The 57,671-nt window shown below is 43.7% G+C and carries 57 protein-coding genes (1 of these 57 only partly in view); 27 read left to right on the top strand and 30 right to left on the bottom strand.

The genetic code is table 11. The features are described from left to right. Window positions 1-271: 271 nt before the first annotated feature. Window positions 272-1,480 (bottom strand): NupC/NupG family nucleoside CNT transporter, encoded by a 1,209-nt coding sequence (locus tag ACED59_RS00570; RefSeq protein ID WP_009845705.1) that lies wholly within the window; start codon window positions 1,478-1,480, stop codon window positions 272-274. Window positions 1,481-2,091: 611 nt separating this feature from the next. On the opposite strand from ACED59_RS00570, the gene ACED59_RS00575 reads away from it, so the two are divergent. From ACED59_RS00575 to ACED59_RS00590, 4 genes are all read left to right on the top strand, one after another. Further along, complete coding sequence (locus ACED59_RS00575; protein ID WP_009845706.1) at window positions 2,092-2,568, top strand: hypothetical protein; 477 nt, start codon at window positions 2,092-2,094, stop codon at window positions 2,566-2,568. Between the two features lie 285 nt (window positions 2,569-2,853). Beyond that, window positions 2,854-3,123 carry a PTS sugar transporter subunit IIB gene (locus tag ACED59_RS00580; RefSeq protein ID WP_009845707.1) on the top strand — a complete coding sequence of 90 codons (270 nt, stop codon included), beginning with the start codon at window positions 2,854-2,856 and terminating at the stop codon, window positions 3,121-3,123. Between the two features lie 10 nt (window positions 3,124-3,133). Beyond that, window positions 3,134-4,390 (top strand): PTS ascorbate transporter subunit IIC, encoded by a 1,257-nt coding sequence (locus ACED59_RS00585; RefSeq protein ID WP_009845708.1) that lies wholly within the window; start codon window positions 3,134-3,136, stop codon window positions 4,388-4,390. Continuing rightward, on the top strand, window positions 4,387-4,836 hold the full coding sequence (locus ACED59_RS00590; protein WP_009845709.1) for a PTS sugar transporter subunit IIA: 450 nt from the start codon (window positions 4,387-4,389) through the stop codon (window positions 4,834-4,836). The genes ACED59_RS00585 and ACED59_RS00590 overlap by 4 nt, the downstream gene beginning before the upstream one ends. Window positions 4,837-5,030: 194 nt before the next feature. On the opposite strand, the gene ACED59_RS00595 is transcribed toward ACED59_RS00590, so the two are convergent. Further along, window positions 5,031-6,044 carry a succinylglutamate desuccinylase/aspartoacylase family protein gene (locus ACED59_RS00595; protein ID WP_017097057.1) on the bottom strand — a complete coding sequence of 338 codons (1,014 nt, stop codon included), beginning with the start codon at window positions 6,042-6,044 and terminating at the stop codon, window positions 5,031-5,033. A 376-nt stretch (window positions 6,045-6,420) separates the two neighbouring features. Here ACED59_RS00595 and ACED59_RS00600 point away from each other — a divergent pair, with 376 nt between their 5' ends. The 3 genes from ACED59_RS00600 (at window position 6,421) to ACED59_RS00610 (ending at window position 9,142) form a co-directional block, all read left to right on the top strand. Beyond that, window positions 6,421-7,410: a porin gene (locus ACED59_RS00600; RefSeq protein WP_029223821.1), complete on the top strand. Its 990-nt coding sequence runs from the start codon at window positions 6,421-6,423 to the stop codon at window positions 7,408-7,410. Window positions 7,411-7,565: 155 nt separating this feature from the next. Next, window positions 7,566-8,456, top strand: coding sequence for a DMT family transporter (locus ACED59_RS00605; RefSeq protein WP_017097059.1), 891 nt, complete (start codon window positions 7,566-7,568; stop codon window positions 8,454-8,456). Window positions 8,457-8,524: 68 nt separating this feature from the next. Further along, window positions 8,525-9,142 carry a glutaredoxin domain-containing protein gene (locus ACED59_RS00610; protein WP_012600280.1) on the top strand — a complete coding sequence of 206 codons (618 nt, stop codon included), beginning with the start codon at window positions 8,525-8,527 and terminating at the stop codon, window positions 9,140-9,142. Between the two features lie 175 nt (window positions 9,143-9,317). Here ACED59_RS00610 and ACED59_RS00615 read toward each other — a convergent pair whose 3' ends face one another. The 3 genes from ACED59_RS00615 to ACED59_RS00625 all read right to left on the bottom strand — a co-directional run bounded on the left by ACED59_RS00615 (window position 9,318) and on the right by ACED59_RS00625 (window position 11,374). Further along, window positions 9,318-9,452, bottom strand: a complete 135-nt coding sequence (locus ACED59_RS00615; RefSeq protein WP_012600279.1) for a hypothetical protein — start codon at window positions 9,450-9,452, stop codon at window positions 9,318-9,320. Between the two features lie 243 nt (window positions 9,453-9,695). Beyond that, entirely contained in the window at window positions 9,696-10,046 is a 351-nt protein-coding gene (locus tag ACED59_RS00620) for a hypothetical protein (RefSeq protein WP_004731829.1), read from the bottom strand. Between the two features lie 122 nt (window positions 10,047-10,168). Further along, the gene (locus tag ACED59_RS00625; RefSeq protein ID WP_371704855.1) at window positions 10,169-11,374 is read right to left on the bottom strand and encodes a multidrug effflux MFS transporter; all 1,206 of its coding nucleotides are present in this window, start codon (window positions 11,372-11,374) and stop codon (window positions 10,169-10,171) included. Between the two features lie 108 nt (window positions 11,375-11,482). Here ACED59_RS00625 and ACED59_RS00630 point away from each other — a divergent pair, with 108 nt between their 5' ends. Both ACED59_RS00630 and ACED59_RS00635 read left to right on the top strand, forming a co-directional pair. Then, a complete protein-coding gene (locus ACED59_RS00630; protein ID WP_009845717.1) occupies window positions 11,483-12,379 on the top strand; it encodes a LysR family transcriptional regulator in 897 nt (298 codons plus the stop codon). A 180-nt stretch (window positions 12,380-12,559) separates the two neighbouring features. Further along, complete coding sequence (locus tag ACED59_RS00635; protein WP_029223822.1) at window positions 12,560-14,404, top strand: bifunctional diguanylate cyclase/phosphodiesterase; 1,845 nt, start codon at window positions 12,560-12,562, stop codon at window positions 14,402-14,404. Window positions 14,405-14,554: 150 nt separating this feature from the next. Here the strand turns inward: ACED59_RS00635 and ACED59_RS00640 are convergent, their stop codons facing one another. The 3 genes from ACED59_RS00640 to ACED59_RS00650 all read right to left on the bottom strand — a co-directional run bounded on the left by ACED59_RS00640 (window position 14,555) and on the right by ACED59_RS00650 (window position 17,144). Then, window positions 14,555-15,847 carry a peptidoglycan DD-metalloendopeptidase family protein gene (locus tag ACED59_RS00640; RefSeq protein ID WP_017097063.1) on the bottom strand — a complete coding sequence of 431 codons (1,293 nt, stop codon included), beginning with the start codon at window positions 15,845-15,847 and terminating at the stop codon, window positions 14,555-14,557. A 226-nt stretch (window positions 15,848-16,073) separates the two neighbouring features. After that, window positions 16,074-16,373, bottom strand: a complete 300-nt coding sequence (locus ACED59_RS00645) for an isoamylase early set domain-containing protein (RefSeq protein ID WP_009845720.1) — start codon at window positions 16,371-16,373, stop codon at window positions 16,074-16,076. Window positions 16,374-16,496: 123 nt separating this feature from the next. Next, window positions 16,497-17,144 (bottom strand): hypothetical protein, encoded by a 648-nt coding sequence (locus tag ACED59_RS00650; RefSeq protein ID WP_371704854.1) that lies wholly within the window; start codon window positions 17,142-17,144, stop codon window positions 16,497-16,499. Window positions 17,145-17,176: 32 nt separating this feature from the next. Between ACED59_RS00650 and ACED59_RS00655 the strand changes: the two genes are divergently transcribed. From ACED59_RS00655 to ACED59_RS00670, 4 genes are all read left to right on the top strand, one after another. Further along, the gene (locus ACED59_RS00655; RefSeq protein ID WP_017097065.1) at window positions 17,177-17,659 is read left to right on the top strand and encodes a GFA family protein; all 483 of its coding nucleotides are present in this window, start codon (window positions 17,177-17,179) and stop codon (window positions 17,657-17,659) included. A 150-nt stretch (window positions 17,660-17,809) separates the two neighbouring features. Then, entirely contained in the window at window positions 17,810-18,484 is a 675-nt protein-coding gene (locus ACED59_RS00660) for a YoaK family protein (protein WP_009845723.1), read from the top strand. A 228-nt stretch (window positions 18,485-18,712) separates the two neighbouring features. Then, window positions 18,713-20,083 (top strand): YjiH family protein, encoded by a 1,371-nt coding sequence (locus ACED59_RS00665; protein WP_371704853.1) that lies wholly within the window; start codon window positions 18,713-18,715, stop codon window positions 20,081-20,083. A gap of 440 nt (window positions 20,084-20,523) precedes the next feature. Then, window positions 20,524-22,395 (top strand): methyl-accepting chemotaxis protein, encoded by a 1,872-nt coding sequence (locus tag ACED59_RS00670; protein WP_017097069.1) that lies wholly within the window; start codon window positions 20,524-20,526, stop codon window positions 22,393-22,395. Between the two features lie 114 nt (window positions 22,396-22,509). Here ACED59_RS00670 and ACED59_RS00675 read toward each other — a convergent pair whose 3' ends face one another. Continuing rightward, window positions 22,510-23,916: an alpha-amylase family glycosyl hydrolase gene (locus ACED59_RS00675; protein ID WP_017097070.1), complete on the bottom strand. Its 1,407-nt coding sequence runs from the start codon at window positions 23,914-23,916 to the stop codon at window positions 22,510-22,512. A 283-nt stretch (window positions 23,917-24,199) separates the two neighbouring features. Then, window positions 24,200-24,478, bottom strand: a complete 279-nt coding sequence (ppiC, locus tag ACED59_RS00680) for a peptidylprolyl isomerase PpiC (protein WP_009845728.1) — start codon at window positions 24,476-24,478, stop codon at window positions 24,200-24,202. 283 nt (window positions 24,479-24,761) lie between these two features. Between ppiC and ACED59_RS00685 the strand changes: the two genes are divergently transcribed. Continuing rightward, on the top strand, window positions 24,762-25,676 hold the full coding sequence (locus ACED59_RS00685) for a chemotaxis protein (RefSeq protein ID WP_017097071.1): 915 nt from the start codon (window positions 24,762-24,764) through the stop codon (window positions 25,674-25,676). 53 nt (window positions 25,677-25,729) lie between these two features. On the opposite strand, the gene hutZ is transcribed toward ACED59_RS00685, so the two are convergent. From hutZ to hutW, 3 genes are all read right to left on the bottom strand, one after another. Continuing rightward, a complete protein-coding gene (gene hutZ, locus ACED59_RS00690) occupies window positions 25,730-26,260 on the bottom strand; it encodes a heme utilization protein HutZ (protein ID WP_012600265.1) in 531 nt (176 codons plus the stop codon). 141 nt (window positions 26,261-26,401) lie between these two features. Continuing rightward, the gene (gene hutX, locus ACED59_RS00695; protein WP_017097072.1) at window positions 26,402-26,923 is read right to left on the bottom strand and encodes a heme utilization cystosolic carrier protein HutX; all 522 of its coding nucleotides are present in this window, start codon (window positions 26,921-26,923) and stop codon (window positions 26,402-26,404) included. Window positions 26,924-26,972: 49 nt separating this feature from the next. Next, the gene (gene hutW, locus ACED59_RS00700) at window positions 26,973-28,382 is read right to left on the bottom strand and encodes a heme anaerobic degradation radical SAM methyltransferase ChuW/HutW (protein WP_017097073.1); all 1,410 of its coding nucleotides are present in this window, start codon (window positions 28,380-28,382) and stop codon (window positions 26,973-26,975) included. A gap of 160 nt (window positions 28,383-28,542) precedes the next feature. On the opposite strand from hutW, the gene ACED59_RS00705 reads away from it, so the two are divergent. The 6 genes from ACED59_RS00705 to ACED59_RS00730 all read left to right on the top strand — a co-directional run bounded on the left by ACED59_RS00705 (window position 28,543) and on the right by ACED59_RS00730 (window position 33,427). Then, complete coding sequence (locus tag ACED59_RS00705) at window positions 28,543-29,304, top strand: energy transducer TonB (RefSeq protein WP_029223823.1); 762 nt, start codon at window positions 28,543-28,545, stop codon at window positions 29,302-29,304. Between the two features lie 2 nt (window positions 29,305-29,306). Further along, window positions 29,307-30,008 (top strand): MotA/TolQ/ExbB proton channel family protein, encoded by a 702-nt coding sequence (locus tag ACED59_RS00710; protein WP_012600261.1) that lies wholly within the window; start codon window positions 29,307-29,309, stop codon window positions 30,006-30,008. After that, on the top strand, window positions 30,005-30,418 hold the full coding sequence (locus ACED59_RS00715; protein ID WP_009845734.1) for a biopolymer transporter ExbD: 414 nt from the start codon (window positions 30,005-30,007) through the stop codon (window positions 30,416-30,418). Before ACED59_RS00710 ends, ACED59_RS00715 begins: the two co-directional genes overlap by 4 nt. Before the next feature lie 175 nt (window positions 30,419-30,593). After that, window positions 30,594-31,484, top strand: a complete 891-nt coding sequence (locus ACED59_RS00720; protein WP_017097074.1) for a hemin ABC transporter substrate-binding protein — start codon at window positions 30,594-30,596, stop codon at window positions 31,482-31,484. A 123-nt stretch (window positions 31,485-31,607) separates the two neighbouring features. Further along, window positions 31,608-32,645, top strand: coding sequence for an iron ABC transporter permease (locus ACED59_RS00725; RefSeq protein WP_029223824.1), 1,038 nt, complete (start codon window positions 31,608-31,610; stop codon window positions 32,643-32,645). Beyond that, entirely contained in the window at window positions 32,645-33,427 is a 783-nt protein-coding gene (locus ACED59_RS00730; RefSeq protein WP_017097076.1) for a heme ABC transporter ATP-binding protein, read from the top strand. Before ACED59_RS00725 ends, ACED59_RS00730 begins: the two co-directional genes overlap by 1 nt. A 393-nt stretch (window positions 33,428-33,820) precedes the next feature. Here ACED59_RS00730 and ACED59_RS00735 read toward each other — a convergent pair whose 3' ends face one another. After that, window positions 33,821-34,282: a TetR/AcrR family transcriptional regulator gene (locus ACED59_RS00735; RefSeq protein ID WP_009845738.1), complete on the bottom strand. Its 462-nt coding sequence runs from the start codon at window positions 34,280-34,282 to the stop codon at window positions 33,821-33,823. A 529-nt stretch (window positions 34,283-34,811) separates the two neighbouring features. On the opposite strand from ACED59_RS00735, the gene ACED59_RS00740 reads away from it, so the two are divergent. Then, window positions 34,812-35,111, top strand: a complete 300-nt coding sequence (locus ACED59_RS00740; RefSeq protein WP_009845739.1) for a YfcZ/YiiS family protein — start codon at window positions 34,812-34,814, stop codon at window positions 35,109-35,111. Window positions 35,112-35,147: 36 nt separating this feature from the next. Here ACED59_RS00740 and ACED59_RS00745 read toward each other — a convergent pair whose 3' ends face one another. Continuing rightward, window positions 35,148-35,468, bottom strand: coding sequence for a YnjH family protein (locus ACED59_RS00745; RefSeq protein ID WP_371704852.1), 321 nt, complete (start codon window positions 35,466-35,468; stop codon window positions 35,148-35,150). Between the two features lie 101 nt (window positions 35,469-35,569). On the opposite strand from ACED59_RS00745, the gene ACED59_RS00750 reads away from it, so the two are divergent. Beyond that, window positions 35,570-36,169 (top strand): hypothetical protein, encoded by a 600-nt coding sequence (locus ACED59_RS00750; RefSeq protein ID WP_012600255.1) that lies wholly within the window; start codon window positions 35,570-35,572, stop codon window positions 36,167-36,169. A gap of 145 nt (window positions 36,170-36,314) precedes the next feature. Here the strand turns inward: ACED59_RS00750 and ACED59_RS00755 are convergent, their stop codons facing one another. Continuing rightward, window positions 36,315-37,421, bottom strand: a complete 1,107-nt coding sequence (locus ACED59_RS00755; RefSeq protein ID WP_029223825.1) for a 1-acyl-sn-glycerol-3-phosphate acyltransferase — start codon at window positions 37,419-37,421, stop codon at window positions 36,315-36,317. 175 nt (window positions 37,422-37,596) lie between these two features. Here ACED59_RS00755 and ACED59_RS00760 point away from each other — a divergent pair, with 175 nt between their 5' ends. After that, window positions 37,597-38,223: a hypothetical protein gene (locus ACED59_RS00760; RefSeq protein WP_017097078.1), complete on the top strand. Its 627-nt coding sequence runs from the start codon at window positions 37,597-37,599 to the stop codon at window positions 38,221-38,223. 122 nt (window positions 38,224-38,345) lie between these two features. On the opposite strand, the gene ACED59_RS00765 is transcribed toward ACED59_RS00760, so the two are convergent. Together ACED59_RS00765 and ACED59_RS00770 are read right to left on the bottom strand one after the other, a co-directional pair. After that, entirely contained in the window at window positions 38,346-38,843 is a 498-nt protein-coding gene (locus tag ACED59_RS00765; RefSeq protein ID WP_017097079.1) for a hypothetical protein, read from the bottom strand. Window positions 38,844-38,865: 22 nt separating this feature from the next. Beyond that, on the bottom strand, window positions 38,866-39,387 hold the full coding sequence (locus ACED59_RS00770) for a nicotinate-nicotinamide nucleotide adenylyltransferase (RefSeq protein WP_017097080.1): 522 nt from the start codon (window positions 39,385-39,387) through the stop codon (window positions 38,866-38,868). Window positions 39,388-39,496: 109 nt separating this feature from the next. On the opposite strand from ACED59_RS00770, the gene nadE reads away from it, so the two are divergent. Next, complete coding sequence (gene nadE / locus ACED59_RS00775) at window positions 39,497-40,327, top strand: ammonia-dependent NAD(+) synthetase (protein WP_017097081.1); 831 nt, start codon at window positions 39,497-39,499, stop codon at window positions 40,325-40,327. A gap of 107 nt (window positions 40,328-40,434) precedes the next feature. Here nadE and ACED59_RS00780 read toward each other — a convergent pair whose 3' ends face one another. Further along, the gene (locus ACED59_RS00780) at window positions 40,435-42,306 is read right to left on the bottom strand and encodes a hybrid-cluster NAD(P)-dependent oxidoreductase (RefSeq protein WP_017097082.1); all 1,872 of its coding nucleotides are present in this window, start codon (window positions 42,304-42,306) and stop codon (window positions 40,435-40,437) included. A gap of 218 nt (window positions 42,307-42,524) precedes the next feature. Here ACED59_RS00780 and ACED59_RS00785 point away from each other — a divergent pair, with 218 nt between their 5' ends. Together ACED59_RS00785 and pyrC are read left to right on the top strand one after the other, a co-directional pair. Continuing rightward, complete coding sequence (locus ACED59_RS00785; protein WP_008215717.1) at window positions 42,525-42,683, top strand: YqaE/Pmp3 family membrane protein; 159 nt, start codon at window positions 42,525-42,527, stop codon at window positions 42,681-42,683. Window positions 42,684-42,875: 192 nt separating this feature from the next. Next, complete coding sequence (gene pyrC / locus ACED59_RS00790) at window positions 42,876-43,904, top strand: dihydroorotase (protein ID WP_012600249.1); 1,029 nt, start codon at window positions 42,876-42,878, stop codon at window positions 43,902-43,904. Between the two features lie 115 nt (window positions 43,905-44,019). On the opposite strand, the gene ACED59_RS00795 is transcribed toward pyrC, so the two are convergent. Then, window positions 44,020-44,925 (bottom strand): DUF808 domain-containing protein, encoded by a 906-nt coding sequence (locus ACED59_RS00795; RefSeq protein ID WP_017097083.1) that lies wholly within the window; start codon window positions 44,923-44,925, stop codon window positions 44,020-44,022. Window positions 44,926-45,100: 175 nt separating this feature from the next. On the opposite strand from ACED59_RS00795, the gene ACED59_RS00800 reads away from it, so the two are divergent. Then, window positions 45,101-46,027, top strand: a complete 927-nt coding sequence (locus ACED59_RS00800; RefSeq protein ID WP_017097084.1) for a M14 family metallocarboxypeptidase — start codon at window positions 45,101-45,103, stop codon at window positions 46,025-46,027. A gap of 203 nt (window positions 46,028-46,230) precedes the next feature. Here the strand turns inward: ACED59_RS00800 and ACED59_RS00805 are convergent, their stop codons facing one another. The 10 genes from ACED59_RS00805 to xsc all read right to left on the bottom strand — a co-directional run. Beyond that, window positions 46,231-47,838 (bottom strand): BCCT family transporter, encoded by a 1,608-nt coding sequence (locus tag ACED59_RS00805; protein WP_017097085.1) that lies wholly within the window; start codon window positions 47,836-47,838, stop codon window positions 46,231-46,233. 486 nt (window positions 47,839-48,324) lie between these two features. Beyond that, a complete protein-coding gene (locus ACED59_RS00810) occupies window positions 48,325-48,897 on the bottom strand; it encodes a malate synthase (RefSeq protein WP_017064292.1) in 573 nt (190 codons plus the stop codon). Between the two features lie 235 nt (window positions 48,898-49,132). Continuing rightward, complete coding sequence (locus tag ACED59_RS00815) at window positions 49,133-50,053, bottom strand: cache domain-containing protein (RefSeq protein WP_017097086.1); 921 nt, start codon at window positions 50,051-50,053, stop codon at window positions 49,133-49,135. Between the two features lie 11 nt (window positions 50,054-50,064). Beyond that, the gene (locus ACED59_RS00820) at window positions 50,065-51,405 is read right to left on the bottom strand and encodes a TRAP transporter large permease (protein ID WP_371704851.1); all 1,341 of its coding nucleotides are present in this window, start codon (window positions 51,403-51,405) and stop codon (window positions 50,065-50,067) included. Window positions 51,406-51,442: 37 nt separating this feature from the next. Beyond that, window positions 51,443-51,985: a TRAP transporter small permease gene (locus ACED59_RS00825; protein ID WP_017097758.1), complete on the bottom strand. Its 543-nt coding sequence runs from the start codon at window positions 51,983-51,985 to the stop codon at window positions 51,443-51,445. Window positions 51,986-52,149: 164 nt separating this feature from the next. Further along, complete coding sequence (locus tag ACED59_RS00830) at window positions 52,150-53,151, bottom strand: TRAP transporter substrate-binding protein (RefSeq protein WP_009845770.1); 1,002 nt, start codon at window positions 53,149-53,151, stop codon at window positions 52,150-52,152. 117 nt (window positions 53,152-53,268) lie between these two features. Then, entirely contained in the window at window positions 53,269-54,735 is a 1,467-nt protein-coding gene (locus tag ACED59_RS00835) for an FAD-binding oxidoreductase (protein WP_017097759.1), read from the bottom strand. A gap of 48 nt (window positions 54,736-54,783) precedes the next feature. Next, window positions 54,784-55,221 (bottom strand): nuclear transport factor 2 family protein, encoded by a 438-nt coding sequence (locus tag ACED59_RS00840; protein WP_009845772.1) that lies wholly within the window; start codon window positions 55,219-55,221, stop codon window positions 54,784-54,786. A gap of 264 nt (window positions 55,222-55,485) precedes the next feature. After that, window positions 55,486-56,301 carry an FRG domain-containing protein gene (locus ACED59_RS00845; RefSeq protein WP_009845773.1) on the bottom strand — a complete coding sequence of 272 codons (816 nt, stop codon included), beginning with the start codon at window positions 56,299-56,301 and terminating at the stop codon, window positions 55,486-55,488. A gap of 404 nt (window positions 56,302-56,705) precedes the next feature. Next, window positions 56,706-57,671 carry the 3' portion of a sulfoacetaldehyde acetyltransferase gene (xsc, locus tag ACED59_RS00850; protein WP_004731917.1) on the bottom strand. Its footprint extends 846 nt past the window's final position, so the window shows 966 of its 1,812 coding nt (coding positions 847-1,812); its start codon lies off the right edge, out of view; its stop codon occupies window positions 56,706-56,708.

Genomic DNA, 57,671 nt, shown 5'->3' on the forward strand with positions numbered 1-57,671 from the left:
AACCGAGTGTTCTTAATAGAAACCGGATTTTCTTAATTGAAGCCGAATGCTATTAATCGCAACCTAATGATATTCAAGTATATCGGATAAAACAGGCTTGCTCTATTACTCTTCCGAGTGAGCCTTATACACCGCATAGCAATAAAAGTGGTGGTTCAAAATCTGAATCAACTTAACGAGCAGGCACAAAAAAGCGGACACCCTTCTCACGTTAAATCCGCAAGAAAGGTGCCCGCTTCAACTGAATTTAGGCGCTTGAACTGAATCTCGCTTAAAGCAGGATGAAGATACCCGCTAAACACGCACTCATTAGGTTTGCAAGCGTACCAGCAGCGACTGCTTTCAAGCCTAAGTTTGCCACTTCAGCACGACGCTCTGGTGCCATAACACCGATTGAACCCAGCTGAATAGCAATAGAACCAATGTTAGCAAAACCACATAGAGCAAAAGTGACGATGACTTGGCTATGTTCAGATAACAGCGCTTTGTTCTCAACGAAGTCGATGAAAGCAACAAACTCGTTCATTACGATCTTCTGACCAATGTAAGAACCCGCCATCAATACTTCATCACTTGGGATACCGATCAGCCATGCTAGTGGTGAGAACAGGTAACCAAAGATAGCTTGCAGCGTAATACCGGCAAAACCGAACGTCTCACCTAAGCTTTCTAGGCCAGTGTTCACCATCGCAATTACACTCACGAATGCAATCAACATAGTACCGACAGCCACCGCGACTTTCATACCGTTCATCGCGCCGCTTGCCAGTGCATCGATCACGTTGCTTTGGTCAGCTTTATCGAGTTCGATATGGTCGTAGTCACTTGGTGTACTGCGCTCAGGAACGATAATCTTCGCCATTAACAGACTACCCGGAGCTGCCATGAAGCTTGCGGCGATAAGGTATTTAAGTTCAACACCTAAACCAGCATAACCACCAAGCACACTACCCGCTACCGACGCCATACCACCTGCCATTACAGCAAACAGTTCCGAACGAGTCATAGACTTTAAAAATGGACGAATAAGAAGAGGAGACTCACCCTGAGAAAGGAAGATATTACCTGTCGCTACCAAGGATTCAGCTTTACTGGTGCCCAGCAGTTTTTGCACCGCTCCACCCAAGATTTGAATCACTTTTTGCATGATGCCGAGGTAGTAAAGTGCAGAAATCAGAGCACTGAAGAAGATAATGATTGGAAGTACGCGTATCGCGAAAATGAAACCTTCAGTTGCAAGGTCGCCGAAAAGGAATGCGATACCAGCGTCTGCAAAACCAAGCAGGCTAGAAACGCCATTACTTAGGCTCGTTAGCGCCAATTGTCCCCATGGGAAATATAACACCAAAGCCGCGAAGCCGATTTGAAGTAATAGTGCACGAGAGACTGTTTTCCAGTTAATCGAAGAACGACTTTCAGATAGCAGGTACGCACAAGCAATCAGTGCAAGAACACCGACAAAACCAAATAGAATATTCATAATGTGTCCTAGTAATCCTTAAAGAGTGAACATGAGCCAAACGAATGACATCAAAGGAATAGGACAAAGAACCGCAAGCAAAACGCTACGCGATGAAGGAGCTAACAGGGTTAGCGAATGTAACAACGAGTTGTTCATGTAAAAATCACCTTATACAAGCAGTGGAACGTAGCTGGTCCGGTCCGTGGGGTCATTCACATATCCATGTGACGGCTTGTATTGGCTAAGCACCGGCTTAAAACCGGAAAAGAAGTATAAACAGTTAAGTGAGACTTTCATCACATTTTTCAACGCAAACGATCGCGCGGTCAAGGATTAAACAAAACGCAGTGTTTATCGTCATTTTCGTTCTTCAAAAACTGTAAACAATCTGTATAAGGTTGAATTTGGAATGTTAAGTCCTTAAGCGTATGAGCGTAACCTCTCGGTTAATTCTGTGTGATTATTACCACTTTTCTGTGTTCTCCCTCATTTACTATGACTTCAAGATTCATCTTAAGTTTAGATGCGTATATACTTTGCATTATCTCACCCATTCATTATCTATAAAACGAGAAGAGCTGATTAGATATAACAGCCATTGAGACTAAGAGAGGAAACACGTGAAGAAAATGGAAGCTCCGCACGACATGAACAATGGAGCTAGATTCAAAACAAATAGACACGGCTATGTGACAGTAGTTGAGTATTATAATACCTATACCGTTATTGTTGCGTTTGAAAACACCGGAAATATCCGCGCTATCAGTGCGGCGAAATTACGTACAGGTCAGTTAACCGATCGCTCTGTCGCACCTGAATCAATTATGATTGGTGAAAAGGTTGAATCCGTTAAGCATGGAATATTAACGATTACCCAAGTTGAATCTGAAAATATTGTGGTTCTGACCAATATCAATAATGAAGAAATTAGAATGTTATTGCCTGCCGTACAGAAAATGAAAGATAAAACCGAAGAAATAGATGGTGAAAATGTTACCTCGCCAAAACCGACTTCTCTTAGCCAACTAACTAAAAGAAATAAAAAGACCAAAGACGTTAATAGCATGCTTAAGAAAATGCTTACCGACTACGGTCGATACGATTAATTCTCTATTTTCTTCAACAGACCCTCTATATATTTACATTCCAATAGACAAATACATTCCCCCCCAACCTTTCTCAATAGATACGTTGCATATTCGTGTGAAAAGTTAAATTTGATCAAAGTCTCACTCTGGATTTTTACCACACACAAGCGAGACCTCCGTCACAATCTCATTTTAGCTTTGTGATGGAGATCTTATTGAAATCTCAATATTTCCATTACTATGCTCCCACACAATAAGAGAACGCAGTTTCTCAACCCCTAAAATCCAATTGAGACAAATATTATGAAAAAGATTCTTGTAGTTTGCGGTAACGGCCTTGGTACTTCACTAATGATGGAAATGGCAGTGAAAGAAGTGGCTAAAAAAATCGGTTTCGAAGCGGAAGTTGATCACGAAGATCTGTCATCAGCTGCATCAAGCAACGCGGATATTTGGGTAGCAGCAACAGACGTTGCAAACCAACTGAAAGAAGGCGGAAAAGAGAACATAATCAGCCTTAAAAATATTTTTGACAAAGCATCAATCGAAGAACAACTAAAAACTTTCATGTAAGGTCAAAATTATGCAGAACTTTTTCGAATTCATGCTCGGCTTATTAAAAGAGCCAGCAATCATGGTAGGCTTAATTGCTTTCATTGGCCTTGTTGCACAGAAAGCTGATATTTCCACCATTCTAAAAGGCACAATTAAAACCGTAATGGGTTTCCTAATTTTAGGTTTTGGTGCTGGCGCTCTTGTTGGCGCACTAAATAACTTCTCAGTTGTATTTACTGAAGCATTCGGCGTAAGTGGTGTTATTCCAAATAACGAAGCAATTGTTGCATTAGCACAAGAAGCATTCGGTTATGAAATGGCTCTAATTATGTTCTTCGCATTCGTTGTGAATATTTTATTGGCTCGTATTACTCCTTTAAAATATATTTTCTTAACGGGTCACCACACAATGTTCATGTCTATGCTAGTAGCGGTAATTCTGTCTACAGCAAACATTGAAGGCACAGTTCTAGTCGCAATCGGCTCTATCATTGTGGGTACATTAATGGTTGTGATGCCAGCGCTAGGCCAAAAGTACACTGAAAAAGTGATGGGTACTGATCAACTGGCTATTGGTCACTTCTCGACACTGTCTTACATCGTGTCTGGCTTCATTGGTAGCAAATTCGGTGACACATCAAAATCAACAGAAGACATCCAAGTTCCTAAAAGCTTAATGTTCCTGCGTGATACGCCAGTAGCCGTAGCAACAACAATGGCTATCTTCTTCATGCTTGCGTCTATTATTGCGGGCGGCGAGTTTGTAGAAACAGTATCAAGCGGTCAAAACTGGGTTGTATTTACCTTCATGCAATCTCTAATCTTTGCTGGTGGTGTTTACATCGTATTGCAAGGTGTGAAGATGCTAATTGCTGAAATCGTTCCTGCATTTAAAGGTATCTCTGACAAACTAGTACCAGGTGCAAAACCTGCTCTAGACTGCCCTATGGTATTCCCAGTAGCACCAAACGCGGTACTAATCGGTTTCCTTTGTTCTTTCGCGGCTGGTCTACTAGCAATGGCAGTTCAAGGTGCACTTGGTTGGACAATCATTGTAGCGGGTGTGGTTCCACACTTCTTCGTAGGTGGTGCGGCAGGTGTTTACGGTAACGCGACTGGCGGTCTACGTGGTGCAATTCTAGGTTCATTCACGCAAGGTCTGTGTATCTCTTTCCTACCAATGCTACTACTTCCAGTACTAGGTGGTCTTGGGCTTGAAGCGACAACATTTGCTGACTTCGACTTCGGTGTTGTTGGTCTGATTCTAGGATGGATTGTTTCATGAGCCTATTCGATTTAATCGGTAATCAAGGCGTTATCATCAACTCTGAAGAGAACCTAACGGTTGATGCTGCGATTGATTTAACCTGTTCAACACTGTTAGCAAGCAAGAAAATTGAAGCAAGCTATGTTGAAGCTATCAAGCAAAAGCACAAAGACATCGGCGCGTACTATGTTCTAGCACCAAAGATTGCGATGCCTCATGCTCGTCCTGAAGATGGTGTGAACGAAGCATCACTGCAGGTGACAGTATTCAAAAAGGGTGTTGATTTAGAGTCGGAAGACAACGGTGACGTTTACCTTTCAATCACTCTGGCAGCGATGGACTCAGATAGCCATATCCATACTATTATGGCGCTATCAGAGTTGTTCCAAAATGATGATGACATTGATGCCATTATCGCAGCGGAAACAGAGCAAGAGATCATCGAGATCTTAAAGCGATACTAGTTACGCTAAAACTGTTACTCCAGAGAAAAGCTATCAGACCGAGCCCTGCTCGGTCTTTTTTTACGCGTTTCAAATGACGATGCACCAGATGAACAAAGAGACACCCGCCAAAGAGTTTTTCAACTCAGTACTTACCAATTAAGAGCTTTTCAACTCAGAACTTACCAACTGCGAGCATCTCACCTAAAAGCAGCTCAACTCAATAATCGACAGACAAGAGCCCCTGGCTCCCTTAATGCATCCACGTTATAGCTAAGTACACGTCCGGCAGACGGCGCATGATAACGACGACATTCGTTACCAAAAGCGTCGTATTGAATCGCCAAAAGATCATCTTGCTCTACGCTTTGTAAAAGCTCGACCTGAGGCAACACAAATCCACCAATATCAGCGCGGATAGACACCACATTATTGCCCTCTATCCAATCTATACTTGGCAGTGGCTTTTTGTCTCGTAAACCTTCAGCATCAAGCATCTCGTAGTAAGAAAGAATATTAAAAACACCATCTACGGCTCGTTGAATCATGTCAGGTTGAGTAAATTTCCCCATCCCGACTTCCACTGTAATGCTCGGAATTCCACTTCGATTCCAGACCGTTTCAAGAATACCCGGATCGCCGGGATCATTAAGAACACAATCGGGCTGCATTAACCTCGCCATCTCTAAACATTGCTCTACTCGGTAATCAGAAAACACATAAAGTGGATACACGGCACCACGAGTTTGGGTATGCAGATCAACAGCAAATGTCGCGTTGTGTTTGAGTAAGCGATCCCACAGAGATGCGACGAATCGCTGCGCGGCTAAGCCGTGTGCATCACCAGGAAAGAGTCGATTAAGGTTGGCAGGGCAAGAGCCCGGATCCGAAGAGATAAAATCGCGGCTGTGGTTAAGCAAGCCAGACAAATTCACAGTTGGTACAACTGTCACCGTGCCTTTTAATGTTTTGCCTACTAAATCTCGGATAATTTGCTGAGCAGCCAACACACCGTTTAGCTCATCACCGTGAATCCCGGCAGTGATCATCAACTTCGGGCCGTCTTGACTGCCTTTGAAAACAGAAACCGGCATGTTTTTAGGTTGCCCTAACCCATCACTGGTTACTTGAAACCAAAACTGATGCTCTCCAATCGGTAAGTCTTCAACATTTAAGGCGCCAATAACCTGCCTACCTTGTAAAACATCGCCTAAGTACTCTGTTTTCATCCAACGTCTCCATCTTGTTGAGCAAAATTTATTCTTTTCTAAGTTTTGGCATCATAGAGGATATCTTAATCAGTACAAACAGTTAATAAGATGAAGAAGCTCTAACCTCACCATAAGGTTCACTCATATCATTATCACCTCACCCAAATAGAAACTTGAAAAAGTAACCGAATAAGGAAATACGAGTGGTATACCCATTCACAAACCACTCAGGTTCCTGAAATAAAAGTGCAATAAAATCAACACTTAAAAAGTTCCCTATTCACGAAAATGTAATTTTACAGAAATGAAAGCTTAATTTAGCTGCTCTAGATTAGTTTCATATCGAAACGGAGAGCGCATTGCTCACGGATTTTAAAATACAAGGTAAGTGATTATGAAAAAGGCAGTTCTAGCTTCTGCAGTGGTAGCGGCACTAGTTTCAGGTTCATCGTTAGCAGCAACGGTTTACAGCTCTGATGGTACAGAACTTAAAATTGGCGGTCGTGCAGAATTCCGTGGTGATTTCATTGGTTCCGGTGGTGCTGAAGTTGAAGGTTCAATGAAAGATAAAACTCGTTTCCGTTTAAACCTTGGTGGTAAAACAGAACTTACAGATACTGCAACGGCATTCGGTTTCTACGAAGCTGAGCAAGACACAGGTTCTGATAAGTTTGAAAACCGTTACATGTACGCAGGTGTTGATTTTGACGGTCAAGCCATTTCTGTCGGTCGCCAAGATATGGCTTCAGTTATCGTATCTGACTTTACGGATATCACTGAGTTTTCTGGTGTGCAGCAAGCATTCGGTGCAGCTTCTGATAAAGAAGATGGCGTATTTGCGTACCGTGGCGGTTTTGATGCTCTGCAACTAGAAGCCACTTACCAAACCAACAGCAAAAAAGACTCTGACGGCTACGGCATTTCTGGTGTTTACTCACTGCCAATGGGCTTAGATCTTGGCCTAGCCTACTCAGGTGAAGACCTAGGGGAAAATAAAGGTAGCGCAGACCAAATCCTTGCCGGCCTAGCGTATTCTCTAGACAACCTGTACTTAGCTGCGACTTATTCAACAGGCGACCTAGATGATAAAGCGACAGGTACCGATGCTAAGTCATTCACTGCTATGGAGTTTGCAGCGCAATACAAATTCACCAAGCAAGTATCTGCTGCAGTCGTATATACTTACCAGGAAGATGAAATCAACAGCGGAGCAAAAGTAGACGCTGTCGACGGTATTGAATTAGCCGGTTACTACAAACTAAACAGCAATTTCCGCACATACCTTTCTTACTACGTTAACGGTTTAGACGAAGTTAAAAATGCAAAAGGTATCGTGACAGCTGGTGAAGACACACTTCGCCTAGGTGTCCGCTACGATTTCTAATCTAAATCGACTTTAGATAGAGACTAGAAAGGTTGGGCGGTTGCTCAACCTTTTTTCATATTCAAATATTCTGACCAACTTCATCAATGCTTTTTCTGGTTAAGTGGTGCTAAATCCGTATCATAGGTGAACCACATCAAATAATTAGAAGCATCATGTCACAACACCATCCGATCCAAGGCGCTAGCTGGATGCTAACCGCAGGCCTAGCCTTTGCCGTTATTAATAGCCTAACTCAAGTCGCTAGCATTCATTTCGGACTTACTTCTACCACCGTTGCCGTCATTCAATACGCCATCGCGTTGTTCGCTATTCTTCCTTATCTGAAAACGCTGGGCATTCGCCGCGCGCTAAAAACCGACAACCTAAAGTTGCACGTATTCCGTGTCTTCTTGTCTGTTATTGGTATTCAACTTTGGATATGGGCATTGGCTTACCCAGTACCTATTTGGCAAGGCATTGCCCTTCTCATGACGTCGCCATTGTTTGCAACCATAGGCTCAGGACTTTTCCTCAAAGAGAAAGTTGGGGCAGCTCGCTGGGGCGCGACCTTAGCCGGCTTCGCTGGTGCTATGGTGATTCTAGAGCCGTGGGCAGAAGACTTTAACTGGGCAACACTGCTACCGGTTGGCGCCGCTTTCTTCTGGGCATGCTACTCACTCATGGTGAAAAAACTCTCTTCGCAAGACAGTCCTTCAACCATGGTGGTGTACTTGCTGCTATTAATCACACCATTTAACATCCTGCTTGCCGCGCCAGATTGGCAGACTCCAAGCGGCGGTACAATTTGGGCTATCTTGATTGTTATCGGTGTTATGACGGCACTCGCTCAATGGGCAATTGTAAAAGCCTATTCTGTTGCTGATGCTTCGTTTGTGCAACCTTTTGACCACGCGAAATTACCGTTAAATGTTCTAGCGGGTTGGATTGTATTTAGTTGGGTTCCACCGGGTCGTTTATGGCTAGGGGCTGCTATTATTATTGCGTCAGTAGCATTTATTACCCATTGGGAAACGAAAAAACCGGCGAAAATAAAGAAAGTTTAGGATCGATGAAATAAATAGTTCGACTGTCCGTTCTATATGGATAAGAGAATTCAAACGAGGCCGTAAGCATGAAGAAACCAGTCAAGATTACACTATACCGTTGGGCAGGCAGCTGGGGTCCATTTAAAGTTAACATCCCATGTGGAGAATGCACCCTTACCAAAGACATTCTTAAGGATACTTTTGAGAATGAGTTATCAGATGTCGATGTTGAACTGGAAGTGAAAGATTGGTTATCTCACTGGTGGGAGCCGCTAAAACTGGGTTCTTGGCATGCTCCTATTCTTGTTGTTGAAGGCAAGGTCGTCAGCCAAGGTGAAGCGCTTAATCGCGGTGTTTTGGTTCAATCTGTAATTAAAGAATGGACCAAACGAGACAGCCTAAAAGGCAACATTGTTTACGGAAAAGCGACCTGCCCGTTCTGCGTTAAGGCCAAGAAAATGCTTGATGAAGCGGGTGTTGAATACCAATACCACGATGTCGTAAAAGACAGCGCAGCTTTGTATCGTATGATTCCAGAGGTAAAAGCGCACATTGGTGAGAAAACACCAGTAACAGTTCCTCAGATTTGGCTTGATGGTAAATACATTGGTGGAGCTGACAACTTAGAAGCGTGGATGAAAGAGAACGGTTTAGATACCATCCCGAATAATGTTGTCGACCTATCCAACCAATCAACAGGCTGAATTCAGTAACAGTCATTAGTCAGAAGCTTTATCCGTGTTTTTTGTGTCCATCCACAACAAAACGAGCGATGACCTTCATTAATCGCTAAAACGCAAAAGGCCTTAAACTGAACTAATCCCAATAGTTGGACACCAGTAAGTTTAAGGCCTTTTTAAAATCCGTTTTTGAAAATGCTTATTTCGCCATTTTCTTCATCATTCGCTTAATGAATGATGCTTTTTTGGGCTTTGGCTTGCCATACAATGCTTCGTGCATCATGTTTTTTGCTACCATTTGACCAAGGTATGCGTGGCCTAGTTCGTAATTCATGCTTATCTCCGCACATAATCGATTTTCTTATGCGCGGATTCTACACTTAAAGCGCTCAAAAACAAGATCTAAATCACACTTTCAATGTAATCTCACCATTGAGTTACAATTAAAATTTTCATTTAAACATCCATAAAAAAAGCAGCTCAAGAGAGCTGCTTTAAAAATAGTTTTTTAGAAACCTAATTGCTTAGAAATCAACTTACATGAAAAAATAGCCTATAAAACAAACAGTCAAGAAAACTAGCTACGCTTTGGCTGTCTGTAAGTTTTACCTGCAATTTGGTATGTGTCTTTTTGCTTTAATTCGAACATAGTTTCAAAGAACCAAGCTGCAAATTTGATTAAGTCATCGCCTTCATTCATCACGTGTTCGATGTACTCTTGCTCTTCGCCTTGTTCATTTTCTTGAAGCGTCACGTGGTAAATACGCTTTTCGCCTTCAACTTCAGCTAGCGCAAATTGACCTGTTAGTGATCCAGCAGCCTCAGCGACTTCTGTATCCTCATTGGATTTCAATAACTCAAGTGCTTGAGGCAGGCCATCTAGTGCGCAAATAGCTTTTACCAGTACTTCAAATTCATTTTGCTGCATGTTTATTACCTATTAAATGGACGCTGGTATTGTAGAAAACCATCCATACAAATACAACGTATTAACGACTGTATGCTGAACTATAGCGAGCTAGCTGTTTAACTGGTCTGTATTTCAGCTGCTTAACTGTACTCAACTTCGGTAGCTGTGGCTTTCTTATTCATTCTCGTTGAAGACCAAAGTACTGTAGCCATACAAGCGCCAATAATCAGATAAAACACGCCGAGCTGTAGGTGAGTCGTCACCCAACTCTCGACTAGATATCCACCAAGTAAACCCGCCAAACACATCTGAATTGAACCTGACAGTGCCGACACCGCGCCCGCTTTCTTCTTATGAGGTTCTAACAACATACTGATCGATAGAGGGAACGAGATACCTTGCGCTATCGCCAACCAAGTAAACGCCCAAACTAAGTTAAAGATGGATAACTCATGAGTAAGAAGCCAAGTTCCCGACGCCAAGATAATCAAGATAGCTATGCTCATCAATTGCGGAGTGCTAAACCTACGATTGAGCAAGTTCAAAGCCACGCTACCAATCAGTAAGCCAGCCGAAGGGACTATCATCAACGATCCGTATTCAGCGGCTGTCAGCCCCAATTGCTCTTGCATTAAGAATGGAAACAGTGATAGCGACACCAAACTCGCCATGTAACTCATCCAATTATAACTGGCACTGGTCAACACTTGGCGATTCGTCAACAAACGGCCATAGTTCTTGACCACTTGACTGACTTCAAAGCGGCTCTTTCCGTATGGTAAAGTTTCATGAAGAACAAAGTAGCCGAGAGTGAATATCGCCAGTAAATACACAAGAACAAACAGGAACACCGCCTGCCAACCGAGGTGGAATGAGATCCAACCACCAAACACGGGCGCAATAATCGGCATGATCGAAGCGGTGACCGAAATATAAGACAGCGCTTTGGTCAGTTGAAGGCCATCATAGCTGTCGCGCAGCACACTTCGCCCAAGAACCGAGGCACTACCCGCCCCTAGACCTTGCAACAAGCGACCAACCTCTAACGCCGTCATGTTGTCGGAAAAAACAACACAAACAACAGTACCAATCAAATAAACACCCTGACCTAACAAGAAGATAGGTCTTCTCCCCACGGCATCGGACATCGGCCCATAAAATAGCTGAGACAAGCCAAAACCCACAAGAAACAGCGTAACGAGCAGCTGTACATCTACCTGAGTCGCACTTAAGTCTGAAGCAATTAGCGGCAACGATGGTAAATAGATACTCACCCCTACCTGTCCTGTAGCTATGATCATCATGGCTAAGAGTAGCGGTGTTTTTTTAAAGGTCGATTGGCTCAAAAAATTCCCTATTCGTTTGTTATTTGTTCATCAGATGAGTTTACATTCAAAACCAATAATTGATAATTAGCTAAATTGGAATTTAATTAAGTCCCAACAGGAAATAATATGGATTGGATTCTTAACGTAAAAAGTTATGTAAAAGTGGTGGAAGAAGGCAGCTTCAATGGCGCAGCACGTAAACTCAATACCACCAGCTCAGCGATCAGCAAAAGAGTGAACTGGTTAGAAGAACGTATCGGCACTCAACTATTAAAGCGCACCACGCGCTCAATCAGCCAAACCGAAGCGGGAGCTCTCTTTTATCTGCGAGCCAAGGATCAGCTCGATAATTGGCAATCGATTATTGATGAAACTCGATCGGTTAACCAAACGCCTGCGGGCCTGCTAAAGATTGGCGCAACCATTGCTGTTGGTTCTAAGTTTCTCGTGCAATACATGGACGACTTCTTAGAAAAGTATCCAGACATTAAAGTACAGCTTATCACCACCACGCCAGGTCAATTACCTGAGCTTGGCTTGGACCTGGTGATCAGTCGTGAACTGGAACAACTCAACTCGTTAAGCTTCAAGAAAACACCACTGTTTGAACACAAAGCCAGCTTTTATGCCGCTCCCAGTTACTTGGCTAAACATGGTTATCCCATCAACGAGCAAGACTTAGAACAACACAACTCCTTAATATGGGGAGAGCGTCCTATTCGTGAAGTCACGCTAACTAAAGGACAACGCATCACTTTGAACGGTAACTTTGCGACCACCAATCCTGAGGCTTTGTTTCATGCCGCGAAGCGAGGAATGGGCGTACTGTTAACCATCAAAGCAATGATCAAAGAGGATCTTAAACAAGGGACACTGGTTCCAGTATTACCAAATATAACAGCCGACGAAGTGATGGTTTACGCGTACTACCCTAAGCTTGACTACTCACATACACGAACCAAGCTATTTTTAGACCACCTAAAAGATAGGCTAGACAAAGAAAGAAATAGTCAAATTTTGTGAAATATATCGCACTAAATTTGAAAAATCACACAACACGATCGATAATAAACTAGACGCACATAAAAATTATTAATGCAAGTTGCATTGTTAATATTTAAGACGGTGCTGCTACAAGATCGTATACACAAGATCATACACATACAGCTTACACACGATTCTGGTTGGCTACGGATGGTGACTATGACTCAACATACACGCAATAGCATGATAGACACAGAGCGCATTGGGCGCTTACTCAAATTGGAAGGTATCGACCTTTTAGAGTCTGCCGTGCTTACTTTGCATCAAACCTTCGGTACTCAATACACCAGTATCATTGAGAAAAAGCACTTCCCCGATCAAATGGTTCCTTTGGTCATTGCCCATTCTGACCATGTACTGCATGACAAAATAAACGCACGCCATGGTCACATATACCAACAAGCCGTTAATCAAAAACACCCAGATTGCTCATTTGCTCAGTATATCGTTCAGTCACTCCCAACATCAGCATTTAGACAGGAAATCACCTCACAGAACTCAATCGCTATCCCAGCACGCAGTCAAAGTGGCGAAGTCATGGGTGTGCTTTTCTCAACCTTTAGTTCGCCTATGAGTACAGATCAACAACAAGACGTGATAAAACACCACCAGTTGTTCGCAGATATCGTCATTCACACCTTGCGTGAAATGTGGTTCAACGACCGTTCTGAGCAACTGGTTAATCAACTCAGCTACGAAGTATCACACGATAGTCTAACTGGGCTATTAAACCGTAGCTGCTTATCAGACACCTTGGAATCGATCACTCAGCAGAGTGTCACTCCCTTCACGCTCGCTCTGCTCGACATCAATAGCTTCAAAGCCATCAATGATATGCACGGTAATTATATTGGCGATAAGGTACTTCAGTTCGTTGCAGAGACCTTGCGCCGAACCTTGCCCGACAACAACCTGACGTTCCGGACGGCTGGCAATGAGTTCGCATTCATTACTTATCATTCAGACCCAATAGCTGTTTGCGAACAAATACTAGATAAGATAAAGCAAGGTTACACTAGTGTTGATATCAAAATCGATTTCGACGTCAGCATCGGCATTGCCCGGTCAGATGGCGATAATAAAGACGTAGAACAAATCATCTTCAACACCAGTTTGGCACTAAAAGAGTGCCAGCATAGTCAAGATACATACATTCAATGTTACGACACTCACCTAAGGGTTCGTTACCAAAGGAAAACCGAGTTAATCGCCGCCTTACGAAGTGAGCTTGACAGCTCCATATCAGACAGTCATGCACCTAATGACAATGGAATGTACGTGGTTGTGCAGCCGATCGTTGATCAAGGTGACACACGATGGGGTTACTTTGAGGTGCTCACTCGTTGGAAAACCAAGAGACATGGCGATATCTCACCGGTAGAGTTCATTCAAGTGGCAGAAGAGTCAGGGTTGATTGTGGAACTGGGTGAACGGATCATCGAATTGGTATGCCGCGCTAAAACAAGATTGGAGCGCGGCTTAGGCTACAAAGTTAAGCTTGGAATAAACTGCTCCGCTCACGAGCTTACCGATTCTAAGCGTTATATTTCCTATCTTACTCGAACGATTGAACAGCATCACTTTAAAGCAAACGAGTTTGTCATTGAGCTAACCGAAACCGTGCTGTTATCTCCAACTCAAGAAACAAAGTCAGCACTCGACTTTCTAAGGGGGCAAGGGTTCACGATCGCTCTAGATGATTTCGGTACTGGTTACTCAAGCTTAAATTACATTCATAGCTATCCTATCGATTGTATTAAAATTGATGCCACCTTTATTCGAAACTTGCTGACAAACTCAACATCCGAAAGTGTTGTGTGGTTGATTATTCAACTGGCACACAGACTCAATGTGTCATTGGTTGCGGAAGGCGTAGAGAAGCTTGAGCAATTAGAAAAGCTGCACGCAATGGGGTGTGACAAAATTCAAGGATACCTCTACTCTCCACCTATGCGACCAGAAGCTATCGTTAGCTACGTCACTCACTCAGAACCTCTAGCCTAAACGCCGTTTACTACCTCAACCTAAAATCAAAAAGCCGCGAGCGTATCACTAAACATTTAAGTATTTAGTTCTGCACTCACGGCTTTAAAGGCTACATCATTACTCGCAACCATCTAGCTAACGGTTACCTTGACGACATATAGTCAGCTGCTAGCTATTATTCGATTGTTTTTCTAAAGCTTTCTTTAATAGCTTGTCGGCTTCATCTCTAGCGGCTACGAATGTCGCTTTTTCCTTTTTAGGTACGGAATCGGCCATCGGAATATTCGCTTTCATTGCATTGACAGGACGACCACGTTCGATCAATTCGTAATGTAAGTGCGCCCCCGTCACTCGGCCCGTTTTACCTGATAAGCCAATACGCTGACCACGAGATACCGTTTGTCCTTTACGAACGAGGATCTTACTCAAGTGTAGGTAGCGTGTTTTGTATGTGCTGCCATGCTGAATCACCACATAGTTACCAGCATATGGGTGCTTACGAGTCATGATCACTTTACCATCACCTGTTGCTTGAACGGGTGTGCCAATTGGCGTCGCGAAATCTGTGCCGTTATGCGGAGAGACTCGCCCAGTCACAGGGTGTAAGCGCTTAGGATTAAACTGAGAACTTTGACGCCAGCCACTGCTCACAGGGTAACGTTGGAAAGCGCGTTGTAAGCTATCACCATTGGCATCGTAATATTGCCCGTCAGTGTGTAAGTACGCTGAAACAACACGGTTACGGTTCATGATCTTGATGGCTTCTATTTCACGTTTCCCGGTTGCGACACCATCAACGAATTGCGCTTTTTGAAGCACTTCAAACTGATCACCCGCACGTAAGTCTCGGCTGAAATTTAGTTTATCTTTGAGAAGAGTCACAATATGGTCAATCTCAATACTGTTCAGGCCAACTTTGTTCGCTGACATAGAGAAACTGCCTTGAATATCACCCACTAGAGGTTTCTGCTTCCATTCACCCGGAATAGAAATATCTTCGAATTCGTAGCTGCCATCATCAAGCAGTCGATAAACCACTTTGTCCGCGACACTAAATTGAAGTTCCATTTTTGAAAGGTTGCCCGTCGCTTCGTCACGCCAAAAGCGTAATGTATTACCCGGACGAAGCGTGTCTAACGCAAGGAAGTTCAAATCGGTTTCCATCACGCTCATCATCGAGTTATAAGAAAACCCAAGCTGAGTGAAGATGCTACTTAAGTTATCACCTGATTGAATTTGATATTCAAACGTCGGTGGCTCAATAACGGTAGCAGAAGGAGGTGACAGAATTGACTCAATAACAGTTGAGTCTGGCAAATCAAGATCGATCGTTTTCGTCAGATTTGATTGTGAATATTGCAAAGCAACACTAATCACTGCAATAAGTGGCAGTCCTAAAATTGCTGCTTTTTTTACAGGTGAAAGCTCAGCAAACGGAGAGGAAAATATTTTTGAATACACGGTAAACAGGTCTTTCTACGATATAAAAGCACAGGATATGCTTTTCAGGCGTATAAATCATCATTGCATTGTCATAATATGATGTGAATCTGCGCAATCTCGGCTAAGTCATTGAGTTACCGTTAATGAAATAGGCACAACTCAAAAATTTAATGAACCAACGATTTAGACATTAAAAAGCAGAAACATCTAGTTCCTGCTTTTTAACTAATTCATACTATTTCAACTAAGCGTTAACTGTCGATACCAAGCAATTGTCTTCACCAAATTCATTCGGGATATAACGATCAGCATTCGCATCGTTCACCCATTGTTGATCATCAACTAGGTAGCGAAATTGAAACTCGCCATCTTTCGGAAGACGAGTTTTAAACTTGTAAACCTTCCCTTTCGCCAGTTTTTTCATTGGGGTCGCTTTCCAATCCAGAAAGTCGGCAACGATAGATACGGAATTAGCTTCTTGAGCTTCTAGCTCGAAAGTCACTTCAACTTCATCTTTCGTCTTAAAAAAACGTTTATTAATCATTCGCAAGCTCCATTTGTAAAGTAAGCAGACACAAAGCTAAGTGTGTCTAAATTTCATTCATCTACTTAAGATAATATGTAATTTAGCTCACATAAACAACAGTTCCTTGCCCTAACAAAAATGTCATTGCTCATCAATTGATTGCGTATTGAAAGAAAAACTCATTAACACCTTTTCAGATTGCAATTCTGGAAAAGATTGTTCCGCAGAATGTCGAGTAAAACCGATAAAACCTTCCCCAGAGAGTTTGCTTTGTGAATCGAGCAGTTGAGTTATCTCTAAAGTTTGGATCCTCACACGATCACCAAGAAAGAATTGGTCAACTAACACGACACGGCTTCGATGCTGGTCATGTTTAAACAGGCCAAGATAATAGAAAACGCCACTGCCTTGGTTAGATACCCACATAGGTGCAACAAAGAAACTCGCCTTGCCTAACGTGACACTTGAAAGGTTGTTGGTGTCTACGGTGACCACACCACGCTCAACACCGGAGTCATAGCGTCCAAACGCGATTGATCTTGGTCCATCGACTTCATTAATAAAGGCGTACGCGTTGGTTTCAGGAACTTTGATTGTCCATGGGTTAGTCGTCTTCAAATCAAAAACGGTTTCAACAACAGGGTCATAACTGACTTGAGAAGAAGGAAACTTCGCCAAGATCTCTTCGTCACTTAAGCTAAAGCGATAAATACCCGCCAGTATCACCACAACCAGCATGACAATAGGAATCAGTAAAATCAGAGGTATAGGTAAGATTTTCTTTTTCATGAGCAATTATATTCTTTTGTTTTCATCCAGTTGTGCAGACCATAAAGGGCTTTAGTATAATTATCAATACAGGGTTAACCAGAAGTGGAGCATGGATGGATATCAATCATATTAAAGAGAAGAATATCAGAAGTTGCGAATGCCGCTGTGGAGCCGTCAATTTAGTCTGCAGAGGCGAGCCTCAACGCACCTCCGTATGCCATTGTTATGAATGTCAGAAGCGCACCGGAAGTGTGTTCGGGGTTCAGGCTCGATTTCCCATACAACAAGTGACACTCAACGGAGAGGTCACCTCCTTTTCACGTATCAGTGACACGGGCAATGAAGTCACCTACCAGTTTTGCCCTAAATGTGGCACTACCATGCTATTGCAGTCGGTTGCCGCCGCCGATTTTTATGTCGTCCCGCTAGGACTATTTAAAGAGCAAGACTTTCCGCTACCAAGCTTTTCAGTCTACGAAGAACACAAACACGGATGGGTCAAATTTGACCACCAGATGAGTCATTACAACTAGCTTGTTACTGACCATTATCTCTATAAAGCAACAGTATTGGAACAAACTGCAAGACTGTTGCCTAAGATCAAATATCAACGTTCTACAACGCTAGCGTATCTTTTCGCTAGCGTTATAATCTGCTCCTCTTTTTAACCCAGGGTGAACCACATGATTTCTAAACTACCTCGCTGGGTTGAATACGGCGCCTTACTGTTAGCGGGCCTTGCTGGCAGCGTTAATGCTATTGGTTTACTCGGCTTCCAACATCAAGCTATCTCCCATATTTCAGGTACCATGTCTTTACTTGGCAGCAGCCTACTCACGCCGACTTCAACTTCTATGCACCTCCTGCTAATCATTATGAGCTTTATGCTAGGTGCCGCGTTCAGTGGATTCTTTATCGAAAATCAAGCATTGAAGTTAGGACGCCGTTACGGTGTTGCACTATGTATTGAGGGTGGATTGCTGTTCTTGGCGCTTTGGGCCCTGTTACAAGGCTACACTTCAGGCCAGTATTTCGCTTCAGCCGCGTGTGGGTTGCAGAACGCAATGATCACCACCTATAGCGGGGCGATCATTCGCACCACACACATGAGCGGGATCATCACAGACCTTGGGATCATGATTGGCGCACGCTTAAAGGGGATGCCTTTTGACCGCCGTAAAGCCAAACTTCTTATGTTCATCGTTGTTGGCTTTCTGTTTGGTGGTTTAAGTGGTGCTTGCCTGTTCCAGCGCTTTGAAATTTTGGCACTGGCTTTCCCTGCCTCTTTCGCGTTCATTGTCGCGTTTAGCTACTGGCTCTACCTAACTTATCGAACTGAAGCCTCAGTAAATTTATAAACGCCTAGTAATAACCATGAGAATATGTAACATCTGCAACACTTTATTCTAAACTCATAATTTGTTGCAGAATAACCTGCGTGAATATTTAGCGATATTTGATGAATAGTATTGCAAGTGATATTAATACTCGGTAATCTTGCACCCAATGAGAAAATACGGATGTTTAGAGAATAAAAATGCCAAGGATGTGGCTTTTTTACATGTAGAAATACGAGAATAATTAACATGTCTAACAACACGAATACTGCTCAACCAGAGAAATCTAAAGGCAGTTTCTGGGTTTTCTTAATCCCATCTCTGATTGGTTTGTTCCTCTTCATGGCGCCAATTAGCTACCAAGGTGATCTCACGATCCCTGTCGCTATTCTAGCCAAATCAATTCAAGCGGTTTTCGGTGAGTCTCTAGTTGCTATTATCACTGCAATCGTTGCCTTCATGTCTGTAGCTTCCGTGTTAAGCACCATTTTCAAACCTACATTCATTACATCGAATTCATTTCTAAACGGCCTTTTCAACCCATCTCCACTGTGGTTGTTGGTTCGTATTATCGGTGGTGCTGCAGCATTCATGGCTTTCTTCCAAGTTGGCCCTGAGTTTATCTGGGAAGAAAACACCGGTGGTCTCGTGTTAGAGGGCCTATTGCCGACTCTATTTTCAGTATTCATCTTTGCCGGTTTACTATTACCACTTCTACTTAACTTCGGTTTGTTAGAACTGTTTGGCACCTTACTAAGTAAAGTGATGCGTCCAATCTTCAACCTGCCGGGTCGTAGTGCTATCGATTGTATGGCTTCTTGGTTAGGTGACGGCAGCGTTGGTATCCTGCTTACAAACAAACAGTACGAGAAGAAATTCTACACTCAACGTGAAGCCGCTGTTGTTGGTACGACTTTCTCAGCAGTATCTATCACGTTCAGCCTTGTAGTGATTGCTCAAGTAGAACTAGAGCACCTATTCCTACCTTTCTACGCAGCAATCTGCTTAGCAGGTATTGTGGCCGCGGTAATCATCCCTCGCCTTCCTCCACTGAGCATGAAGAAAGACACCTTCATTGATGGTACAAAACCTCACAAAGATGCTGATGCAATCCCAGCGGGTCACTCGACTTTCTCTTGGGGTCTTGAACTCGCGGTAAATAAGGCATCACAAGTTAAGTCTGCTAAGTCTGTATTTGGTGAAGGCATTCGTAACGCAGTCGACATGGTATTTGGCGTTCTTCCTGTTGTAATGGGTCTAGGTACAATGGCATTGGTTATTGCAGAATACACATCTGTGTTCTCATTCCTAGGTCAGCCTTTCATTCCATTCTTTGAGCTACTTGGAGTACCTGAAGCGGTTGCAGCATCTGAAACCATTGTTGTTGGTTTTGCGGATATGTTCATCCCAGCGATCCTTGCCGCTTCTATCGACAACGAGATGACTCGCTTTGTTATTGCAGCAATGTCGGTAACTCAGCTGATCTACATGTCTGAAGTAGGCGCTCTACTTCTAGGCAGTAAGATTCCAGTGAACATCTTAGAACTGTTTATTATCTTTATTCTACGTACGTTAATTACGCTTCCAGTTATCGCAGGTGTAGCGCATCTAATATTTTAAATTAGACGTACTGATACAGTGTAATAAATAACCTGATTTGTAATAGCCTCACTTTTGTGGGGCTTTTTTTCGCCTAATATATTCACTCTCCGGTTTAAAATATCGCCAATATACGAATTGAGAATATCATTTGATTTCATATTAATTCCCTTACACCTCTCCCTCATATAATAAACCACACGCATACTCGCCAAATTAATACCCTCCTCACTTTCTTTACCTTTGATTAAGCTAACTCTTCAACTCATTGAACCAAATAGCAAAAGTAGCAAAAGTAGCAAGTATGTAATTAACTGAATTTTACGTTGTGCGGGTTGTTGTATTTTTGTAGTCTATTTTGTGAAATTACATTCAAGTAAACTTCAACCCTGTCGATATATATAATTACAAAACACGATTAACTTTAGTTTTCGCAAAGCTTGTGAGAAGAGGAAAACACAATGAAATTTAGCCATAAGGTGGTTGCAGCATCATCAGCCTTGCTATTAGTGACAGTATCATTGCTTTCAATACAGCAACTTTACACCGTAAAAAGTGCTGTAGAGAACCACGTCAATGCAAGCCTGAAAGAGATGGTCTCTGGTATTAAGAACACCGTAGCATCAGAGATGAATGCTAAGAAAGCACTGGCTCAGTCGACGACTGAAGTCATCGAAATCAACCCTCAAGATCGTACCTACGTTCAAAACATCCTAGAAAAGCCAAAACTTAAAGGCAGCTTTCTCGCGGTTGGTTTTGGTTATGACGCAAACGGTTTCGTTATTGAAAATGATGATGGTTGGGAAGCTGGCCCGGATTACGACCCACGAATCCGCCCTTGGTTCATTGATGCTAAGTCCAAAAACAGTTTAGTTGTTACCGACCCTTATGTGGACGTATCAAGCAAGAAAGTCATCATTTCAATTGGTACGCCAGTGCAAGAAAACGGCCGTTTCACTGCAGGTATGTTCTACGACCTAGAACTAACCAACCTTGCGACCTTGGTAAACCAAGTGAACTTGTTTGACGCGGGTTACTTATTCCTAGTCACTGCCGACGGCACGACGATTGCTCACCCTAATGCTAAGAACAATGGCGAAACGCTATCAAGCTACCTGCCACAAGCGACTATTCGCGAGGGATCTCAACAAATTGAAGTCGACGGTAAAAAGTTCCTAGTGAACTTCACTCACATCCCAAGTGAAGATTGGTACATCGGCGCAATACTTGATGAAGAGATCGCATTCCAAACGGTTGAAGATCTGAAAAACAGCTCGATAATCTACTCTTTAATTGCGGTTATTCTCAGCATCATTGCATTAACCGTCCTTATTCGTGTGTTAATGCGCCCGCTTGAGACGCTTAACCAAGCCATTCAAGATGTTGCGAGCGGACAAGGTGACTTAACTAAACGTCTAGATACCAATACAGATAAAGAGTTCTCTGACCTTGCGAAAGGCTTCAACACCTTTACTGAAAACCTGCAAAATCAAATCATTCAATCCAAAGCGATTGGTGTTGAGATTAAACGTGGCACTGAAATCACAGTAAAAGGCGCGGGTGAGTCAGCGAATGCGATGAATACTCAGCTGCAAGAGCTTGAACAGCTAGCCACCGCAATGAATGAGATGGCCGTTACCGCAACGGAAGTAGCAAACAACGCTCAAGGCGCAGCCGCCGCGGCTCGTGAAGCTGACGATGCGACACTAGACGGTACATCTGTAGTAAGTGACACGACTCAAGCGATTGATAACCTTTCAGCGCGTATCGACCAAGCGGTTGCAGAAGTACAAGTACTTGAATCAGCAACAGCAAATATCGAGACGATTCTTAAAGTAATCAACGATATCGCAGACCAAACCAACCTACTTGCATTGAATGCTGCTATTGAAGCGGCGCGTGCTGGTGAATCGGGCCGTGGTTTCGCTGTCGTTGCCGATGAAGTTCGCACACTAGCGCAACGTACTCAAGAATCGACCACAGAGATCCGCAACATGATTGAGCAGCTCCAAGCGGGTGCAAGCTCTGTATCTAACGCGATGAATCAAAGTAAAGACACAGCCACTGACGCCGTTGAACGCGCTCAGCAAGCAAACTCTTCACTTGACCGCATCCGCGACGCGATTCAGCGCATCTCTGATATGAATATTCAGATTGCTTCAGCAGCTGAAGAGCAGAGCTTAGTAGCGGAAGAGATCAACAACAACACAGTTAAGATCAAAGACCTTTCAACACAAGTATCCAACGCAGCTCAAGAAGCAAACACGGCAATGCAGGTACAAACTGACAATGTTCGTGCACAGGATGAACTATTGAACAAGTTCACGGTTTAATCGCCTGTCTGTTTAACTAACGTTCAGCCAAGAACCTAAAAAACAAAAGACCCGTTTACTAGATGCTAGTAAACGGGTCTTTCTTTTTCGACTTCTCTTTCTAACCGATCAGACTTAACTCGTCACAGGTTCGAACTCATTGGTCGTCAGCATCATGCACTGATTAGATTCAACCTGAATGGTTAGCGTCTTATCGACACAATCAAACACTGCACCAGACAATAAATCCGTTACTGTACCAGTCCAAGTCAGTGATGCCGTTTTACTTCGCTTCGACTTGTTGATCACCACAATGCCTTTGTCGCCACGGACAAACACCAGCAAATCATCATTTGCCTCAACCACACGCATCGCTTCGCCATGAACATGGTTATGGAACTGAATCATGTTTTTCATGTAAGGCGCTTGCCAATCGTTAAGCCAACGAGGCTGACCACTCTGATCCAGAATGCCGCTGGTACTCAGTTCACTGTAAACAAGCGGCACACCGCCGTCTCGACCAAGAATAAAGGCATGCGCTAATCGCTCGTCAACTTCACCCATTACGTGATCCAAAAATACTTCATTATTTGGAATATCATGAGTGACGGCAAAAGTGATTGCTCGCATATTCGATAACGCCTGACCAAAACAGTAAGGGTTGATCAGAGATTTAAAGCTGCCCTGCTCTTCAAAGGCTTTGAAGATAGTATTGAACAGAGGGAAATCGTAAGCGCCTAAGCGAGTGTGTTTGAGGTAAGGCTCAAGGAACAACTCATACTCTTCTTTGGTCGCACCACCATCAGTAATGATCTCGCCAAAGATGTGCATTTCTTCGCAGATATCATCAGTCCACACCTTGCGTAGATGTGACAGTGTCATGTGTTTCGCTGCGTCTATGCGAAACCCTTTCACGCCAATCTCTTTTAAGGCTTTTAAGTAAGCTCTCTGCTGCGCGACCACATTGTCGTTGTCTAACAGCGTTGGCAGGCCTGGATCGCTTGCTCCACCAGTAATACGTCCGTTTTGCACCTCCCAAGTATCTTTCCAGTTCTTGATACCAAACGCTTCGACAAAGTCGTTCTCATCAAACAAAGGTTTAGAAAGATCACCAAACAAACGAACGGATTCGTAATACTCAGAATCTTGTTGGTAAGACGCCATGTCTTGTTGATTTGGATACGTCAAATCACCGCGAATACTCGACTCGTTAGCCATGTGGTTAAACACAACGTCCACATAGGTACGAAGCCCATGTTGCTTTAACGTGTTCACCATTGCAGTGAAGTCTTGCGTATCACCAAGCTGATTATCGATCACACGATAATCTTGGGGTTGATAGCGCTGCCACCATTGGGTACCTGTATCTCGATCACAGCCTTTAGGCCCTCGTAACGACTTCATTGCCGGCGAGACTAAAACAGATTTATAACCCAACTCTTGAATCAGAGGGGCGTTCTTCATTACGTCAGCGTAGCACCAGTCAAAAGCATGCAATATAACATCTGTCGCTGGGGTGCTTAACATAGCTGAACTCTCCATGTTGTTCTCCTACCAAACTCGTTTACAGCTTTCTAGATAAATACAAAGGCTAAAAGGCAAAGCTGCATAAATTTCCTTAAGAATGGTATTTATTATATGAGTTACTCATTAAAACCCCTCCTCCTCCCACCGATTAGTCAAGGTGGATAGTTAAGGGCGTAGCGCCAATTATCGCATAACGTCCGGGATGAACACTCAGCCATAATGTTTTTAAATGCGCCCAAAAATGACAAAAAAGGAGCGTATCTACGCTCCTTTTATTCAATCTAACACATATTAATAACTAAGTTCGGTAAAGAACCTTCACTACGTGCCAGCCAAATTTTGTTTTTACCAGGTGTGGTACAAGCGTCTCGCCAGAGAAACAAATCTTATCAAACTGAGGCACCATTTGACCTTTTTTGAACTCGCCTAGGTCGCCGCCCTTTTTACCAGATGGACAGGTTGAATGCTTCTTCGCTAGCGTTTGAAATTTAGCGCCCTTTTTAAGCTGCGTCATGATGTCTTCTGCTAATTCTTTATGCTTCACCAATATATGAAGCGCTGCTGCTGTTCTTGCCATGATAATTCTCAGTTTGTTGCGGTCAGTTTATTTGTGATGATTACGTAGAATTCATCAGAGTACTGACTGTTGTAATTCAGCTTACGGCTAACGACTTGTCGACAAAAGTCCATCAAACGCCTGCGTTTAGCGTGATTTTAACCCAAGAATCATCATTCTTCACTCTATAACCGAAAACAACCCCCTTAAAGATCTTTAAAAACCGCATAGTAACTTGCTGCGGATGCCATTTCCCTTTAAATTAATCCTTATAGATTAAGCGCGTATTAAGTAGGAGCCACTTATGGCCAAACCGATAAGTAAAGCGAGTCAGTCACAGGGAATGCTGATGTTCAAGTTATCCCTCACTCAAAGTTTTGCGATAGGCACGCTTAAGGTCAGAGAAATCGTTCCTTTCCAGCCAATGACCCAAATTCCTTACTCTCATCACCATGTGATTGGTACCATCACGATTCGCGATCTTACGGTTCCAGTTATTGATATGTCCGCAGCTATTGGGTTTCGGCCGATCACACCGACGGAATACCAAGACTGTGTGCTCATCGTGACAGATTGCTTAAGAACCGTTGTCGCATTCTTGGTTCGTTCGATTGATAAAATCATTGAATGTGACTGGAAGAGTATTGAGTCGCCACCCGCAAGTGTAGGAACCAATGTGTTTGTTACCGGCATTACACGTTTTGAAGATCGTATCGTGCAGATGCTCGACGTAGAGTTATTACTTTCTAAGATTTACCCTGCTTATGAAAACGCACATATTCCGATGCTGACTGATGTCGAGAGAGAACGCCTAAAAGCTCTGAACATTCTATTGGTTGATGACTCTTTGATTGCACGAAAGCAGCTGTCTGATGCCTTAGACAGCATCAACATCCCTTATAGCATTTGTAACAACGGTTTAGATGCTATTGACCTGATGCGAGGTGAAGCAAGCAAAGGCACTGCAATTGATCTTCTCGTGAGTGATATCGAGATGCCCGGACTCGATGGCTATGAACTTGCATTTGAAGTACAAAACGACAGCGCACTCAGTCATGCCTACTGTATTTTACATACTTCACTATCCAGTGAGATATGTGTTGACCGAGCCAATCAAGTGGGAGCACATGAAGCGCTAGAGAAATTCAATGCAGGCGAATTAATCGAAGCCATGTTGCGCGGAGCGAAAGTCCTAAACGACGCGGCTATGACTGCTTAGACACAAAAAAGCCCTCACATTAGAGGGCTCCTAAAGTAATCCGTTAAACGAGCTTACTCGTTAGACACTTTTTTGTGACCTTCTTGCAGGTGAACGAAATCCACTAAGTCGTCGCCAGATACTTGGTATGCCTGACCGAAACCTTTTACGAACAGGCCATTCTCTGCTTTAAGGTTGAATAGAGAAAAATCTTGAAGTTGGCTTAAACCATCAATAATCTCACCAAAACGTTCTTGCATCTGGCCAATAACTTGAGTCCAAAGCTCCGTTTCACGCTCTACAACACTTGCTTGTGCATCAAAGGTTAGACGCTTACGTGCATAAAGCTGCTTCGAGCTCTCTTCGTCTTCAATCATCATCAAAGAGACTTGTGGGTTCGCTTTTAAGTTACGAGCATGACGAGCAACGTCAGAAATTAGAACAAAGTAACCTTCTTGGTTCTGTACGAAAGGCGCGTAACTTACGTTCGGGCGACCGTCTTGATCAACTGTTGCAAGTTGAAGAGTACGGCGCTCTTGGCGAAACTCTTTGATTTCTGGACCTAGGCGACCTTGTAGGCGTTCTTGTTTTACTTGTTGTTCCATCGATAATTCCTTTCTTCACTTTCTCTTATTTATTATTTTTACCCGAGGTTGAGCGTTCATTAGTAAACTAAGTGGACCTCGAGCATTCATATTTTCTTTAAGCTAGCTGGCAATCTTATTTAAGCTTGATGTTGACTGTACTTAAGCTCGTTCTTTTAGTGCTTTGAAGCGTTCAACTTGGTCGACAATCAGCTCTCGCTTTTCATTGCGACCTAGGTAAATCTTAAAAATGTTTTCGCCTGTTTCACTGAAGAAACCGAAGTAATGACTTTCACGCCCCATGAACGCCTTGCTCACCAAACCAATATGTTTGATGTTATCCAGTTTTAAGTGGCCATGCAGCTCGCCTTCTTTACCCATCAGATTGTAGTAACCACGCGCTACTTTGCCTTTAGGGAACGGCGCCTTTACTTCGAAGATTGAGCCAAATGAATGCATAATTGTGGTCACTGGGCCCCAACCAACCAAACCTTCTAGAATATCTTGAGCACGGCTGCCATCTAACATCACCGCCATGTCTCCAGGAAAAGCAGCGACAACTTCAACCTCTGAAACACCTAGCTTCTCAGCAATCGCAGTAGGAAGCAGTTTTGGTTCTTCTTCTAGAATGCGTGCGACACGTTGTTCTAAAGTTTCTGTCATTGCTAATGTTGTATCTGTCATTGAATAGATTTCCGTATAAACAAGTAAGTTATGAATTAAAAATTCGAGACTAAGCGTGCTTCAAACTTGCATGCGGGTGAGCACCCAAGCCAGAGGCAGTTGGTGCTGGGTGCAAGGTCTGATATTCAGTGTTAAGCACTTGAATCACACTCTGTGCAAGGCTTACCGCCCAGAAACTGCCAGCTATAGTCAGGCTCAGGTAATCTTCCGAAAGATCAACTAGGCCATTCTTTTCCCAATGTGAAAACAGAGGCTTCAGGTAGTCAAACGTGTCTTGCCCCATAAAACTCGGCAACGTACTTCTTCTTACAACACCAGAATCAAAACCGGCTTTCAATGAAGAGAAGGTTGGCTCTAGTGAGCTTTGCTTGGTCATCATGGCTATTGGCAATTGACCTTGCTTTATAGACTCCATGTAGCTGTCTAAAGTTCGATGTTGCATCACACCATGACCACCGATGTTACCACCAGCGCCACAACCAATGGGTAGAACTTCGGCATAAGTTTTCGCTAAGCTGTTGTAAATACTGCGTTCGCGGTTATCACGAGTCCAGTGATTCACGCTCAGTTGCTTAACCTTGTGCTTTGCCATGAACTCAACACCCGCCAAGTACATACTCGCCTTATCTGGCGTATTAGCCGGTGGTGGGATTTTTCCTTTCTCAACAAGATTAAGCATAGGCGCGTTGCCCGAAACAATCAGTTGGTAGAGGTCAATACCGTGTGCGCCAGTCGACATGTAGTCTTCTAAATCTTGTTGAAATACTTCCATAGACTGGTGTGGCAACCCGTATAGCAAATCAAGAACGATAGGCGCTTGTTCAGTGCGACTCAGTGAACTGATACGTTCCAACACAACTTCTCGGTCATCCAAGCGCTTAGCACTACGTCGAACTTGAGTATTGAAACTTTGAATACCGAATGAGAAACGATTGAAGCCACCTTCCAGCGAACGATCAAACATCTCGTCGCCAAATCGATTAATACGCCCTTCTAAGGTCATTTCCACATCGTTCGCTAATGGGAAGTATTGACGAATAGCCTTACCTAACAGCTCAACTTGTAGAGGAGATAAATCGGTGGGTGTTCCACCACCAATATAGACGGCGTGAAATAGTCCAGACTGAGCCCAAGAGGTTTTAGCTTTTTGCTTTAGCTCAACCATCAGTGCATCAAAATACTCATCCACTAATTTACGGCTTGCGGCATTTTGGAAGAAATTGCAGAACGTACAGCGCACGCGACAAAAAGGAATATGGATATACAAACAACGTTTATCCTGTTTCTTTCCTTCACTCAGCATCAATTCATCAAAGATTTCCAATTTCTTGCTCGGGTCGACCGGGATTGAGCTTCCCCCAGCATGTGCAGATTGCTTTTTGGCAAATGCAAAACGAAGTGGGTCTGGGCTAGAAACGCCCAGAATTGATTCGTCAAACTTATACATATCAACGCTCATATAATCTCTCTAAACACTTATATAGCAAAGCCTGGAAGACTGTTTGCTAAAACTGAGAGAATCATAAATAGACGCAAATGATAATGCAATTGATAATTGATCTTATTTAGATTCTAAGCAATAATCCGATACATATTTTAGATTTGGTGAAGGATTGAATGTGAACGTACCTAGATATGTTATTGCAGGCGGTGCATCGTTAGTGATTCATGCGGCGATGTTATTTGTCGCTCAAGAATCCAAAGTCTTTGCAATGCCAGCAGGTAGCCAATCGAACACGGTATCGATCAACTTCACTCCAAAGAGCGTTCCCTCACAAGCTCAGAAAAAAACCGTTACAGAACCAGTTGAGCCTGAGCCAATCAAGGAAACGCTCTCACACCCAGAACCTAAACCTGTCGAACCGAAAGCAGTAGAGCCAAAGCAAGCTAAACCTGCACCAAAGAAAAAAGCGATCACCAATAAACCTCAGCCCAAGAAAGTAGAGAAAAAGGTTGTGGAGAAGACAGCCGAGAAAAAGCCGATTCAAAAAAAACCGGTGACTCAACCAGAAAAGCTGGCCGACAAAAAAGTCGATAAAAATATGGACGAGTCCGCCAACCAACCTCGACAAGTTAATCAAGGCGTATCTAACCAAGAGCCGGTGTTAATCACTAGGCCCTCTTTTTCAGCTCGTCCAACGCCACCAAGCTACCCACGCCAAGCAAGGCGCCGAGGCGTTGAAGGTGTCGCAACTTATGAGATCTGGTTAGATGCTGAAGGAAAACAAATTAAACAGGCATTAGTCAACTCATCAGGCGCACTAATGCTCGACAACGCTGCCTTGAAAGCCATTAAGAAATGGAAGTTCTCACCTCATACTGTAAATGGTCGAGCAATTGCTCACCGTGTGCAAATACCTGTTCGTTTTAAGTTGGATTAACCATGCAACAAATCAGTTACTTACAAGATCAACTTGGCCTAATGACATGGCCTCTTCTTATCTGTTCAGCATTAACAGCAATGATCATCGCAGAGCGTATCTTCCAAGTCATGCTAAGCATTGGGGTTGGCAAACGCGCTATTCGTCATGAGCTCAATCAGATTTCACCAACCAATAGCAAAGAAATCGAAGCATTAGCACAATCTATTTCTGGTAAACGACCTCTGCTGTACAAGGGCGTGTCGATGCTGCTTGCTCACCACTCTTTCTCAAAAGGTTTACGTGAAGATGCAGCAGGAATTTGGCTACAAGAGAAACGCCACCAGCTTCATGCAGGTTTAAGACTGCTTGGCTTGATCGGCGTCATCAGCCCGCTAATTGGCCTGCTTGGCACAGTACTTGGGCTTATTGAGATGTTTAAAGGCGTTGCCGCTACAACAGGCAGCATCACGCCTAATGATTTGGCAGACGGTCTTGGATTAGCAATGAGAACCACTGCTGCGGGTTTGATGATTGCGCTTCCTGCGATTTCAGGAGCTCAACTACTCGGGTTATGGGCCGATCGAGTGCTAGCTCAGTTAGAACACACTCTGAATTATGTGAATGTTTGGCTAGAAGGCATGTCAATTCAAACCAGTCAGTCTGGCGACACTCAAGGGACTCCTGTCAGCAAAGCCTCTATCGGTGATGTGAGCCAAGCATGATTAAAACGCCCCACTCATCTCAAACACAGAGCTTAGTTCCGGATTTAACACCCTTACTGGACATTATATTTATCGTGATGGTTTTCCTTCTACTGACAGCATCAGTGAAGTTGGAGTCATTAGAGGTGGAGCTTCCGAGTTCTGATATTAAAAACGTTTCTGAAGTTCATAAAGATTCGATTAGCGTCAATATCTTAGATCACGAACCTTACTGGGCGATCAACGGCCAAGAGTACATCGACTGGGAAAACTTCAAGATCGCACTGTTAGAAGAAACAGGCACATCGGATAAGAAACCGATCATCATTGGCGCCGATAAAGCAGCTAACGTTGAGAACTTAGTGAAGTTGTTGTCGTTCTTACAAGAAAACGGTATTCCAGCAACCCAATTACTCACGGAGGAAGGCTAGAACGACTCTTAAATTTTCATGAGACCTAGCACCTTTTATGAGATTGGATTCTTTATTGATAAGACCAAATAACCAAAGCCAGCTCTCTATCGATTCAAACTCAACATGCGGACAGGCTGATCACAAGCCATCTTCGCGATTACTCTCCATCAAAAGAAAGTACAAATAAATTATTATGAAAGACTTAAAAGTGCTCAATAAATTAAAGAACAACAAACATTTACTCGCAATCGCCGCGATGGGGTTGGTACTTGCAGCACCTATCGCCAATGCTGACGACGCAAAACAACTTAGAATCATCAGTGCTGGCAGCGCCGTTACCGAATTAGTTCTTGCTCTGGGTGCTGAAGAGCAGTTGATTGCAATTGATGTGACCAGTCACTTACCTCAATCAAAAAAGCTGCCAAAGATTGGTTATCACAGAAACCTTTCTGCAGAAGGATTGATTGCCTTATCGCCAACGACGCTCATCGGCTCAGATGAGATGGGGCCAGACAACGCCATTTCTCAATTAAAATCTGTGGGTATCGATGTCGAGATCGTTAACACCGAAGCAAACGTTGAAGGGCTACTAAAGCGTATCGACCAAATTGCAAAGATTACCCATACCGAAGCTCACTCACAGCAAGTGAAAGCCGAAGTGAATCAAAAAATTGCGGCACTGAAAGCTAACCAAGTACCCAACAACGAAGCGAAGAAAGTTCTGTTCCTATTACTGCATGAAGGCCGTCCTGCAAATGTTGCTGGCGGTGAAACATCACCCAACGCGATCATTGAATTGGCTGGTGGTGTTAACCCTGCGGCTAAAAGCCTGACCTCTTACAAACCACTGTCGATGGAATCACTCGTTGAAATGCAGCCTGATGTCATCTTAGTGAGCGGCCGTAGCTACCAGAAAATAGGCGGCGCTGATGCCATTCTTAAATCGTTACCTATGCTAGCGGCAACGCCAGCAGGCATGAACAAGCAAATCATTACCGTAAAGGGCAGCGCTCTAGTTGGAGGGCTTGGTCTTGAAAGCCTCTCTGAAGCGAAGCGAATAAACGCACTTATCTATCCGCTATAACTTATCTACCCGCTATAACTCACTACCCTATTTTTACTGTTACTTGCTCAATCCTCACTACCGCGTCGCTTTCGTAAAGTTGGCTACGAGGATTGAAGCTAGTGATAGACATTGAGGCTCTTTATGTTGTTACGATCCGTCCCACTAAAAACATCGATGTTAGGCTTTGGCGCCATCCTAGTCTTAACCGCGCTGTACTCGGTCACCGTTGGGCCTATGGACATAAGCTTAGCTGACAGCGCAGCCAGCCTATTCCGACCCAGCAATGACTTAGCTCCCCACATCAATTTGGTGATTCAAGAGATCCGCTTACCGAGAACCATCTTATGTATGCTAATCGGCGCGATTCTCGCATTATGTGGTGCCGTCATGCAGGGACTGTTTCGAAACCCGCTTGCAGAACCTGGGATCATCGGCGTCTCTGCCGGAGCTGCATTAGGCGCGGCGTTGGCTATTGTTCTTTTCTCTGAACTTTCACTGCAATACCCTGCTTTTATGAACTTTGCGGCCGTGCCAGTATTTGCCTTTTTAGGTGGCGCTTTAACCACCCTGCTAGTTTATAAGCTAGGTACGGGAAAATTCGGTACCTCGGTGACCATCATGTTATTAGCGGGTGTTGCGATCAGTGCATTGTCAGGCGCAGGTATTGGCTTCTTAAACTTCATTGCTGATGACCAAATGCTGCGTGATCTTTCATTGTGGTCGATGGGGTCTTTGGCGGGCGCTAAGTGGTCCGGCATTTTACTTGCTGCTGTCACACTCGTTGGATTGTTTGTTGTTTTCTACCGCCAAGCGATGTCATTGAATGCTCTATTACTGGGCGAATCAGAAGCGCAACACCTTGGCATCCCAGTACAGAAACTCAAGCGAAAGCTGATTCTACTGACGGCTGCGGGCGTTGGTATCACGGTTAGCTTGTCTGGCATGATTGGCTTCATCGGACTGGTTATTCCTCATTTAGGTCGTATGTTGGCTGGCCCTGACCACCGAATTCTGTTGCCACTATCAGCAGTGTTAGGCGCGTTACTATTAACAGCTGCAGACATGGCCTCACGCGTGGCACTGGCTCCAGCTGAATTGCCAGTTGGTATTGTCACTGCAATCATCGGCGCTCCATTTTTCTTGTATCTACTATTTCAACAGAAAGGGAGAATCCTTTAATGTTTCCTGCAGCGTTAAAAGCAACCGACATCGAAGTGAAGTTCGGCAACAAAGTGATTTTAGATGGCGTTTCTATTGAGATTGAAGCAGGAAAGGTAACCACACTACTTGGACCAAACGGCGCAGGAAAAAGTACGCTGCTCAAAGCTTTATGTCAGGAGATATCGAGCACTGGTGATATTCAGTATTTTGGACACACCAAAGACAAGTGGTCTTCTCAAAAGTTGGCTAAGCACTTGGCGATGCTTCCTCAACATAGTACGTTGACCTTCCCTTTTCTGGCACACGAAGTTGTCGAGCTTGGTGGTATCCCGTTGCAAGAGTCCAACAAGAAGCTCACTAGCATAGCTAGCCAGAAAATGGATGTTGCCGATGTGTCTCACCTAAGTAAAAGACTCTACCCTTCTCTATCTGGCGGTGAAAAACAGCGTGTTCACTTGGCTCGAGTACTAACCCAACTTCACTATTCTGGTGACCAATGTATCTTGATGCTTGATGAACCCACATCAGCACTGGATCTTGCCCATCAGCACAACACGTTAAAGATCGCGAGAGAGTTAGCCGACAACCACAACGCAGCGGTTATCGTAGTTTTACATGACTTAAACCTAGCCGCGCAGTATTCCGATCGATTGATAGTTTTGAAAGAGGGAAACTTAGTTTGCGATGGCTGCCCTTGGGAAGCACTTAAGCCTTCGATGATTGAAGATGTGTACGGCTACACAAGTATTGTCGAAAAGCACCCAACCATGAACTTCCCCCAGGTTCATCCCGCACAATAAGCTCGATTAAGAACAGGTTCGTTTTGAGTATTCGCTTTCTCTAACAACCACACCATTCACCGCCTCGATTTCTTCGAGGCTTTTTATTGTCTCACAGTCCCTCTCTCGCCTTAAAATCAATTTTGTTAGTTACCATGGCAATACCCCTTAAAACGGCTCACCTTGAACGTTTGAGGCTCTAGAAATAAACACCATCAGTTAATGTTAGTAAGCTTTTAGTTACTCAGTAAAATGCAGGCGAAACCCTAAATATCTAAAAAGAAAAGAAATAACTTTATTCAGCACAAAGACAAGATAACGACAACGGTGTGAGAGCTAGAGGAAAAAAGAAAGAAAAGTGAAACTACAGGTACAAAAAAAGCCCCCTCAGGAGCTTCTTTCATTGCGTGTTGATTATTGGCTCATATGAATCAATGACTTACCAATCAACCACTCTAGTTCTTTACCACTAGCATCACCAAACTGAGTTTCAGTTAGCTTGTACAAGCGGTCGATACCGTTTGCCGCAAACTCATGTGCATTCTCGGCAGTAACGATATGATGGAAAAGTAAACGTAAGATCGCTAGGAACTCAGCATCTTCAAGTGCTGCAACCCAGCTAGCCGAAAATGCATCAAGGCCATTTTCAAAGTCAATGTGTTCCATAAACATCTTGAAAATACGACCGTCTAGAGCAGCAGTAAAATCCGTTTTCTTTGGAAAGTGATGACTTATACCTGTACGAGAAACGCCTGTTTGTTGACTCAACGTCGTGTATGACATTTTGTCGTAACCCAATCTCAATAACTGGTCTACAACGGCATCCATGATCTTCTGGATCGTGATTTCTGTATCTTCTTTACTACGCTTTGGCATATTCAGGTTCTTCTCTTTGTAAATCCATCTAACTCAACCGAATGAAGTCAGAATGAAAATCGTTATCAGCATTATGTGAGCAAGGTATTTTTTCGCAAGTATTTCCATTAAATACCCACAAATACTTTGTACGAACAATTTTACAGTGTTGCCTCTTTGGGCACTTTGTTTAATTATTCTTCGAAAATCACCTTACAATCCTAAGTCGATAAGTTTAAATAACTACTTAGAATATGAAATACCCAACGAAAAATTCATTGTATAAATAACTGTCAAGCGATAGATACTCTTATAAAATCAATCCTGGCGCAACTAAGTGAATGATATTCTGACAAATAAATAACGTACCTCTTCAGGAAAACGTGATATTAATCACATACATATTTATCGTCGCGAATATACATATTCATTAAATATCCCATCAAACAGCATAGCATACTAGTAAAAATTAGTTCAAAGATTTTGATTTTTGTAGATACAGTTCAAATTGCTCGCTAGAATAACCGCAGACTTTGTAAGAGGATTATTTATGAGCCAAGATATTGGTAACAATGATGTATGTGAGGCTTGCGGCTGCGCAGGTGAAATCGGGTTTATCATTAAAGAAGGCGACGATGTTGCCGAAGTAACGGTTTACGGTAACTCTAAAGCACTCATTGAAACTGAGTTTGCTAAGTACGTTGAGCTTGCTAAACAAGTGTCTAGCAACGTTGAGTTTGAAGCATCAGAACTGACAGAAGAAAGCACAGAATTAAATGCTCGCTTTAAGTTTGAAGTCAGCGCTGAGAAGATTATTTTCGAACTTAAGACTCGCTCTCTAGCACGTTAATATAAGCACCAACACTCATATCAATGAAAGACGAGTTTATTTCTCGTCTTTTTTTATAATCTCAATCCAGCCTAGAGCACCATTGGTCTCAAAATCATTTTCGGCAGCACATCGAATCAACACTCCTGAAACTTCAACGACCGCACCTAGGCTATAGGCCTTATCATCATAATAACAAACTCGTTGCTGTGAACCACTCTGAGTGACGACGACTGCAGCCTTAGCGGGCGTTGATATTATTTTATTAGCATTCGCTGATGCTGATGCTGATGCTGATGCTGAACAAAATACAGAAGTTACAATCACAAAGCCTTTTAGAATTTGACGCTTTATTTCAATCACAGATTCGCCTTTCATTGTGTTCTATTCTTTTTTACCGACCAACAAATGAGTAAAACACTATGCGAGAATAATTTTTTCATTATAGTGTTAACGTCTATCGTAATAAGAAGCTTGTTATGCTCCGAATAATCGTACTTATTATTGGTTCTTTAACCATAACAAATGTGACTGCAGAACCACTCGATCAGTATCAAATATTGAACCATCTGGATAATTACGGAAACTTATATTTACGAAATAAGCCCTATACATCACTACCGACAGGATTGGTCGTCGATGGCAATTTAAATATAGAAAAAACCGCAATCACTCGCCTTCCCAAAGGGTTGGAAGTTAAGGGAAGCCTTAAAGGCGGTAACAGTCTACTAGCCCGAGTTCCATCGGGCGTAAAAATAAAAGGCTACGCCGACTTGATAGGAAGTAAGATTACCCGTTGGCCAAAAGGTGTGAGAGTGGGTGGATTCATCAACCTCACAGATACCCCCCTAATACGGCTTCCCAACGGCTTTAGAGTAAAAGGAGACCTAAGCGTGATCCGTACTCCTTTAACCGAGCTACCAAACGGGATAGTGGTTGATGGCGATTTATATATTGGCGGATCTGCAATTACAGAATTTCCCGATACCATGACGGTCAAAGGCAATATCTACCTAGGTGGTAACACGATTACCACGTGGCCGACCCAATTAGATCTTGGTGGTGCTGTTGCTCGCTAACCTGCCGTTCGATTCATTGATTGATTGATTGATTGATTGATTGACGGTAATAGCAGTACTTAGAAAAAGACACCTATACCGCTATAAAAAAGGAGCCTTAGGCTCCTTTTTCAATTCAATCAACGAACTTGTTTGCTAACGCTCGTTAACCAATATTCTTCACTGGGTTCGCATAGCTATCGATCAAGTACTGACGAGCACCTTGTGGCAAACTCGATAGTTTATCTTCAAACTCTTGCTTCACCGCAGCTGTAATCGACTCGTCTTCTTTTTCTGCAGCCAGTAAGTTCACAGGAAATAGTTTGTAGTTATCATGGATCTGGCGGTCAATCTCTTGAGCAAGTGCTTCAGGCGTATCGAAATCTTGGTCAATAACCTGACCAAAACCAACATGAACACGCCCTTTATTACCGATGATGCCTTGAATGATACTTTCGATATCTTCAAACTCACCCTTTTCGTAACTGCCGTTTACGTCTTTTTCAAAAAGCTCTATTGCTTTCGCGGTGTCACATGGATCGTTTTCGTATGAAATAGCCACAGGAACGATCTTCAATGATTTCACGTACTCAGGAAATACGATTTTTTGCTTACGCCCTTCAACATGGAACATCTTCAGAATTGCTGGCTCTGTGAAGTCATTGCCGTCTTTTGCACGACCTTCTTTCTGAGCGATCCAAATAGAGTTACCTGTTTCTAGAGAGTGCTTAATGTACGAAGACAATTGTCCAAGCGCTTTCATCATTTCACGTGGCCCTTTTAGAGAACGCTTTACGATGAAGCTTTTGTTCAGACGCATCAATTCAGTCGCACATGGCTTCTTTAGTAGGTTATCACCAATGGCAATACGGCAAGTTTGATGATTTTTCAGATGCAAAGCGTAATTAACTAACGCTGGATCCATAGCAATGTCACGATGGTTTGATACAAACAGGTACGCTTGGTTCGCATCCAGTGACTCTAAACCCGTGTATGTCACCCCTTTGGTGGTTTTAGCGAGCGTATCGCGTAAGTACTTTTTCACTTCGATCTGAATGGATTCAACGCTAGTCAGCTTGCTCCATTTCATTTTCAAGTACACTCGCAAGATCGGGCTCATTAGCGCTTTGAACCAAGACGCATGGTTTGAAAAACGATAGTGCAAGATCGCACTGATAAATTCTTCATCATTAATAAGACGGTTTAGTGCCGCTGGAATTTCATCATCGCCGTAAGGACGAATATCAACATATGGATCGGTTGGAGAGGTCATTTTTTCATTCATATAATAAAAAGCTGGCTCATTCTACGCGTTGTTTTGACTTATCGCAGCTACAGAGCCCATACTTTTGACAAGGTCAGACCAGAAACATCGAAAATGCCCTGTTATTATTGGCATTCTTTAAGATTAACGGTAATCTTGACGCCCCAAGACTAAGGTACTATCTATGAACTTCGCTATTGAATATACATCGGCTTACTTTTCACACCTGGTGATTACACCACGCAAAAAAGTACTTAAGCATAGCCTTGTATCGGTTCAAAGTGGTTTGGTTTTGATTAAGCTGGGCAAACAAGAGTATGCCGTCGAGCCAGGTCAGAGCGTCTGGGTTCCATATGACTGCCTAACATCACTGACCTACTTTCCAAACACACAGGTCAATCGTGTCGACTTTTCTGTGCGCTTGACGGATTCATTCCCAAGACAAGCGGGATACGTCACGCAAACGAACCTCTCTTCTGCGTTGCTAGAAAAGCTAGAAGTTACTAAGTCTCGTAGTCTAAAAACGAATAATACTGAGCAAGCGTTTAAAGATATGCTTTCTGTATTGAAGCAAGAAGTGTTGTCGTTTAAACCACTGCTTTGTGAAAGTGCTCTGTCTCAGCGATTCAATCAATGGAATGTTGATGATTCGAACTTACCGCAAGAGCACACATTGGTGATGGTAATGCGCGAGGCGAAGAAACGCATGCAATCAGGTCAGAAACGTACTCTTGTGATTGATGACCTGTTCTCAGGTAAAGAAGAAGAGTTCGAGCAACTGTGCATGCTCGTGTTTGGTGAAGATTTATAGCTTGGCGGTAAGTGAGAGCTGGTATTAAAACTAGCAAGCCAAATACTAAAAAGCCGCAAAAACTCAGTTTTCGCGGCTTTTTTAATTCTTAGCACTTAGACAGAAAAGAATGAACTACCTGTCTAGAATGGCAGCTCAACCTGCATCATTAAGTCTGCATCACTAGAGTCATGCCAACGGTAATCAAAACGCATACGCGGCTGCCCTTCAACTTTACCACCAAAACCGATGCTCAGCTGAAGACCATGGTTCATCAACCACTCTTCTGTCGACATATTATACTGTTCATCTTCCAGCTCTTCTGGAAACCACATACCGAGACCAACATAGTTAGACTCAAGGCTCTGAGTTAACAAAGGCGCATCTTTGCTTTGAATAACCCAATCAGACCAATAGTCTGGCTTTGATTCAGATTCAGGTTCACCTTCATTTAACCCACTGAGCTCAATCATACGTTGACCGAAAGATTCAAGGCTAGTAGAGAAATCCAAGCAGCTATTTTCGTCATCAGAAGTCAGCATTACCGAATCTAGGCTAAAAAAATCACACTCAGCATATGCAGGTAAACTGCATGCTGCAATGATCATCGTCGCTGGTATCGCGCGCTTTAGCATAGTCATCAGACCTCTTGAGTGAGTGAATCTACATTATTGTATACAGTCCACTATCTTGCAATATCTTTGTAACTGACTTTGTACTCAGTTTTGCCACATCGCTTCCACTTATCAGCGCATTGCGGATATCAGTACTACGAATTTTCACTTTTTCAGGGCAAGCCATTACAGACCACTGCTCAGTAATCTCATCTGATTTATAAAAAGATGAGAACTTAAAGAAGTTGTCAGGACCTATAACGAACGTGAGTTCCGCATCACGATGTAACTTCTGAAGTGCGCTGAGCACCGCATAAGTCGTTACGCTTTCACCTGGAGTAAATAGGCTCTTTTCGACCAAAGAAAGCTCCACTTGATCCAATGAAAGATCGCTAATAAATGCGTTAACTAACTGACATCTCGTATCAAAGTCTAGCATCTCTTTTCCCCAAGCATGGGCAATACTTGGAACGAGCAGGATTTTGTCAAAGTGAGCCAATGAATCAATCACACTTTTATGCCCTAAACTCGGTGGATTAAACGCACTACCGAAAATGGCTATTTTTTCCATTACTTATTACTGCCTTCTCTTTCTAAGCTTGTGCAAAGAGGTTTTTAAATCGGATGATTTAGGTATGATAACACTAGATTTTTAATTTGCTTGTAGGAAAGGAATACGAATGGAACAGTTAATTCGTGACGAAATGCGCGTACTACCTTCAATTGACCCTCACTTCGAAGTGACTCGTCGTGTGGAGTTTATCAAAACGAAACTTCAACAGTCAGGATGCAAATCACTGATCCTTGGTATCAGTGGTGGTGTCGACTCAACAACCTGTGGCCGCTTGGCACAGATGGCCGTTGATAGCCTAAATGAAAGCGCTGGTAGCGACGAGTACCAATTCATCGCGGTTCGTCTACCTTACGGTGAACAAAAAGATGAAGACGAAGCACAGCTTGCTCTCTCTTTCATTCAGCCTTCTCAATCTGTTTCTGTCAACATTAAAGCGGGTGTTGATGGGCTTCACGCTGCATCTCACGTTGCTCTTGAAGGCACAGGTCTACTACCAACAGATTCAGCAAAAATCGACTTTGTGAAAGGCAACGTGAAAGCTCGTGCTCGCATGATCGCACAATACGAGATTGCTGGTTACGTTGGCGGTCTTGTGATTGGTACTGACCACTCAGCGGAAAACATCACTGGTTTCTACACTAAGCACGGTGACGGCGCATGTGATTTAGCACCACTATTTGGTTTGAACAAACGCCAAGTTCGTGAGCTTGCAGCAACGTTGCGCGCTCCAGAGCAACTTGTTAAGAAAGTACCCACTGCTGATCTAGAAGAGCTTGATCCACAGAAAGCCGATGAAGCAGCATTGAACCTTTCTTACGATCAGATCGATGATTTCCTTGAAGGCAAAGCCGTTTCTCAAGACGTATCCGATCGCTTAGTTGGCATCTACAAAGCAACACAGCACAAGCGTCAACCAATCCCAACGATCTACGATTAATTTTTGAATTAGCTCAGAATCAAAAAGGCCGGAAGCTCATTTACGAACTTCCGGCTTTTTCTATTTAGTGTTTTTTAATGCGTTTTTCTTAATGATCTAACGAGTCGTTAATCGACAACTTCGATATCGGTTTGAGGCACGCTACAACACGCCAAGATCTGCCCCATATTACGTTCATGATCTTGCAATGCAGGGACATCCGGTTGATGAACTTGTCCGGACTCAAGCGTCACTTTACACGCTCCACAGAAACCCGCACGACAACTTGAAGCAATAGATACCCCCGCGTACTCTGCTTGCTCTAGCAAGGTTGATTGATTATTACCTTCGAACAGGTAGCCGTTCACACTTAACTGCAGTTGCTTCACCGCTTCCTCGGTCGATTGAGCCACACCAAACGCTTCTTGATGGTAATGCTGAGGGTTGAGCCCCATTTGAATCAGCAGTTTCTTTGCATTATCCATAAAGCCGTCAGGGCCACACACGAACGCTTGGCGCTTGTGTAACTCTTCAATTTTAGCGATATGCGACACGCTCAAACGGCCAGATAAACCATCCCACTCTTTGGTTGGTTGGCTTAATGAATAAATAACACGAAGACCCGCGTGCTCACTGGCGATCTTATCAATCTCAGCTTGGTAAGGGATGTCTTCTTCGCTGCTGCATTGATGATAGAAAACCACATCATCAATTTGGCCATGATCGGCCAAATAACGAAGCATCGACAACATTGGCGTAATGCCGCTGCCTGCAGACAAAAGCAGTAACGGGTGAGTTGGATTCGCTTCTAAATAGAACGCACCATCTGGATTTTGAGCAACCAAAGTATCACCCACTTGGAAGTGATCATTTAACCAGTTAGAGATTTGACCATCGTCTATTCGCTTCACGGAAATCGCCAAACGACCCGCACGTGATGGGCTGGAAGATAGCGTGTAACGACGAGACACCTTCTCGCCATTAATCACCATCTCAATCGGCAGATGTTGCCCAGGCTGATAACTTGGTAGTGAGTGGTTCTCTTTGGCAGGCTCTAACCAAAAGGTCGTAAAGTCACGAGCGATCTCTTCACGCTCAACACACGTTAAACGTAACGACTCAACCCAAGTGTCTTCATAGTGTTCTTTCTCTTTGGTTTCGAGTACTTCAACCACATCACCCGCTTTAACCAAACCTTCATTTTTAGCCACAAGATTCTGACCAAAGAAAACGCCACCACGCTCGTTAGCTCTGAATGTACAGAAGGTATTAAGAGGCTCTTTTGTTGCTCTAAATTCGCCACGCTCAACATCAACTGTCGTTAGGATACAACGCTCACAAGGCTTCACCGCTTCGAACTCAACCTCACCGATACGGATACGCTTCCAACCATCTTCAGCAAAGGCTTCTGTATTCGAAACAACGAAGTTGGTGCGGAACTGATCCATCGAATGAACTTCAGGGCTGCGGCGATTAAGCTCATCTAGAGAGGCTTGGCTGATCACTAACATTGGATAGCCGTCAGCGAAACTGACGTTCTGACCGAGTTTTTCACGAACACGATTCGATTGCTCACCAGAAAACAGTAGCTCAACACGAACTCCGAGCACATCACTGAACCAATCATCGGCTTCATCATTGGTGGTGTAAGCAGTAAAACTGTCTTTCCAAACCGTTGCTGGTGCTTCTTGCATCTTGAAATTTACATACTTTAGACGCAGGGGATCTTTGCCTTCGTAAGTAAAAATCAAACCGTCTGGCTGCAAGCTTGAAGACACCTTGACCATTTTCGGGTACTTACGCGCTGTAACCATTGAGCCGTCAGCCAGTGCCAACATAAAGCGTCTATCGAAGGTAAGGCCCTGTTTTTCGACCCAAGCAGAAGAGAGTGCGATCCCGCCCACTGATTTAACCGGAAACACATTAATTTGAGATAAGGAGGGCTGTTGACCTGAAAGCTCTTGCTCCAAAGCCTTTTGATCCAAAGGTGACTGCGACATAACGATTCCAATGTTTTGTTGTTTGTCTCAATGCTAACAAATGGTTATAAATAGATAAACTGGCAGGCATTAAACACTTGATACTAAGCTAATATCTTGAGATGTTTAAATCACTGCCTTGTATACATTAAGACAGCAATGCATTAACACTCTCTATACGTTCTATAATATGAACACGGTTATCGCATTGAACTTTCATTGAATAAAAAGGATTTATCATGAACAAACTCGTCATTATCATTTTATGTGTATTGCTTCCGCCCGTTGGTGTGTTCTTCGCTCGCGGTGCAGGTAAAGATTTGCTGATTAACATCGTCCTGACCTTCTTCTTCTGGGTTCCAGGAATGATCCATGGTCTGTGGGTAGCCACCCGCTAACCCTTATTAACAAATAGATACCGAATAAAATATCCATAAAAACAAGCTCCTAACCCTGAAGAGTTAAAAATAGGATGAAATGAAAGTGCTTTTCCACTATCATCCTGTCGCCTAAACGTAAGCGATTGCTTTCACAGATTTCGCTGAGTTTAGGCTCCAACTACATAACACTTCAAATGGTGGGAGCCTTCAATGACACAACTTACGATTACTCGTCCTGACGACTGGCACGTTCATCTACGCGATGGCGAAGTATTAAAAGATACAGTCCGCGATATCAGCCGCTACAATGGTCGAGCGTTAATCATGCCAAACACCATCCCACCGGTAACCGATACCGAAATGGCTCTTGCTTACCGTGAACGCATCATGGCAGAGCAGCCAAGTGAACAGTTCCAGCCTCTAATGGCACTTTACCTAACAGACAACACAACACCTGATGAAATTCGCAAAGCGAAAGAATCTGGCGCTGTTGTAGCGGCGAAGCTATACCCTGCTGGCGCAACGACAAACTCGGATTCAGGTGTAACTTCAGCTCAAAAGATCTACCACGTACTAGAAGCGATGCAAGAAGTGGGTATGTTGCTGCTTGTACACGGTGAAGTAACGGCTCACGATGTTGATATCTTTGACCGTGAAAAAGAGTTCCTAGACACGGTTCTAGCACCGATTGTTAACGACTTCCCTAACCTGAAGATCGTTCTAGAGCACATCACGACTGCAGATGCAGCGACTTTCGTTAAGAACGCTAACGAGAACGTAGCGGCAACCATCACAGCTCACCACTTGCTTTACAACCGTAACCACATGCTGGTTGGCGGCATTAAGCCACATTTCTACTGCCTACCTATCCTTAAGCGCAACACACACCAGTTAGCACTTATCGAAGCGGCAACAAGCGGTAGCAAGAAGTTCTTCTTGGGTACCGATTCTGCGCCACACGCGAAAGGCGCTAAAGAGTCAGCATGTGGTTGTGCAGGTTCTTACACAGCACACGCTGCGGTTGAACTGTACGCTGAAGTATTCGATTTAGAAGGCAAGATTGAGAACTTGGAAGCGTTTGCAAGCCACAATGGTCCGGATTTCTACGGCATGCCACGTAATGCAGACACAATCACGCTCGTTAAAGAAGAGTGGAATGTTGCTGAAACCATGCCTTTCGGTTCAGACATCGTTGTGCCAATCCGTGGCGGCGAGACGATTGCTTGGGCTGTAAAATAAGCGCTTGGGCTGTTAAGTAAACGCCTCCATTTAACGAAAAAGGGTCACCATAATAATTATGGTGACCCTTTTTTGTTTCGATGAAAGACTGTCTTATTATAAAAATAATGAACGATTACTTACCGCGTATTTTTCCAATCGCAGTCCAAACAACAACGACAATCAATCCAGCTAAAACCCCAATCACACCATTTAATAGCGTCGGTACCACCGCTGTCGCAATCGTATGTCCACTAAAATCCATAATAATCGGTTCAATTAAATGATGAATCGCAGGAACGTTGTGCACCACAATACCGCCACCAACCAAGAACATCGCAGCTGTACCGACCACAGCAAGCATCTTCATCAGCTTTGGTGCAAAGGCGACTAACCCATCACCCAAACGGGTTTTAATGGTACTGCCATTCGACGTGCGCTGGAGATAGAAACCTAAATCATCCAGCTTAACGATCCCTGCCACTAAGCCATAAACACCAATCGTCATCACAACGGCTATCAAACTCACGACAAGAATCTGAGTAAGGATACTTGTACCCGTTACGGTACCTAGCGCAATCACAATGATTTCCGCAGATAATATGAAGTCGGTACGAATCGCGCCTGAGACCTTTCTCTTCTCATATTCCTCTATGGATTCGCCAGTACTCGTATCCTCTTCCTTCTCGTCATGTTGATGAGTATGAGGAAAGAGCTTCTCTAAGATTTTCTCCGCCCCTTCAAAACAAAGAAACAGACCACCAATCACGAGAAGTGGCATGATCAACCAAGGGATGAACGCACTGATCAATAATGCCGCCGGAACCAAAATCAACTTATTTTTAAATGAGCCTTTTGCGACCGCCCATACCACTGGGATTTCTCTTTCAGCAGAAACACCTGATACCTGCTGAGCGTTAAGGGCTAAATCGTCACCCAAGACGCCTGCGGTTTTTTTAGCTGCCACCTTAGACATCAGTGCGACATCATCCAACACGGTTGCAATGTCATCTAGCAGTGTTAATAAACTTGCTCCAGCCATTTTATTGTCTCTTTTTAAAGGATTGAACCATCGATGAAATGTAACATCATCAATTCACTCATCAAAGTTATGAGTCTGTAAAAAATAAAGTCACAAGTTGTGTTTTCTATTGCTGTCTCTGTTAGACAGGAATAATCTGTCTCAATCTTTCACGAACATAAAAGAAAAAGTATAGATGAAAAGTGAATCTACCTACCCAATTGGTAAGCCAGGACAAAAGTGGCAACAAGCAGAACGTCAAGCATGGTTAGCTCAAAGAACGGTTAAGCGTGAATACCAACAAGAAGTTGTGCCAAAGATTAAAGCACTTGCAGACCGTTTTGATATCGAACAATACGGTGCACTGAGCTACGACGAAGCTCGCTTCCCACTTTTCGCAATTAAGAGCAAAAACTGGGACGATTCAAAGCCGACCATTCTCGTTACAGGTGGCGTTCACGGTTACGAAACCAGTGGTGTGCATGGCGCTATCAAATTTGCAGCGACCCAAGCAGAGAAATACACAGTGCACTTCAACATTGTAGTAGCACCTTGTGTAAGCCCTTGGGGTTACGAGGTGATCAACCGCTGGAACCCAAATGCTGTTGATCCAAACCGCTCTTTCTATGACGGTACACCAGCAGAAGAATCAGCAAACCTACGAGCTTTAGTGGCCTCTTTGCCAGAAGTATTGGTTCACGTTGACCTGCATGAGACGACAGACTCTGATGAAACTGAATTCCGACCAGCACTCGCGGCTCGTGATGGTATTAAGTACATCGAAGGTATGATTCCAGATGGTTTCTACACGGTTGGCGATACTGAAAACCCGCAACCAGAATTCCAAGCGGCAGTAATTGCTTCAGTAGAAAAAGTAACGCACATTGCGCCTGCGGATGACGAAGGCAAGATCATTGGTTCAGACGTCACTCAACACGGTGTGATCAACTACCCAATGAAGAAGCTTGGCTTATGTGGCGGCGTGACCGACTGTAAGTACGGAACAACCACAGAGGTTTACCCAGACAGCGACAAAGTGACTGACGAAGAGTGTAATGACGCTCAAGTTGCAGCGGTAGTCGGTGCTTTGGATTACGTAATTCAACATGAATTGAACGCGTAAGCTATTAGCTAATAGCTGCTCCCTAAAACTAAACAGAGCCACAAGTGACGATTCACTTGTGGCTCTTTTTTTTGTCTTTTCTACTTGTCTTTGATTTCTTCTTGGGCATAAAAAAGCTCCCTTGCACACAGTACAAGAGAGCTTTGAAATAACACTGAATAAGGAGTAATTAGCGAACTATATACTCCCCATATTCGATTACTTTATTTAGCGGTTTCGCTAACGTTTTCTTGTGCTTTATCTACTTCAGTCAGTAGACCTTTCAACAAGCTAAAACAGCCAATCAGAAGAATGATCGTAAACGGCAGTGCAGCAATGATCGTGATCGATTGCAGAGCTTGAATAGATTGAGTACCACCAATCCACAACATCACCATTGCGATAGCGCCTGAGATAACCGCCCAAACCACTTTCTGTTTCACTGGCACTTCTAGTTTACCACCCGCTGTCATGCCATCGATAACGATAGAGCCTGAGTCTAGCGTTGTAACGAAGAACACAATGATCAGTGCGACTGCGAGAACTGACAGAATGCTACCGAACGAGTAAGCATCTAGCATGTAGAACAAGCTTAGAGATACGTCTGTAATGCCTTGGTCGAGGCCAAGTTGTCCCACATGGTTAATTACTTGCTCGATAGCTACGCCACCGAAGATCGACATCCAAGCCGACGTTACCAATGTTGGGATAATCAGTACGCAAAGTAGGAACTCACGAACCGTACGGCCCTTAGAAATACGCGCTACGAACATACCGAAGAATGGTGCATACGCAACCCACCATGCCCAGTAGAACACAGTCCAGCCATGCAGCCATGTTGTGTCTTCACGACCCGCACTTTGGCTCAAAGCTACGATGTTTTTCACATAGCCCGTTGCCGCAGTCGCCACAGAATCAAGCACTGTCGTAAAGTTCAATACAGCGATAAGACCAAGGAATACGAACGCAATAACCATGTTCAGGTTACTTAGGAACTTAACACCACCGTCCATGCCACGCATAACAGAGATGATCGCCAAGCCCATAATCAAAACGATAATTGATTGCTGAAGGTAGATGTTGTTTTCCAAGCCAAATACGTGGCTAATACCACTTGCTGCTTGCGTACCACCTAGGCCTAATGAAGTCGCAAGGCCAAACAGGGTAACCAGTACCGTTAGTACGTCGATCACATCACCTGTTTTACCCCAAACTCGTTCACCCAGTATTGGGTAAAACACAGAACGCATTGATAGCGGTAAGCCTTTGTTGTAAACAAAGTACGCTAGACAAAGCGCCGTCATGCCATAGATAGCCCACGCATGAAAGCCCCAGTGGAATACGGTTGCACCTAATGCCAGTTCACGGCCTGCTTCTGTAAAAGGTTCCGCATCTAATGGTGTGCCGAACCAGTTAGTGAAGAACGCGGTTGGCTCAGCAACGCCCCAGAAAATAAGTCCGATACCCATACCGGCTGCGAATAACATCGCAATCCAAGATGACATCGAATAGTCCGCCGTCGCGTCTTCGCCACCTAGGCGAATCTTACCCAACGGTGAAAATGCTAGAACAACAGCAAACGCTAGCATGATGTTAGCTCCCCACATAAACAGGAAGTCAAACTTTGATAAAACAGCACCCTTAATAGAATCAATAGCAGCTTTAGCATCTGCTGGAGGAAGAGCAAGAAGAGTGATGATGAAGAGAAGAGATAAGCCTACTGAGGCTATGAAGACGGTATTGTGGACATCCATGCCCCATTTACTGACGTTATCTTGACCAACTTGATAGTCAGTAGAATCGATACTGTATTTTTTTGATTTAAAACTCATAAATTATGATGTTCACATATCCGAATCAACGAATATAAGGACGCTCTCCATATCCAATTACTACTTGATTGGCTCGCCGAACCGCCTAAATAAAAGGCAATAAAAATCACAATAGTTAGTGATAAATGGACTTACTGGCTCAATCCCAAGGCGCACATTATAGCACAGCTCAAAGCATTTTGACTGAGTTTTAGCTCAATAGTCACCCAAACCACCGTTGATAGTGATAGTTAACCCAATAAAAACAGAGTAAAATAAAAGAATAAAAACGTTCAAATACAACAATTTAAATTAAAATGACGAACCGTAAAATTACATCCAAACTTTTTGCAGATAATTTTAATAATCAGCCAATTTACTTATAGCTCTAATAAAAAAGCCCCGCTATAGGGGCGGGGAAAGTTACCAAAGGTAAAAGAGAAATCAGTGTTCAAATGTCAGTGCTGCGTCTCACAGATCAGCACTGCACATTTCAAAGACAGTACGTTAGATTGCGAAGCAAAAACCGAGGTTATAGTCTTCACCATTTTTCGCCGTGAACTCTTTGTCTTCACTTGATGCATTCGGGCGGCCACTTTCATCGCCTTTTACTAAGCTCACCCAGTGACGGATGCCAGAAGAACGGCTCGCCTCAGTTTGACCAAACGTGGTGCATGTCTCTAATTGGATATCTTGAATATCAACCAACTCCAGGCGGCCTGTGCCTTTACGAGCGCCGATTGTCACTTCAACGTGCGTACCGCTTTCATCACGGAATAGGATTGCTGAAGGCTTAGATTTATCACCTGTGTAAGCCACAAAGTGTTTAGCGCGTTTCAGTCCAGTATGTTCGCCATTCTTGAAGTAAACCTGAACGTGTCGGTAATCGATCTCGTAGCTCACTACATCTTCATGTGAACCCGTCTCTAGAGGAAATAGAGTATCAAGCAACTGTTTCGCCATTTTTTGTTTTTCGAGTTGCTTGTCTGCTTTCACCATTTCTACGGCAAAGACAGCTTCAGCAATAAATGTTGAATGGTTTCTGTGAAGTTCTGTTTTGTCTAGTGTCAGCATATTCATAATCTTTCCCTCTTACGGCTTTGAATTTCATGTAGGTCAAAAATCCTGATTGACCCTTTTCAAATGTGTTCTTTACTGTGTGGCTTCCATGTATTTCATACTACTTGTATTTTTTAAACAATTTCACAACAAAAATTTCACAGTGTGAATTTTACTAAATTGATTTTTTACACAAACCGGAATTTCCGCCCCTAGCCCTTTATCTAATTGGGCTGAGAGCTCATTAGACACACTTTTACGTGTTGTTTGAATTTGTGTAATAACCAACACCAACCAGCTTATTGTCGATCACTCGATAGTAAGTGTGCTTGGTTTCCACTTTGCTCGACAACGGGTTTAACCATTGATAGGTATAAACGCCTCGGCCATTTTCTTTGGCTAGGTTTAACATCTCAGTGAGAATCGGCTTATCGTCAGGGCTTAGAATTTCGTTGTGTGAACGCCCAACAAGCTCAGGAGACACGCCATGCGCGAGCAGTTTTCCAGAGCTCATATCCATCACAAACACATATAAGTCTCCTTCTACAAAACTTCCTTCGGCGTCATTGAACTCCGTTAAACTCTCTTGTTCTGACTCCACTATCGCGGTCATGGCTCTCGCCAATAAATTCTTAGCCTCAGCAGCACTGGAACGTTCTGGGTAATAACCCACAGCGACAATCACATCGCCGACACGCTCAAAGAAAGTCGTTTTCGGCTCACCCATGCGATCGGTTGGGTTGGTCCAGTGATACTTCACTTCACCAAAACCCTTGTGTACCGCTTTGGTAATCATTTCACGGAAAAAAGGATTGCCGTAAACGTCTTGGGTATCCAACACACTGTCGCCCACCAGCACCATAGAAGATCCGCCACTGGCAAGGAATTGGCCATCAATACCAAGAGCAAACACATAGAGCTCACCGTCTATATATTCGGCATCACTCATGAAGTCTTTCACGCTGTCGTCACCTTCTTTTTGAACGTGCACCACCGCTTTCGCCAACAAGGTTTTAGCTCTTCTTTCAGCGTCACTGACCACATGTGGCTCAGAGATATCGAGCACATTGACTGGCTTTATCTCTTTCTCGACTTCTGAATGCTCTGCACGTAATCCAATGCCGCTGACCACAGCAAACAAGGCGCAACTTATAAGGATTATTCTGGATAGATTCATCGTTGTGTCTCCTAATAGCCGACTAAGGACGGTAGCCAAAGCGTGATTTGTGGGAAGAAAGCGATAACGAAAACGCCTACGACAGATGCAAGTACAAAGGGATGGATCTTCGCGGTGATCTGCTCGACCGTAGAGCCACCGATCCCCGAGGCGACAAAGATATTTTCACCGAGCGGTGGTGTAGCAAAACCTATCGAGAGCGTACACACCACCACGATACCAACGTGGGTAGGATCGGCGCCCAGCATGTACATGATTGGCAACAGCACTGGCACAATGATCATGATCGCCGCCAAGGTTTCCATGAACATGCCGATGAACAGCAGCAAAGTGATCGTTAACGCCCACACCATGTACATGTTGTCGGTAAAGCTGAGTAGGGACTCGGCAACCACTACTGGGATTTTTTGCTCAATCAACAAACGTCCGAACACGGTGGCAGCAAAAAGGATTAACAATACACGCCCAGTGATCCATGTGGTGGTCGACAAAGATTTCATCACGCTTTTGAACGATAATTCTCGGTGAATAAACATACCCACAAATAGCGAATAAAAAATCGCCACAACCGCAGACTCTGTTGGTGTGAACATACCGCTGTAGATACCACCAAGAATCAGGAATGGCGCTAATATCGACCATAAACCGCGACGCAAGTAATGCCTTACATCACCAAACGACCATGTTTCGGTTAGCCCTTTATAGCCTTCACGCTTAGCAATGAAATAGTTAGTGACCACTAGCGTCGACGCCATAATGAAACCCGGCACAACCCCAGCAACAAACAGTTTTGGAATAGACAAAGAAGCAAACTGCCCATGCTGAGCAATGGCTTCTGGCGGTGCCATTAAGCCCATCGCAGAAATGCCGAAAATAACCAAAGGAATGGATGGCGGAATGATGATGCCCAAGCCACCTGATGCGGCCGTTACTGCCGATGCGTAGCTCTTATCGTAGTCTCGCTTAACCATCGCGGGCACCATTAACATACCCACCGCGGCGGTTGTTGCAGGGCTTGAACCCGAGATAGCGCCAAAGAAAAGACACGCCATTACCGTTGCCGCGCCAAGGCCACCCGTTACGGGCCCGGCCAAGCTTTCGGCGATATCCACCAGACGTTTGGAGATCCCCGCCGCCTCCATTAGTGCGCCAGCAAGAACAAAGGCTGGCAGCGCCATTAATGGGAAGTTACCCACCGAAGTAAACGCAATTTGTACCAAAGCGATGGGATTTTTGTCGAGCAACATATAGGCCGCCATTGAAGCGCCGGCCAGTGATACTGTGATTGGTGCACCCAGAATTAACAGGGTTAAGAAGCCACCAAATAAAATTAGAGTTAAATAGGATTCCATTATTACATCTCTCTATTACGACTATTCTCTGTGATGACTACTGCGCTGACTTTTGTGCCGTCATTTTTCGCAGCTCTTTGACTTCTGGATCTTCGTTGGTTGCGCCTTTGAATAAACGCTCGTAGTTGTTCCAGATAATTCGAATCATCATTAGGGAAAACGCGATAGGTAAAATCATGTAGAAATACTTCATCGGGATGCCTGTGGTTTGAGATTTCCAAAACAGGTTCATTTTGTTAAACACGAAGTCGTAACTGAGGTAAACAAAGTAACCGTTGAAGCAGAGCCATAAGAAGTCAGCGATGGTTTCGCTAACGGTTTGTACGATTGGCGGAAAGAATTTGAAGTGAAAGCTCACTCGGTTATGAGCCGACATTTTGGCCGCTACAACAGCTCCCAAGTAAGCAAACCAAACGAACATGTAAGTGGCCACTTCATCACCCCAAGGTATGGAGTAATCAAAGAACTGACGAGTAATGATTTGTGTGAATAGCAATAGGACAAAGCTTGCGAGCAGCAGACAACAGGTATATTCCTCAATGTTGTTAAGGTGCTTTTTTATTGTTTTAGCGACTGACATATAACCTCCAATGTTGATTTCTACATGACAACCAGTCGCTCACGGTCCTAAAAAGATCAGGTACAGAACAGATCAACGAGTAAAGCCATGTAAATGCCCTATCTCACTGTTCTATCGCTAGGTGATTAAGTAGCGGAGAACAGCAGATAGGGCGTATCTAATTGTTACTTTCTACCTAGTAACTCAAGAACGTCGTCTAGCTTGTCTTTGCCTCCAATGCTTGAATAGAACTTAGGCCAAACTGACTTAGTGACTTTGCTGATCCACTCTTGCTCGTTGTCTGCTGGGTCAGTGAAGACCATGCCTTTTGCTTGCAGTTCTTCACGGATCTTGTTTTCAGTATTTTCTAAGTATGCAAAGCTGTGCTCTGTCGCTTCCTGACCCGCTTCAAGAATGATCTTTTGCATTTCAGGCGTTTGTTGTTGGAAGACAGTTTCACTGACGATTAGCGGCTCAAGAGAGAAGATGTAGCGAAGGTTTGTGACGTACTTTTGTACTTCATTGAACTTCATCGCATGCACAGTGATGTATGGGTTGTCTTGACCATCAACCACGCCTTGCTGTAGGCCAGTAAATGTTTCTGACCATGCCATTGGTGTTGGGTTTACGCCCCATGCTTGGTAAGAAGCAATCATGATTTCGTTACGAGGAACACGAATCACTAGTCCTTTTAGATCCTCTGGTGAAGCCACTGACTTTTTAGAGTTAGTCAGAACTCTAAAACCAGAATAAGCCCAACCAACGATACGAACGCCTGCATCACGAATGGTGTTATCGACAAGGTCTTGACCCACTTGGCCTTGAGTTAATAGCACCGCTTCTTCTGCACTTTGAATAACATAAGGCATGGTCAATAGACCAACCGTTGGAGAGAAAGGCGTCACGTTGTTGATCGCCAATACAGAGAAGTCGAGAAGACCGATTGCCGCGTCGTTCACGGTGTCTTGCTCATTACCCAATTGACCATTCGGGAACAGGTCGATTTTGACTTTACCGTCTGTTTTTTGCTCCATCAATTCAGAAAATGATGTCGCTAATTCCCACTGCGTACCACCAGCAGCATCGCCGATAGCCATTTTAAAATTTGCTGCTGCCGCGGTATGAGATAGCATCGCTGTTGCTACAATTGTGACGCCAGCAATAATTTTATTTTTAATCAATTTCATAGTCTTAACCTTTCATATCATACAGACGTCCTGCCTGTACTTTGCTCACAAGGTGACCTGGTACAACTTTCCTGGTCGTAGTTCTATTTCCCTATTTTGGAAACAATGTTCGAGTAGTTAAAGCACTTCATCCTTTAACGAATACCACTGATAAAGGAACTGTTGCCCTACTCTTCGAAATGGTGCAAACATCTCAGATTCCACCACTTCCCTCACGTTGGGGAACGGAAGTTTTGATTCAAATATTGGCAAGTCAAGCTTATGACCTTCACCTGCGATCCACTGGGCAAGGCGCTTGCCTGCTTGAGCGGAGTACATCACACCATTGCCGCCATACCCTAGTGCGTAGAATATGGATTGCTTTGGATTCGGCTGATAGATTCTTGGCATCATGTCGTGGCTAACATCCACCCAACCCCACCATGAATAATCGATTTTGATCTGATCGAGAGAAGGGAATTTTCGGGTTAAATCCGCTCTCAACATATCTTCGTATTTCTTTTCAGGTGCATTCTTGCCACTGATGGCACTGCGTGTACCAATTTGCACTCGGTTATCCGGTAACAAACGGTAGTAATGACGCAGAATTCTGGTATCAGTAATCACCTGATTGGTTTTAAAGTTACACGCGGCGATTTCGTCTTGAGTTAACGGACGCGTCACCATCGAGTTAGAAAGTACGGGGAATAGGCGATTCTTAAGCTCTGAATGCAAACCTTGGCTTGTGTATCCGCCGGTACAAACACCGACAGAACGAGCCTTAACCACACCACCTGGCGTTTTCAGGTAATGCACACCGTTACGTGTTTCCCAACCCATCACAGGGCTTGCTGGGTGAACTTTTACACCGAGTGCTCTCGCCTTTCTTAGATAACCAAACGCCAGTTTCCCAGCATGGATACCAATACCTTCTGGCTCATGCATTGCGCCTGCCGCTTCTTGATCACCAACGTAATCACGTTTTACGGTTTCCGCATCTAAGATCTGCGCATCGTAATCGAACGTGTCACGCAGCAACTTGGCTTCTTTCTCGAGTGTTGCCATCACTTTTGGACGGTGAGCAACGTATAAGTGGCCACCCGGCTGCGGGTCACAATCAATGTCTTTGATTAGAGATTTAAATGTGTTCATGCCATCGACGCATTCGCGGTGCATTTTTAGCGCGGTTTCGAGTCCCCAGCGTTCAATCCACTGAGAACGCTTCAAACGTCCTGACGCACACTGAGCCTGACCACCATTTCGGGTACTGCAGCCCCAACTCATACGGTTAGCTTCAATCACAGTCGCTTTAATGCCGTACATTTCAGCAAGGTGTATCGCGGTACTTAGGCCTGTGTAGCCTGAACCGATTATCGCCACATCGACATCCATATCCGATGTAATTGGGCCATCATCTTCAGGTGGTGCACCTGCGGTATCTACCCAATAAGTCGGGGCGTATTCCTTACCGTGACCGGGGCTCTTGTCTTTAAGTGGATCGTATTTTGGATCGTATTTATCTTGTGCTTGGGTGCTTTCTTTTGCTTGGGTGCTTGTCACCTTTGGCGGCACATCGGCTGCCGGTTGTTCCATTACTAAACTCATAATTCGACTCTCCTAGTCATAACACGTGAACGGGGTGCGATTTCGTGTCTAGCTCTTGGGAGTATTGCTGGGAGTCAAAAGAGGTCGTGTTTTACGGAAGGCATTTTTTACGCTGATTTTTCCCTCTTTCAGGGTAAACACATCAACCATACGAGCTTCGATGACAGTGCCATCAGGGTTAGTTGCAGAGAACGTTGATTCACTCACTGCGCGGTCACCACACACAAAGTGGACAGGGTCGCTCCAGGCTGCATCTGGAAAGTTCTGCCAAACCAATTCAAAGCTATTGCGAACGGCTTCGTACCCTTCGATAGTGTTTCCAAGTTCGCCTTCTCCTGCCACGGTGTGGAAGACACAGTCTTCGGTCATAAACGACATTAGCGCTTCAATATCATGGTTATTCCATGCATCACTAAAAGACTGTAAAAAGGCGGTGTCGACTTGGTTTTCCAGCACGAATGTCGCTGCATTGGTTTGCATATTCATATTCCAGAATCCTTTATGTTTTCGTTATTGGTTTAAATTTCAGTAGCTTTGCGCCACTTTTTTATTAGAGTGTTTAAACTAGATCTGTGAAATTTAACAACTTGATAACAAGCTTCGCCACTCTAACTTCGAGTTACTTTATAAACAATCTTTAAGCTCACAGATTTCATCTTTTTATAAATTAATTAGTGTTCTAATTTTATTTACACAGTCACTCACTAGATTTATACGAGGTCTAAATAAAATAATTATAAATATTAGACTTTAGTCGAAGTCAAAATCTTGATGGTACTTTCTGCCATACTGTTCAAGCTGGCGATCATGAGTATTAACTTGTAATTCGATATTACCCTCACCTTTATTAATTGCTTGATTGTTATCTACATGGGCTTCATTTTTCAAATCAGCCAGTTTCTCTTCAATATATTCTGTCGGTTCATTTAAAACATTCATGGAGGTTAATTCCTTTATCAGGTTTACTTTCGCTGATGGAAGAATATGAACGGACACTAGACCGTTTGAATATTCTTTCTCATCGTACAAAGGCTGAATGGCATCATTGCCACCTTCCTTAAATGGGTGAATGGAATACCACTTGTCCTTGCGTGGCTCTTGCTGATCACAATCAGCCACATTGAATATCTGAGTCTTATTGAAGTCACAGGGTGAGTTAAAAACACTAACCTTATGATAATCAATGGCTTTAATAATATTGATACAGTCTTTGCTTTGGCTATGACACACAGACCACAACGCATTTACCAGGTTATCTGTCCACTCAAGTAAACGGGTTGGAAACCCCTGTTTCTTGGCTAAACACATCAATAACCAATCGTTTATCTCGTGTGCATTCAACGAATGCCCGCCATAAATTCTCACGGTCGAGAGAAGCTCTTGTTCGACACGGCGAATATTCTTTCGATTTGAGCGACCTAAGCTTGGCATCAGGTTATTATTTTCATAATCACACACGTTATAAATTAAACCACGATGTCCACTACACTCAGCAATTAGCGAATCGATTATTTCATACAGTTCTTCTATTGAACTTATATAACGTTTATTTTTAACAACATGCATACTACGATTCACTTAATTTAAATCCGGAAAAATCCAAATATCAACAACCCTATCAATCGATGATAAAAACCAACCAATAATAACGATTGATCAATAGTCAACGAGTGTCGTTATTGTATTTTTCTAAAATGATAATAGGTATATATATTCATAAACAAGTATCAGTAATAGAACCATTCGCTAAGGCGCTATGAGTTAATGGTCGATTAATAATAGCGAGTAACAAAGTTTATATAGCTAGAACCACCTATGTACCGACGGAACATTTAATTAGTGTTCTAATGTTTAAGTAGAAATTATTGAACTAAGCGTTTACGTTCTTCACTTAAGCACTTTGCCAATACCCGTTAATATTGCCCGACCACGCTCTTTATAATGCGGTGGCCGGACAAACTTCCTATGACTTATACGTAATCTTTGTATTTATCTAGGAAACGAACCGGTGTTGATAGTGCATCTCGGCGGAACGGGTCGCCCAATTCCTGAGTACACATGATTTCAATGATGGTTGTTTTGCCTTCGTTCATCTGCATGTCGATGGCTTTTTGCAAGGTTGGACCTACATCTTCTAGCTTATCAACCGTGATACCTTCAGCACCCATTGCTCGTGCAATCTCTGCAAAGCTTTGGTTTTCAAGTTCACCGGCAACAAAGCGTCGGTTGTAGAAGTCGACTTGGTTCTTCTTCTCTGCACCCCATTGACGGTTGTGGAATACCACAGCTGTCACTGGAATGTTATGGCGAACACATGTCATGGTTTCCATCAGGCTCATGCCCCACGCACCGTCGCCTGCATATGAAATAGCGGGACGATGAGGTGCCGCAGCTTTCGCACCAATGATGGTCGGGAATGCGTAACCACAGTTACCGAAACTCATTGCAGCAAAGAAGCTGCGTGGTTTTTCAAAGCGTAAGTAGCTGTTTGCCACTGAGTTGATGTTACCGATATCCGTCGAGACCATAACGTCTTCAGGCATCGCTTTTTCTAGCTCACGCAGTACTTGGCGTGGGTGTAGGTATTCACCACCAGAGAACGGAGTCTCGTGTGAGTTTTCCTCAATCATATCTAAGCTGAACGAGTCACGTTCGTGTGTCCACTCATCAAGCTCTTTTTCCCAAAGTGCTTTTTCTGTAGCGACGGTATCTTGGCGAGCGCCTTTGTTGTCATCACACAACAGTGCACGACCTTCCAACCTTTCAGATAGAGCAACCGCTGCTGCTTTTGCATCACCACAGATACCAACCGAAATCTTCTTAACCAGACCAAGCATCTTGTTGTCTGCATCAATCTGAATGATTTTCGCGTTCTTCGGCCAGTAGTCCATGCCATGTTGAGGCAAGGTACCAAATGGACCAAGACGTGTACCCAA

Origin of the sequence: Vibrio sp. FF266, from assembly GCF_041439695.1 — a bacterium.
GTDB lineage: Bacteria > Pseudomonadota > Gammaproteobacteria > Enterobacterales > Vibrionaceae > Vibrio > Vibrio tasmaniensis_A.

Coding starts and splice junctions, on each gene's coding strand:
- ACED59_RS00570 (WP_009845705.1), bottom strand. CDS start 1,480: ATGAATATTCTATTTGGTTTTGTCGGTGTTCTTGCACTGATTGCTTGT.
- ACED59_RS00575 (WP_009845706.1), top strand. CDS start 2,092: ATGGAAGCTCCGCACGACATGAACAATGGAGCTAGATTCAAAACAAAT.
- ACED59_RS00580 (WP_009845707.1), top strand. CDS start 2,854: ATGAAAAAGATTCTTGTAGTTTGCGGTAACGGCCTTGGTACTTCACTA.
- ACED59_RS00585 (WP_009845708.1), top strand. CDS start 3,134: ATGCAGAACTTTTTCGAATTCATGCTCGGCTTATTAAAAGAGCCAGCA.
- ACED59_RS00590 (WP_009845709.1), top strand. CDS start 4,387: ATGAGCCTATTCGATTTAATCGGTAATCAAGGCGTTATCATCAACTCT.
- ACED59_RS00595 (WP_017097057.1), bottom strand. CDS start 6,044: ATGAAAACAGAGTACTTAGGCGATGTTTTACAAGGTAGGCAGGTTATT.
- ACED59_RS00600 (WP_029223821.1), top strand. CDS start 6,421: ATGAAAAAGGCAGTTCTAGCTTCTGCAGTGGTAGCGGCACTAGTTTCA.
- ACED59_RS00605 (WP_017097059.1), top strand. CDS start 7,566: ATGTCACAACACCATCCGATCCAAGGCGCTAGCTGGATGCTAACCGCA.
- ACED59_RS00610 (WP_012600280.1), top strand. CDS start 8,525: ATGAAGAAACCAGTCAAGATTACACTATACCGTTGGGCAGGCAGCTGG.
- ACED59_RS00615 (WP_012600279.1), bottom strand. CDS start 9,452: ATGAATTACGAACTAGGCCACGCATACCTTGGTCAAATGGTAGCAAAA.
- ACED59_RS00620 (WP_004731829.1), bottom strand. CDS start 10,046: ATGCAGCAAAATGAATTTGAAGTACTGGTAAAAGCTATTTGCGCACTA.
- ACED59_RS00630 (WP_009845717.1), top strand. CDS start 11,483: ATGGATTGGATTCTTAACGTAAAAAGTTATGTAAAAGTGGTGGAAGAA.
- ACED59_RS00635 (WP_029223822.1), top strand. CDS start 12,560: ATGACTCAACATACACGCAATAGCATGATAGACACAGAGCGCATTGGG.
- ACED59_RS00645 (WP_009845720.1), bottom strand. CDS start 16,373: ATGATTAATAAACGTTTTTTTAAGACGAAAGATGAAGTTGAAGTGACT.
- ACED59_RS00650 (WP_371704854.1), bottom strand. CDS start 17,144: ATGAAAAAGAAAATCTTACCTATACCTCTGATTTTACTGATTCCTATT.
- ACED59_RS00660 (WP_009845723.1), top strand. CDS start 17,810: ATGATTTCTAAACTACCTCGCTGGGTTGAATACGGCGCCTTACTGTTA.
- ACED59_RS00665 (WP_371704853.1), top strand. CDS start 18,713: ATGTCTAACAACACGAATACTGCTCAACCAGAGAAATCTAAAGGCAGT.
- ACED59_RS00670 (WP_017097069.1), top strand. CDS start 20,524: ATGAAATTTAGCCATAAGGTGGTTGCAGCATCATCAGCCTTGCTATTA.
- ACED59_RS00675 (WP_017097070.1), bottom strand. CDS start 23,916: ATGGAGAGTTCAGCTATGTTAAGCACCCCAGCGACAGATGTTATATTG.
- ppiC (WP_009845728.1), bottom strand. CDS start 24,478: ATGGCAAGAACAGCAGCAGCGCTTCATATATTGGTGAAGCATAAAGAA.
- ACED59_RS00685 (WP_017097071.1), top strand. CDS start 24,762: ATGGCCAAACCGATAAGTAAAGCGAGTCAGTCACAGGGAATGCTGATG.
- hutZ (WP_012600265.1), bottom strand. CDS start 26,260: ATGGAACAACAAGTAAAACAAGAACGCCTACAAGGTCGCCTAGGTCCA.
- hutX (WP_017097072.1), bottom strand. CDS start 26,923: ATGACAGATACAACATTAGCAATGACAGAAACTTTAGAACAACGTGTC.
- hutW (WP_017097073.1), bottom strand. CDS start 28,382: ATGAGCGTTGATATGTATAAGTTTGACGAATCAATTCTGGGCGTTTCT.
- ACED59_RS00710 (WP_012600261.1), top strand. CDS start 29,307: ATGCAACAAATCAGTTACTTACAAGATCAACTTGGCCTAATGACATGG.
- ACED59_RS00715 (WP_009845734.1), top strand. CDS start 30,005: ATGATTAAAACGCCCCACTCATCTCAAACACAGAGCTTAGTTCCGGAT.
- ACED59_RS00720 (WP_017097074.1), top strand. CDS start 30,594: ATGAAAGACTTAAAAGTGCTCAATAAATTAAAGAACAACAAACATTTA.
- ACED59_RS00725 (WP_029223824.1), top strand. CDS start 31,608: ATGTTGTTACGATCCGTCCCACTAAAAACATCGATGTTAGGCTTTGGC.
- ACED59_RS00730 (WP_017097076.1), top strand. CDS start 32,645: ATGTTTCCTGCAGCGTTAAAAGCAACCGACATCGAAGTGAAGTTCGGC.
- ACED59_RS00735 (WP_009845738.1), bottom strand. CDS start 34,282: ATGCCAAAGCGTAGTAAAGAAGATACAGAAATCACGATCCAGAAGATC.
- ACED59_RS00740 (WP_009845739.1), top strand. CDS start 34,812: ATGAGCCAAGATATTGGTAACAATGATGTATGTGAGGCTTGCGGCTGC.
- ACED59_RS00745 (WP_371704852.1), bottom strand. CDS start 35,468: ATGAAAGGCGAATCTGTGATTGAAATAAAGCGTCAAATTCTAAAAGGC.
- ACED59_RS00750 (WP_012600255.1), top strand. CDS start 35,570: ATGCTCCGAATAATCGTACTTATTATTGGTTCTTTAACCATAACAAAT.
- ACED59_RS00755 (WP_029223825.1), bottom strand. CDS start 37,421: ATGACCTCTCCAACCGATCCATATGTTGATATTCGTCCTTACGGCGAT.
- ACED59_RS00760 (WP_017097078.1), top strand. CDS start 37,597: ATGAACTTCGCTATTGAATATACATCGGCTTACTTTTCACACCTGGTG.
- ACED59_RS00765 (WP_017097079.1), bottom strand. CDS start 38,843: ATGACTATGCTAAAGCGCGCGATACCAGCGACGATGATCATTGCAGCA.
- ACED59_RS00770 (WP_017097080.1), bottom strand. CDS start 39,387: ATGGAAAAAATAGCCATTTTCGGTAGTGCGTTTAATCCACCGAGTTTA.
- nadE (WP_017097081.1), top strand. CDS start 39,497: ATGGAACAGTTAATTCGTGACGAAATGCGCGTACTACCTTCAATTGAC.
- ACED59_RS00780 (WP_017097082.1), bottom strand. CDS start 42,306: ATGTCGCAGTCACCTTTGGATCAAAAGGCTTTGGAGCAAGAGCTTTCA.
- ACED59_RS00785 (WP_008215717.1), top strand. CDS start 42,525: ATGAACAAACTCGTCATTATCATTTTATGTGTATTGCTTCCGCCCGTT.
- pyrC (WP_012600249.1), top strand. CDS start 42,876: ATGACACAACTTACGATTACTCGTCCTGACGACTGGCACGTTCATCTA.
- ACED59_RS00795 (WP_017097083.1), bottom strand. CDS start 44,925: ATGGCTGGAGCAAGTTTATTAACACTGCTAGATGACATTGCAACCGTG.
- ACED59_RS00800 (WP_017097084.1), top strand. CDS start 45,101: ATGAAAAGTGAATCTACCTACCCAATTGGTAAGCCAGGACAAAAGTGG.
- ACED59_RS00805 (WP_017097085.1), bottom strand. CDS start 47,838: ATGAGTTTTAAATCAAAAAAATACAGTATCGATTCTACTGACTATCAA.
- ACED59_RS00810 (WP_017064292.1), bottom strand. CDS start 48,897: ATGAATATGCTGACACTAGACAAAACAGAACTTCACAGAAACCATTCA.
- ACED59_RS00815 (WP_017097086.1), bottom strand. CDS start 50,053: ATGAATCTATCCAGAATAATCCTTATAAGTTGCGCCTTGTTTGCTGTG.
- ACED59_RS00820 (WP_371704851.1), bottom strand. CDS start 51,405: ATGGAATCCTATTTAACTCTAATTTTATTTGGTGGCTTCTTAACCCTG.
- ACED59_RS00825 (WP_017097758.1), bottom strand. CDS start 51,985: ATGTCAGTCGCTAAAACAATAAAAAAGCACCTTAACAACATTGAGGAA.
- ACED59_RS00830 (WP_009845770.1), bottom strand. CDS start 53,151: ATGAAATTGATTAAAAATAAAATTATTGCTGGCGTCACAATTGTAGCA.
- ACED59_RS00835 (WP_017097759.1), bottom strand. CDS start 54,735: ATGAGTTTAGTAATGGAACAACCGGCAGCCGATGTGCCGCCAAAGGTG.
- ACED59_RS00840 (WP_009845772.1), bottom strand. CDS start 55,221: ATGAATATGCAAACCAATGCAGCGACATTCGTGCTGGAAAACCAAGTC.
- ACED59_RS00845 (WP_009845773.1), bottom strand. CDS start 56,301: ATGCATGTTGTTAAAAATAAACGTTATATAAGTTCAATAGAAGAACTG.